Consider the following 57,671-nt stretch of genomic DNA (forward strand, 5'->3'; position numbering starts at 1 on the left):
CAGACAAAGTATTTGACGTATTCAAGCTGATGATGAAACAAAATGATTACAGCATCAGCTTTGACACAAAACTCAACTTTCTAGAATCGAGGATTGTCAAACAGTTTGAACAGATTCAAATTGACAACAAGCATAATGACCAAACAGTTTCCTACCTGCCATTCTTGGATGAACTTTTCACCAAAGACATTGCTTTCCTTGCAAAACACACGCATTACTTTACACAACATGCCAAACAGTTTTTAAGACTCTATCTTTTTCTCTACTGTGCGCAATTGGCCCTAAATTTAAATCCACACACATTTGAAACTCCTGTTTCTAGGCCACTGCACTTCATACTGAACTACGAAAAGCAAGCACTGAGCGTAAAAAACTCGTATATGAGGGGTATAGAACCCTGTATGAACATGCAAAGTACATCTTTCCTTATCTCTCCTTCCTCGAAACATTGATGAAGATCACAGAGAATGAAAATCTCAGACTCTATGAACTACCAACGTTGCTTGAGGATACTCAAGAGACGGTCGGCATACTACGAGAATTTGAGTCAAAATTTCGTTCAGTCCGCAAGCTAGAGGGAAATGTTCTAGAGCACACTGGTACCAAAGAGGCGCTAGAAAGTTTACTAAACGCTGCCATGGAGCAGTTTCGAGACCAAAGTTCACGTAAAGATATCTTTGAAAATTACCGACGGGCATTCGAACGTCAAGTAGCAGAGCCTTTCATCCAAGGGCGAGGAAGATTCGGGAAAGTGCTGGTGCTTGAGCAAGACACAATTTTGCTTCTAACCAACATTGCCATAGCCGAACAAAAACAGATGCGCTTTCAGGATCTGATGGTTCAATTCGAGAACAGAGGCGTGTACTTCGACCAACAATCACGTATGGCACTTATAGATCTTTATGAACGCGTTGGCAACATCGATAGAAAAAGTGACAGCGGAGATGCAGTTTATGTCAAAACAACCCTTTAATGAATTGTTGATTCACAATCTTGTTGCGTGGCTAGATACATGTATACAGCCAGGGTACCGCTATCGCTTTTACTCGGATGACGAAGATCAACTGCGCGCCTTGTTAACCGCACTCAATGCTGCTAACGCATCTGAACTCAGCTATTTAGGGACTACACTACCCTATATCGACGTCGCCGATACTCGACTTGTATATGTCAATGATGTCGAAGATGCCATGAATGAACATTTTATTTCAAATCTACGTGATGCAGTGTCACGTCCTGATGAGATCTTTTCCAACTGCGCGTTACTGGTCTTACACCAAAGCCGTCTCGATACGCTTCTTAACAGTGCGCATGATCTTGCTGCACCTGGCGCACCGCTTAATTCCCAAGATGTTGAAAAACAATTAGTAGCACTCTGTAAAACGACATCCAAGCCCAAGCTCTTTCAAGCACTACTTGATATGCAAACCAAGCAAATCGTGATGGAAAACCAGTCTGCCTTTGGTTATCAAGACATTTATGACTCCATTGCCAATGACCATGTAGATTTCCAAAGCCTCAATCTCTTTGAAGACAAAGATCTTTATAAATTCGATGATCGTGACAAAATTCAAAAACGCATCGAAGAGAATCAAAAGCTCTACACGGACATTGAATATAACATTAGAAACTTTGCTAACGAACTACCCGAGCGTCTTCCCAAGTACTCCCCCGAATTCATCAAAGAGCGCCTAACGATTGATGAATGGGAGAACACCACCCTTCAGCAACTACAAAAAGAAATCGACAAGAATAAAGGCGAAGCTATTAGTTATGACACATCCGAGGCTATTACTACGGAGCCTTATTTCATGCGTGATGACAGCACAACAGCCGCTGGCCAACGCAATAAAAACATCATTCTTTTTGCTGAAGGCGATTACGCATCTTTGCTTTTCAAATTCAAGGGTGACGGCCTTAAAATCGACAATTTTTCCATCATGGATAACCCTGAGCTTGCTAAGCAAGTCTCCATGACCTACATGCACCGCAAGCTTGATATTCAAGTCCCTTTTGACGGAAAACCTCTCTTTTTTAGAGTGAGGCTACAGACGACAAAATCAGCTGAGACACATTTCTTTAAAATCCTAATCCTCCTCAAAAACTCATTCGTTCTTGATGGCATCAAGAACTACTTTATTATCAAACCTAAAGATAAAGAGTTGCTACTCAAGCTTGATTCTTTCGATCTAAACTTTTCTTCGGAGCCAAATGGCCCAATCTATGAGCTGCCGGCAGATGCCGAACAAGCCAGTGTCATAGAATACCCTCGACTGAACATTTCGAAGTTTTACGATGCACATGATGAAGTAAAATTTGCCATTACCAATGGCACCGATTCGTTGATGCTTGCTCTCGAAAACGAAAAAATTGAAGACAAGATTTCCCTGCCCCTGCTTTTCAATACACAGCGTTCCGACAGACTATTTACTCAAAGCGGCAATGCCGAGTACAACGAAGCTAAGAAAAAAGCTATCTTGGGCAACCGGGAGTTCTTGCTGGTTGGTGATCGCAATACCTATGTAGCATATGAGCATCAGCTTGTTACCCATCAAGCCTATCAGTTAACCTACGGCTCTCATGCACATTACACCAAACTACAAAGTATTGATCAGAACATAGCCGCTTCTTACCATGCACTACTTAGCTATTTCCAGGCGAATAAGACCACCCCGTCACTATGCGCCTGGGATGAGGAAGTGTGCATGTTGGCTACAATGTTTGTAGGGCACTATTTGTCTTATGTCTCAAATATTGAAGAGGATCAGGCCCTTTCCACTGAACAAAAAACTCTGTTTGAACTTGGGTTTGTTCGCGATAAAGGGAAAACGTACCTTTCTCCTTTTTCTCCACTTGTACTGGCTTATATACTCCACCTGGTCAAGCGTGCCTCAAACCCCGAAGATGACAGCTATCAGCACCTATTTGCCGTGACACTCAAACGGCTCAATGCAAAGGGTCTGTTCCCTTATCTGTTTATCAACAATGAAACCTATGCGTACACACAAGTCATTGAAGAAGACCCATTTTGGCTTGAGTTTGTGCCCAATGAAGAGAATGAATATAGCTATGTTTCCAAGCTAACGGCTGAAAAGATCCGCGAGTTTAAAGAAGCATTTAGCGCCCTTTTTGACTTCCGCAATGAAGCTCCGCTCATCATTAACAGCATTAATAACGGTCGTAACGAAGAGATTTTTGAAGGCATCGTTCAGTTCTACAAGAACTCCTTTATCGAGCCAGTAAAAATGGTTGTCAACCTTTACGATGAGCACTTTGAAGAAACAGCATTTGACCGCTTCGCCGATATGGACTTTAACACGGACATCAAACTCAAATACCGTCTCAAAGAAGATGACGCTGACAGCATCATCGATGCCATGCGTACGCATATTACCTACAGCAAACATCTGACGAATGAAGCACAGAACTACTGCCACCTCTCTTTCTTTAAAAACAATGAGAAGGTCCAGATCCGTAACCGTAATGTCCATACCAAGCAGTCTGGTCTAGTTTACGAGGGGCTCATTTCTGGTGAGAGCTCTGAAAAGATCGACGAGCACTATTACAGCGGCTTTGGTTTGAAAAATGTCAATATTGAAGATCTCGCTAACCTAAAACTGGCCAAAATCTACAATGCCATGCAGCGTCCCGTTTATGAATCCGGTTCGCCTTATGTCAAAGACAACACCATCGCACTTATGATCAGCGATAACTTCAAGGCACTACTTGAAAAGTCCTACTCCAGTGCGTTATGGACGGTCATCATCGATCCGAAGGTCACGCTTGACTTCTTTGACAGCTACAAAGACCTCATCCTCATCCACTACTCTGACCAGTACAGTTCATCGGCCAGCTATGATGCCATTACCGTGACTGCCAAAAGCGATCTCTACTCAAGCATTGTCGGTTCAAAAGACATCATTAGCGAGTTCAATGCCTTCAACGGCGAATGGCTCATTAAGATGATCACTGAACGTGAAATTATCAAAAAAGAGAAAAACGGCATTATAGCTGCTTACAAGTACATCACTGCCTATCTCTCGTCGCCAAAGATCACTTGGGTACCTCTCTCTGTAGCCGAAATGATCCGCGTTTCAGGGAATGTTGGTCTTTCGATGAGCAAAAGTGACTTCTCCCGCTACAACGAAAGTATGAGCAATGACGCTTTAAAGCTCGGCCCCATCTCCGATGACATTTTACTGGTTGGTTTCTGCGATGAAGGTGTGGTGCTGTATCCCGTTGAAGTAAAATCAGGCAGTGCTGATATGCAAAAAGCGATGCAACAAGCCCAAGCACTTAAGTCTTATTTCTATGACCATATTTTTAATGGAGATAATCTAAAAAGTAGACTACTCAAGGGACTTTTCATTCGCCAGGTTTTTATGCAGGTTGAGAAGTACCAGCTTTACAACGTGTTTGATGCAAACTATTTTGATGACCTGTATGCAAAACGAGAACTGTTGCTCGAAGGCACTTATTCGCTTGTAGAGTTTGAGAACCACAGTAAAGGTGCTGTGGTTGCTTTCTTGGATATTCAGTTAGATACTTCCATTAACATCAAAGAGAATATCCTTGAATGTAAGCTCCCCTACGACTTTTTAAGTGGCATGCTCCATACGCCATTTAATCATCTCAAAGAAAAGCTGCATAACGAAGAGTACGGAACGAAAAAATCCTACATGCTGGAAGAGGTGATATACACAGGAAGTACTAATGAAGTGGCCTTGCCGAAAGAAGCTTTAGAAATAGAGGTCATTGAAGATATTGAACCAACTGTTGCTGAAGAGTTACCTGAATCAACCATTGTGCCGCCCATATCAACTGGCCCAATGTGCATTAAGTTTGGCTCCCACAGCCATACAAAGGAGGATATCCTCTGGTATCCAACAGACACATCCAAAACGTTTAATACTAACACGGGTATTATCGGTACTATGGGGACTGGGAAAACTCAATTTACCAAGTCATTGATTGCTCAAATGATTCAAACCTCTCAAGATAATGTTAACTCCACCCCTATTGATATATTAATCTTTAACTACAAAGCGAAAGATTATTTGGATGAAAAATTTGTTGCGACAACAAATGCAAAAGCGTATGAACCCTATCATTTGCCTTTCAATCCTCTTTCTTTATTTGGCTCACGTCCATTGTTACCAGTCCATACTGCAAACCTTTTTAAAACAACACTTGCAAAAGCGTTTGGCTTAGGAACGGTACAACAATCAAATTTAAATCGTATTATTCTAGAAGCATACGAACGCCGCGGAATTACTAAAGCGGATAAATCCACCTGGACTAAACCAGCACCGACTATCAAAGATCTTTGGGAAGTCTATTCTAATGAAGAAAAGGTGGCGTTTGATTCTCTTTATGCCGCACTAGAAAAGCTTAATTCGTTTGAAATCTTTGAACCGGATCCAACTAAAACTATTCCATTGTTTGAAATGCTTAATGGTGTGACGGTTATTAATATTGCAGGTTATGATACGGACATTCAAAATCTTATTGTTGCAATAACATTAGATATTTTTTACTCGCAAATGCAAATTAAAGGCGCTTCAAAACAAAGAGATGGATACCGAGAAATCACAAAAATTATTTTAGTGGATGAAGCTGACAACTTTATGTTTCAGGATTTCGAAAGTCTCAAAAAAATCCTCAAAGAAGGACGAGAGTTTGGGGTTGGTACAATTCTCTCTACCCAACTGCTTAGTCATTTTAAAACAGCCGAAAATGATTACGCAGATTATATTTTATCCTGGATAATTCATAAGGTTGATAAAATAAAATTCCAAGATATAAATTCAGTTTTCAACGTTAGCAGTAAGCAAGAAGCAGAAAGTCTAATGGATCAAATAAGAACGTTGAATGAGCACTATAGTATTTATGTTGATGGCAATAAAAACAAGCTTTACATGCGGGATTACCCATTTTTTGAACTAATGGAAAAAAATAAACATGGATCGGTAGGTCTTATGAGACAGATACGAAAACTTGAAAAACATTACAGTGTTTTGTAGATTACATTAAGAATATGACTAAAATTCAAGACTTGGCTTTTTGTTAATATTTTGTTTTACATTTTTTAACGCTACGACTGAACCGAATAACGAATTAGGATTGAGAACCGGCTGATGTTCAATGTGCCGAACCCTGCGTGTAAAAACTTGACATTATTGGTTACTACGGGAAATCGAGACGATCCGTATATTTTATTAAAATAGGTCATCACAAAGAGAAATGGTACGTTTTTTTGGCATTTGTTTTCCCGAACCAATCCTGACCATATCAACATACTTTCTTTTGTTTTCCGGTCCATAACTCACATGTATGGGCCGGTCAGTTCCATAAAAATAAAGGCGATCAAACGGCGTGTTTTCGGCGATCCAATCGGCGACTTCGCGCATGTTTTCATCTTCGACGATAAAGTCAACCGCTGCGCCAAGCCTCGGGCAAATTACGTTTTTTTTAGTGTTCAGTTCGTGTGCGGCATGCTGATCCAGTTTCGGTGCTACTCGCTTTTTAATGTGTTTGCCCAATTCATGTGAACAAAAACCGTAGGTAAGCCTGATCATGCCGAAATAGTCGATTACGGGGTCGAGTATATTAACCGCTAGATCGTATAGCGCATTATAACTATAGGCTTGTTTGGGGAGATTGAGTATACCCATAGCACGCTGAGTTTCCCCACATTCAATGAGTTGCCTATAATTCAAATAGCTTCCACACGACTCATCGAGATCAGGTATTGAACGACTGCGAACCAGTTTAAAGCCATCAATTTCCCATCGAGCAAGGGCTAAAGTTTGCCGACACTCATCGGGTTTGGGGCCGTAACCACTCAATTCAAATAGGTTTAATGCTTGTAACTGCTCATCAAAATTTAGCTGCTCGGCGAAGTGCGGGAATTCCTCGCTAATATAGCGGGATTTTAAATACAGGTTAGTTGGTTCGAATGCGTCGCCGTACTCGTATAGATCGAAAGTTTGTTCTCGCAAATTGATTTTGACCCGCTCTAGCAAGCGCGGGATGGCTTGATTCTCAAAGTCGTCGTAGCGCATCAGGCTTAATTTGCCGGATTGGATATGGATTTTTATTAAATCCGTTTGTTCGATATCGCCATATAAAATCGTGGCGCAGCCAATGTATATCCTCAGCAAAGCCGGCAGTTCCTGAACCATGCCGGTGTGCAGATGCAGAGCCTCGCCTTCATCCAGAAATCCTAGGCCTTGCTCTGTCGCGTGTTGACAGGCTTCGGCAATAAGCTCGGCATTGCTGATTTTGAATAAAATCGATCTGGCCGTTTCGATGGCATTTTGATAATCGCCGAAAAAGGTTTTAATGTCTCTTTGCAACCCCGCCTCTAAATGTTTATAGGGTTTACGTTTTGAAAAGGTCTGTAACGAGAAATAGGTGATTAAATCTTCGATTTTACTTTGCTGAGCCTGTTCAAACAGCGCTTCTTCATTGTTGTCTAGTGTGAAACGAATGACTTTGCTGATACTGCCAAAGGCTTCTGTGAGTTCAACTAGCGAATCGATTTCCGATTTGTCGGGCAGCCGGCCGAGTTCCAGAGTTTTCTTCCATACCGGGTCGATAAGGTGTTTGTACGCCTGATACTTCTTCTCATTTCGAGATAGTTTTGGCTCAGAGGACGAAATAGGTCTATGCGAAAGGCGTAAAACATTGCGGTGGCTACGTTGCCGCCCAAGCAGAAAGCGCTGTTCCGCATCTTGATTTTTAAATACAAAGAAGATGCCGGGGGCGACAGGGATAGCGTCCGTTTCCAAAGTATCCGTTAGAAATTCTTTAAGCTCGCTTTGGGTAAAGTATTTTTGGAAGGTATTGCGCTGTGTAATGACGCCATCGTTAAAAGCCTGGCCTTTAAATGCGTTCTGATTGAATAGCATGGATGAAACCACTAAGACCTGGTTAGCCAGGTTATATGCCCCTATCAATGCATCCAGTCTTTCCTGATAGTTTTCGATAACATTGATCACAAAGCCCAAATTGACGATGTCGGCGACTTGTTTAGGCTGCTCTGGAACGTAATGTGGATCCCAGCCGGATACCGGAATGGCATTGTCTGATAAATTGCGAATGTCGTCGCCTTTGCCGCAACCGTAATCGAATACGGTTAATGAGCCGTCTAAAAATCCGTGACGTGCTAGGCATTGCATCGGCGCAGATAAATTACTGCGGGAAAGCGCCGTGAGATGCCGGGCGATGCTTTTGCTTTCAGAGGATTCAACCGTCAGGCTATCGGTAGATTCATCGTTGCCAATCGGTACAAATTGGTTATCGATGATTTGAAAACCCTTATCGCGTATCAATGCATCCCAGGCTTGTTTGAAGCCAATCCTGATTGTATCGTCGAATAGACCCAATTGTTCGGCGGTCTCGGTTAATTGAGTAAATTGCAAATTGTTTGGCGCATCGCCACTAAGTAATAATTCCTTGCGATGTAAGATTGGCGGGTTTAACGATGTTTGATAGTTGCGCTTTTCGACTCTTTGCGTTGCCAGATCAATCCGAAAACTGGTCTCTAAGGCAGGGAATGGCTCTTCGAAGAAATTGGGGTACCAAAGCAAAGACAGTGATCTTGATTTGCCGTCATACTTGATGACGTTGTAATCAAGGCCGGGTTTTAAATGGGCCAAAATCTCGGCGGCTTTGACAATTTGTTGCATTTCGGATTCTTGAGCGTCCGTCAGGCTGTAATGCCAATAAACGTGGTTGAGAACTTTTTTGCCGAGCATAGGGTTAATCCATATTTCTATTCATTTTTAGGATAGTTTGCTTATTCCGACATAATATTTACCTTTCCTTCTCATATGAAGATTACGTATTGTTGAAATATTGCTAAACGCTTTTTACTGTCAATCACCCTTGTCGCAATATGATGTGTCGCTTATCGTATTCAAACAATTTTTTATTTTAAACCTGTACCTAAATTTATGAACAAATCTGATCTCATCGACGCCATCGCCAGCCACGCCAACCTGACCAAAGCAGATGCCGGCCGAGCTTTGGATGGCATTACCAACTCCATCCAAACTGCACTGAAAGCCGGTGATTCCGTGGCGTTGGTGGGCTTCGGTACGTTTGAAGTGAAAGAACGTGCAGAGCGCGCCGGCCGCAATCCGCAAACCGGCGAAGCGATTACCATTGCTGCAGCAAAATTGCCATCCTTCAAAGCTGGCAAGGGCTTGAAAGACTCGGTTCAGTAACTTTTAGGCCGCTCATTGCGGCCCCATGCCCCAGCCCTCCAATTCCGATTGCCGTTTGACCGTGGGGACATCCAGATCAGTCATGCGGCCTTGGGTGCGGGTTAAGGTGTCTTGTCGGCCGCTGGAGGTCGCGCCGTATTTCTGCGGATTGAGTCGGCTGCCGGTTCCGGTGAGTTGATCCAGATTGAGCATGGACGCTGCATTGGCGGCGGACGGCAAATGCCCGGTCTGTGCCAGAATTGCCAACCATTCGTCCAAATTGACCTGAGTCCAGTCCACGCGGTCCAGATCTGCGACTTTAATCCCGGTACAAGTTGGACTTTCCGGCGTACCAAAGTCCATGCCCAGCTGCGGTTTGATTTGTTCGTTGAGGATGCGTGCTAACGGCGAGTTGTAGCAGCAGTAGCTTTCCTTGCGCACCCAACACACACCAGCCACCTTGCTTTCGCAATAGGTGCCCAGATCCGTGCAGACCTTCAGTTGTTTCTTGGCGGCAAGTTCGTACTCCGGCTCCTCACAGGAATAGACGATCTGGATTATCATGATGATGATCATAACCACGGTATACGCCGTCATCAAGGTACTGAGCAGTTGCCCAGCAACTGCCGCGCCGCCGCCTAATTGCACACCACCGGATTGCGCGGCGGGTGTGAGATTGCCCGCAGCATCAAAAGCTGCCTGACCACCGGCGCTGAACAAGGCATTACCGGCCGCTTCGCCAAAGGTCTTACCAATCCATTCTGCCACCGACTTCATTAATTCGCCCTTGAGCGAGTCCAGTAAACCTTGCGAGGCAATGTCGCTGGTACTCAGCATGTCGGTGCCGACCAAGTCATTCACCGTCGAGGCAAAATCCGCCTGAAAACTGTTCCAGGCATCGCCGGCCAACGTGAATGGGGTACGCATGGTTTCCCAAGCACCGCGAATCGCCGAGGTACTGTCCATGGTCATGACCGCGCTGTCCATCTGACTGGTGGCGATCAGCAAATCAATATATCGACCTAATCCCATCGCACCTGAGGGCGTTTCGCAGCAATCCACTAAACTGAGTGCGCCACCGACCATTTTGCAACTGGCCGGTTTACCCTGAAATACCTGGCAGGTAGTCGGATCCTTTTGCTGCAAATCGGCGTTGGCGTAATCGCAATGTAGATCCATCGCCATTTGCTGGGCGCTATTGAGTAAGGCGACCGCCTTACTGAAATCCTGGCTCTGGGTGCGATTCACGCTAATGCAGTCTTCGCCCATGCAGCGTATCGGCCCGGCGCATTGCTGTTGGGTATTGCTTTGAATAGCGGGAATGCCGACCGTTTGCCCGCAGTCGTAGGTATCGACGCTGTCCCAGCAGGTACCTGAGGCGAGTACGCTGGTACATTGACCTTTTATAAATGAACAGCCTTGGGTTTCCAACGAAGTGCAGGACTTGTTGGGTATGCCGTTCGCCGGCGGTTCTAAACAGTGGGTGCCAGCTGAGTCGGTCCAACATTGACCGTATTGATTCAGATCGCAGTTCCCAGCCGCCTGGATATTCATACAGGTGTTGCGAATCCCCGTCGAATTGGCCACTGGGGCTTGCGCCAAGTCGGAACCGCAGACCATGACTTGCGAGGTGGGGTCGACGTAACAACTCGACGCATTGGCCGGATCGTTCGTGCAATTCAGTTGGCTACCGGTTTGGCAAATACCATCGGTAATCGCATTGGCCAAGTTTTGGCAATTGGGTCCGCTCCAGCTCCATGCGTCCTGGGTGATCAGTTTTGACAGGTCATAGCGCAGCCGAATCCGCGAATAGCCTTCGCCACGTCCAGAAACGCGGGTTTCTTCCTTGAACACTTTGATGCCGCTGCTGTTGAAGGCATACAGCACATTGGTGTTGGGATATTCGTTCCAGCTGGTGTAAAGCTCGCAGTCCCCGAACCAGCCGCTGGACCCCGTATAGATCAACTGATTGTCGTAATAGACACGGGTGTGGTCATCGTATTTGACGTATTCCAGCGTGGCACTGGTGATGGCTTCGGGATGCAAGACCTCGTATTTGACCTGCCAGGTAAACAAGCCACAATCCGATTCCCAGTAATCATCACCGACTCGGCCGACATACAAATCCATACAGCCCGGCCCGCAACTGGAAAAGCCGCCATCGCCACTGACGAAACGGATCAAGGGCTGTACATTGACTTGGTGGGTAGCGGTGCAACTTTGCGGTACCGTCGGTTGCCTGAGGCATAGCTGATAATCCGGCACGCGCACCGATTGCAGGGTGTCGGTTTGGGTCGTGGTGGTCGTGCAGTCTGAGAATGACTGTGCCCATGGGGTAAAATCGGCAAACACCTGATCGCCGTTTTGCCAGATCTGATCGGCTTGTAAGTCCGGGTGCGACTGGTGGGCATTGTCGATCAAAGTGCGATAGGCTTCACCGGTGAAGCTGGTTTCGCCGTTTAAGGCTGTCTGTGCATCCAGACCCGCCGCCAGTGTGCCGGGGTTGTTACCATAAAGATTGGCAAAATCGCTGGTCGTGGTTGATGCGCTATTGGTATCCGGAAACAGCGTGCCGATTGAAATGGCGCTCTCCTGAGCCGTCCCTGGATTCAAGGTCAGTGAGCCGGTGCCGGTATCGACCGGAAACGCAAAACCGCCCAGAACTTGCTGTCCGAGTTGTTGACCATCGCGCCCAGCTGCCTGAATCGCATCGGCCCATGAAACGCCAAACGGGGTCCAGGCCAGTGTCACGCATAAAATCGCTGATAGTATCTGCGTCAAGCAACGTTGCGGTTCGAATAACGCCCTAACGCCCATCACAGCCCCACACAGCAGTCCTGCCAACGCCACAGCAGGTAGAGATGATCTTCACCCGGCCCCGGATAAGTCCGTCCCGCGCCCCACTTGAAGGTAGTCTCGCCAATGGCGTGATTGGAATCGGTTTCGGCGACTGGATAAAACATCGATAACCGGTATTGCGACTTAGGAATGAATGGATAGATATAGCCGCCGCATAAAGCATCGTTGCCCGAGGTTTTCCAGGCCAGCCCGCGTCGATGCAAGGAGGCCGTCGCCCGAGTGGCCAATAAACTGGTAATTCTGGGATCGGTCCCGTAACTGGTTGGCGAAATACCAGAAAGTGGATACATATGCCCCCAGGCACCAGCACACCAGAACAACGCATCCAGAGGATTGCCGGTGGCTGCCGCTGCGGCATCGGCGACACAGGCCGATATCGCCACCGGATTGGCAAACAACGCCGTTTCCGGACTGGTAAAAAACGCCAGCAAATCATTGTTCCAGGTGGGATCCAGTTCCGAGACATACAGCAAATCAAAATCCCGATAGCCGTCGCTGTTGCAGCGACCATCCCAGAATAGATCCAGCATAATGGTCAGCGGAAAGGCGAAGTAGTGGTAATTGAAAAACGACATCTCACTGGCATCGAACTCGGCCTTGCCGGTAGTGGCAATCAAGCGCAAATTTGAAGCACTGAACTTATGTCCGCCCAGTGCCGGCGAACACCAGGGATTGCGGACGATCTCGATTAGCCTTGCCGGATTCCATAAGCCCATGGTCATGCCGAGTTCCGGAATGTTCATGCTATCGGTACAAAAGCAAAACTTCTCGTCGGTAGCGATACCCGGTACAGTGCCACCGCCCAGCGACGCCCCGGCTGCACGAATCGGAAACAGACAACTCCAGCAAATATCGGTGATCAGTTTGCCGGACCACAGTTCGGCGTCCGAGCACAAAGGGTCGACGCTATTCGTAGTGGTTTCGGCCGCTGTTACACCCGAGATCAACAGCCATAAAAATCCCAAGGCCATAATAGTCGTCCGCTGTAATCGCTTCATGATTTAGCTCCCGCTGTTGAAACAGGCAGCTTGCGTTCGCGAACGAGGAGACGGTTACCGGATTGTTCGACAATCGCCGGCACATGCTGTAATTGAAAACGACTGCGCACATCCGGTGTCAGTAAATAGACCGGTGCCTGAAGCGCAGTTTCCAAACGCTGCAAGCTGTCCCACCCGGACTGATGCGGCAACGACGTGGCCAAATACATCACCCGTGCTTGTTTATCCTGGCAGGACTGATGCTGAATCAGTTCGACTTGAGCCGGCACCGTGGCATCGAACACCTTCAGGCATAAGCCAAATGGCATTTTGTCCAAGGGATTAACAGTTTGTCCGGCTCGGATGACCAGCTGTCCATTGGGCGCTGTCAGATCGCGCGGGGCGGTGATGGTCAGATCCACGCTCCGATCACGATCTTCCTGAGTCACCGGCAGCACTTCAAATTTTTGCTGTTCCCAGAACCGAGCGATGGCTTGTTGTTGCTTTTGTTTCCAGTCGATGGCGGCCATCCGGCGTTTGACCTCTTCGAGCAAGTCGACTTCGGCAATTTCGCCAACATCGCCCAAGACGCCCAAATCACCTTGTTTGCCGGCTTTTAGCTGCTCGTCTAGCCAGGACAGACTGCTGACACCTCGAACCTGTAGCTGGGATTTACCGTTTTGTTCGATGACAATGTCCGGTACTGACGTTACGGACCAGCGCTGAAAACGGGTGGGATCGATCACGATGTTGGGCAGTGGATCAATACCTTTCAGCAAACGTTTGAGGTCAGCCATCAGTGCCGGTAGTTTTTGGCCGGGCTTGGGGCCGCGAAACACCAGCAAAACATCATCCCGGCCAGCCGCCTCTTCAAAGATGCCTTTCAGTGCGGATTCACCCAGCGAGAAAGACACAAACAACAGTGTGAGAGGCTTGCTCGAAGGGGCTGTCGGCTGGACGCTAGCCAATTTTGTTGATCCAATTGATAGTGCCTCTGTTTGGATCGCCTGCGAAGCGTCCAACACCTGTTGCGCCTGGTGTTTCATGTCCAGTTGTACAGATTGACCGTTCAACCAGTCAGGACGAGGCTGGCCTTTCAAGGCCTGCAAAATAGCCTGAGAACGTTGCTGCCAGACTTCTTCCGCCTGCCCGGCTTGCACACTGAACCAGCAAAACAAACAGACTGCCGATAGATGCCAAGGACGTTGAGTCCGATCAAAACAACGCATAGGCCCGTCCAATCACTTGATGATCGTAGACATAACCCCAGTAACGCGAATCGAAGCTTTTGTCGGTTTGTCCGGTTACCCAATAGGCTGCCGGTGGAATCGTTTCATGGCGGTTAAAACGGGTGGCCGGCTTTTTGAGTTTCTCCGTCAAAGGCAGTCCGTCGATGATTCGTTCACCGTTGATCGTGGTGTGCTGCGGATCGACGTGTATGGTGTCGCCGGTGACGCCGGCGGCGATTTTGACGATGATCTGCCCATCATTGAAAAAGGGCGCCATGCGTTCGGCGCGAAAGGCAATCAAATCGCCGCGCCAGATGTCTTTGTTGTGAGTGTCGATCAGGTAAATCCATTTGTCCGGCAGACAGCGGTCGACCTGGTCGTCGCCGCCAATTAAAAATCGTTGACCGATATATCTTTCAACGGCCAACACCAGCAACAAAATCGGTATTGCCTTGAGTAGAAACTGGCCTAATCGTTGGCGATTGGCACGGGGTGACGATGACGAATGAATCCGAGGCTTCTTCATACAGTTAGCGTCCGGCTTGTCGAACATAGACATCCTCCGGAGCAGCCACCACCGCCGTTGAATCAATGACCAGATAGCCTGCATCACTGAGTTTCTTGGCCTGCCCCTGCCAGTCATCGACGATTTTGGCCATTTGTTCCTGGTTGGCGTTGGGCGGTATCGACTGAATCAGCTTGGCCCGGTCAAGTACAAACACCGGTGTGACCATATTTAATCGAGCGATGGGCTGTTGTAATTGCTGTTGCGCAGCCAGCCAGCCACCGATGCCGCCCAGACAGGCTGCGATGAAAACGGTGCTGAGCCATTGCGATTTAGGATCCATAGGTAGTCTCCCTGGGTTTGCTGCTGCGGTTGTCGATGAGTTGTTGAATGGCTTCACCCAGGCTCAAGCCTTGCCGACGCAACTGTTTCAAGGCGTTGACGTCTTCGGGTTTGGTGGAAAACAGAATGCGTTTGTATGGATCGACGATCAGTCGGCCGATACCGGATCCCATCTCGGTGATGAAGAAGATTTCTGAATACGCGCCAGGCAAGGTATGCACGGTTTTGAGCAGTTCATAGCCGCCATCCGATAGTGGCAAGCGCCGATCCTGCTTCATACCTTCGATGACTTCGGCTTTTTGACCGAGCAAATACATATTTGCCGAGTTCTCGACAATGGCGCGGCCTGCGGCATTGCGGTATAAATCGTTCACCGACTGGGTGATGGTGACGGCTGCACCGCCGTATTTTCGAAATCGCCGATAGCCGTGTTCCATGAACTTAGCGACATCGCCTTCAGTGAGCAAATCCCAGGCTTCGTCGATGATGACGATCTTGGGCCGGTTACGTTCGCCGAGATACATTTCCTGCTGGATTTGGTAAATCAGCTGCAGCAAGACCACCTGTTGCAGATGCTTGCGGCCCTTAAGCTCCTCTAGTTCCAGGACGGTAAAGTCATTGGTGAATTTGGCGTTATTGCGACCATTGAAGTAACGGCCATATTCGCCTCGGGTGGTAAACGGAAACAACTGTTCGCCGACATCCTTCAAGCGTTGATCGGTTTCAGAGCAGAGCTGCCGGGCAATGTCGTCGACGGACATGGCCTGGACTTTTTCTGTCCACAATTGTTTCAATATCCGTTTGAGACCCGCAGTTTGGAAATCGGTCAGTTTCTCGGTCGGCGCTGCCATTTGGCTGACCAATCCGGCTAACATATCGGCTTCTTCTTCGAAGTTTTGCACGATCTCGAAGGGGTTCATGCAGATGTTGGAACCGTGGGTGAATTTCACGAAATCGCCTTCCAGCACCTCGCAAAGGTTTTCATAGGAGCGGCCGACATCAATGGCCCAGATTTGCGCGCCTTCGGTCAGGTAGCTGACGATGATTTCGTTGGTCAGAAAGGATTTACCTTTACCGGATTCGGCGGCTATACACAGATTGTAATTGCCGGTGGTATCGAACAGCGACACGGCCATGTGTTCACCGTTGCGTGAGACGAAATTCAAAGTCGGCGTGCCGGTGCCAGCCCAGTCACCAAATAACGGTAACAACGGAATGGCATGCCGCGTGGCCAGGGTGCGATAGCGTTTCAAATCAGCAATCGCCGAACGCTCGGGACCAAACGGCAAACAGTTCAGGAAAAACGGCAGGCAGAAAAACTTGTCTTCCAGGAGCTGAAAACCCAGCTCCCGGAAATAAACGCGGGCATTGGAGACCGCCGCCGCTTCTTCGGCTTCGTCGCAAAACAGTAACACCCCGAAATAAGCCCGAATCGGCCGATCTCCATCGCGGTAGGCGTCGAACAACACGTCGAAATGGTGTTTACGCTGCACCAACACCGGCAAAAACCGGGCAATGGGCGTATTAACCTGGTTGGTGATGAATTGCCGCACACCTTCCTGCCGGGTACGGGTTGATTCGGCATCGGGATAATGCAGGGTCAGACTGAGCAAAGCATTCTGGCGAATGCCACGGGTACCGGAGAGAATGTCGCCCAAGTAGCTTTTTGCGCTGCCGAAGTAAAAATGATCGGGGGTGCGTTTGGCGGACAAGGTCTTGACGCGCTTACTCCCGAGCCACAGGCCTTTTTCATCGAGCTCGAGCGCGTTATCGTAATCCAGCAATTGATCGCGGATCAGTTGGGTCGGATCGCATTCGGGTACCACCCGATCTTTCCAGCCGGCATCGGGCTGCCAATTGAGAATCGTGTTCAGAATGCGCACATACTGATCAGCGCCTAATAGTTCCGGATACATGCCGATGGTCGACAGCGATTGCTGGGTAGCGAGTTGCAATTCGCTGGCACGACGGATGTCCGTTTCACTAGGCCTGGGGTACGCCATCGGCAATTTGACCGTGACTAGAATGTGACTGCGTCGAAGGCGTGCCCCCGATATCGCTTCCGGGGCTTTGGTTGTGCCGCGCCGCAAGAAATCGATACTGGCTTGGGTCATGGTTTTATAGGTCTGCTTTTGCTGTTTCAGACGCCGCGTTTGCATGATGGCCAGCGACTCTTCGATGTCCGGCGAAGTCCACAGTGAAACTTGCAATAGCGTTTCGGGCGGCCAGTCCTGATTCAGTAACACGTTGACCCGCGCAGAAACGCTGGCATCGGCGCCGATCATCGGTCGGCACAGAAAGCCGAAGCCAATGCTGCTATCGGCCATCAAGAACAGGTGATGGTCATATTCATAAGCCAGTACCGTGAATAACTGATCGGCACGGGGGCGTTGGGCGATGGTCATAGGAAGATATCCTCTTCGGAAAACAGCAGCAGGTCTTCGACTGGACATTCCGGATCGAGACGAATCGTAAAAGGATGCCGGCACACCAGCGATACGCGGTGGTTGCGTTTCAACTGCCTGGCTCTGGCCGGATGGCAGGGGTTGATTGGCTGGCCGTTGACGTCTTGGACCCTGACGGTCCGCTTATCGTGTGCCAATGAAGCAAGGCGGCGGTTGCCCGCCGCAGTCTCGGTATCAATAATTGAACCGGTCATCGTGGTGAGGCCTAAATCGTGGCAGTCACGATGTTGGTGATAATGGTCGGTGCCGCAAACAGGCCGACACCACTGGCAATCCCCAGCACAAAGCCCATGATGCTGCCGCGCACGACACCGGCGACTAGGCCGACGATGACGAACACGATAGCGATAATGCGGCCGAGCAAGCCTTCCACCCAGCCGGTCAGCAAGCTCCAGACGGTGCTGAACTCGGTACCAGCGGTACCGGCCATGGCATCATTTGCCAACAACATAAAAAATAACGATGCCAGGGCTACCAGTACCCCGCTTCGATATGACGTTTTCATCAAAAATATCCTCATTCAGGTTAAAAGACGGTTGCCCGTCGAATCTCGGACGGTTAGTCCGGCAGGTTTTAAGCGGTTACCCGCTCAGTCTCGCAGGGGGTGTGGGACCTGCGGTTAAAAGAAATTAAGGTTCAGGGCATTTGTTTTCCTAATCGATTCACTGGACTTTCATCTTCAGCGGTATCGACGCTGGATCGTTTCTCCGGTGGACGTTGCTCGACTTGTAAAGGAATCAAAGACGAACTGGCGGTTGGTGCCGCCTTGCCGACCATCCAGCGCCGAGGTTCCAGTTCGGTGTAGACATAGTTGGACACCATCAAATCGCCGTCTGCATCTTCCCAAGGCGCGATCCAGATGCGCATGACCTGCGAGGGCGTGCGAATCGGCGTAGGATCTTCGATCTTGGGCACGGGTTGTTGTAACGGAGGTGCGAATGCCTGTTTTGACATTGGCTCTGATTCCTGGCTGGTTTCGAGAGGCGCTTCCTTTATCGCCGTATTGGTCACCTGGTAGACCTGCGTCGTAGATAGACAGCTGGGTTCGTCCGGCATGCCTTTACAGCCGTAGTCGGTGGCGCAGCCGGTGGTGACGGCGATCATCAGTACACTGAGGCTATAAATAGAAAACTGATGAAAGCGTTTCATGGCTTTTTCTCCGTGGCGTTTGTGTTTTGTGCGTTTATATCGGGCGTTGTTGCCAGACTGGGCGACGGTTTCGGTTTATCGGCCAACCAATCGGCTAACACCTCGGGTGCGCCACTGTGAGTGCGGCCGTCAGGAGCAATCAGAAATGGCACACCCTTCAAATCGAATAACTTGGCGGTGACCACGGCTTTTTGCAGCGGCTCTTTGTTGCACTGAACCGGTGGTTCGGTCGGCAAGCCCGCGTAATCCTGTTTCAACAGTCGGTCGCGCACGGTGTCTTTGGCTTTTGTCTCGTTGGTTTCCAACTGACACGCCAGTTGCACGACGATGTTTTGCGATTCGGGGCCGAGGATGGGGACCATTACCAGTTTGAAGGTGTACTGGTCTTGTAAGGCTTGCAGGTCTTTCATGACTTTGCCGCAGTAGGGGCAGCGCGGATCGATGAACACCAACACTTGGGCTTTGCCGTGACCAATGGTCACGGCACCGAGGTCGTCAGCCTTGAGCTTCATCCGGGACAGGTCGATGCGGTTGGCAATGCGATCGATATCCGCCAGCTCCTTGATCTCCTGTTGGGTCCAGATGTCCATCAATTTGCCGCCATAAAAGGCAAAGCGGCCGTTACTGGAAATAAACACCGCCTGCTCGCCGGACTTGACCATTTTGAGACCTGAGATCGGTAAGTCCTGCATGCCGTCGATCTTGATCGACAAAAGGCCTGCGGCAATGTCCGAGATGGGCGGTTTTGACGGGTTGGCGGCGAAGGCTGTTGAAGTGACTAACAGTGATGCCAGCAGCAAACGGGTTTGGCGTAGAGACATAAATAGATTCCGTGTTTTAATGAAAATCAGCTTTGGGTTTTCAGCTTCAGCGCCGTGCCTTTTTGCACGATGAAGTTGACTTGGCGAGTCGCATCGACTTCGATGACCGGATAAATCTCTTCGGCCATGTCCATGTAAAAATGCGACAGCCGTTCCATCGCATAGCCAGCACCTTTCAATGCGCCGCCTTCCATCGATTGCGAGGAAAAGGCACTTTGGAATGGTGTGGTACCGGATAGCGCACCCAGGCCGCCGGTCATCAGCACCGGAATCTGGTTACGACCGAAGGCATCGGAAAAGCCGCGCAGGAAACCCGCCATCATCGATTGGGCGAGTAGCGCACCTTGTTTGGATACCACCCGGCCACGCACCCCGTTTTTGCCGTCTTCGCCGGTGGCATAGGCATTCATGGGCACTTCGATCACGCCACCGTCCTGGCGCACACAGGAAAAGGTCTCGCCGCGAAAGTAGGCCCGCTCAGCGCTCAAGTCGCCAAAGCCGGCGGCCAGCAAAAAGCACTCGCGCACATCGGCATGGAATCGGTTGGGCAGAATGGCTTCCTTCTTGATCCGGAACAGCACCGGCATCGGCTCTTTCTTGGCTTTGCGCCCGGTTGGCGCATCAAGACCATTTAGCAATACGCCGGTCAAAATGCTGCCGGCAGGGATAAAGACGTCGCTGTTGGCATGACCTGACTGCGACTGGCCGTGAGCATTGGCCGCCGCCGTGTCTTTGTCTTTACCATTGGCTTGGTCAGCGCCTTCCTGGATGACTCGAATCTGCATCGCCGCCGGCGCCTGACTATTGGCTCGGCCTCCCGAGACGCCGGGATTACCGGGTATCGGTCCGGGCACAGCGGCTTGCTCGAACACGCGGTTGAGATCGTCTTGTCCGTTGTCGAATGGAGGGTTGTTTGGGCGGCGGTTTGACGCTCTTCCCAATGTTGATGGATCCAATGGGAGTTGATTGATGTCGCCTGGGGTGGCGGTCGCTGTCGGTGTGGCCGCTTTGTTCTTCAACGACTCGACTTCACCGGTGACGGCTTGGAGTTTGGCTTCATAGGCCTCGCGCTCTGCGCTGGTCCATTGTTTGAAGCGGATTTCGTCGGATAGCTGTTCTCGCTTTTGTTGTTCTTCGATCGCAGCCAACCGGCGAGCTTGTTCGTCGTTTTTCTGCTGCAGATCGCGCAATTGTGCCGAAATGCCGTCGATACCCAGTGAACGGGGATCGCTATCGGTCAAAATATGTTGGATGGTGGCCTGCTTGCTCAGCGGTTTGCTGACTTCCGGGGTGATGGTCGCCAGTGCGATGATGACCGCTAACACTACGGTACCGATGCCGCCGACGGCCAAATTGCGTTTGGCAGCCGGACTCAAGCGTGTCCACCAGGTATCGACGCTGACCATTAGGGTTGACCTCCGCCCAGTAATGAAGGCCGCAAACTGGATGACGCCTCTGGCGATTGTCGGACCACGACATACAATTCGGTGGCTTCCTGGGGCTTCAATACCACGTTGGGCCAGGCCGAAACGGCGAGCACGTCCTGTTGCGTCGTCGCGCAACCGCGTTCGTCGAACTCGAGCATGTCGCCGCCGGTATTTTTAGCTAGTCCCACCAGAATCAGCCTGTCCTGGCCTTCCAGAACTTGGCCGGTTTTAATCTGTACGCGCTCTTGCAGGCAGTGAATCTGTTCCTGCGGCTTCGGTTCGCGGAGTGAATAACCGGCTGGGGTCTTTTGCAAACCCAAATCCCGAAACAATGCTTTTAGCTGGCTGATGTAGGCTTGTTCCTGTTGGCTTGAGGTTCGACTTGAGCCATCGGCGCGTTGCCATTGGTTCAGCAATTGGTAGCTGTCCTTATCCAGATCGAGGTGGATTTCCCGCGCCGGAATGCGTTTGGGAATCAGGGTGAGCGATAGCGCAATGTCCTGGTTGTCGCCGGGGGTGATGTATAAGGTCACTGGCGTTTCGTCGGCGGTGGCGACATAAACGATTTTGCCTTTGGTACTAGTGGTGGCCTGGCTGGTGGTCGTAACCACCGGATGTTCGAACGGTGTGACCAGACGATTCAAGTGGCCGACCGCAATCGGCATCAGTTCGTTGATGCTGGGTTTAACCGCGATATGCTGGGGACCGATTGATGTGTTTGATGCTGCGTTTGACGCTGCCGCTTGCTGTTTGGCGGCTTTCAAGACGCTGGCATCAACCGGCGGTAACTCGATACCTAAGTCGGGCTGAGACGGTACAACGGGTTGTGATGGCGATGAGGATGACTCTTCGGCCACGCTGGTGACCGGTGGTAATACCGTCACCGGTAAATCATCGCTGGCCCAAGCGCCATTGGCGAGGGAAAGGAATAACCAGGGGTGCAACAATCGTTTCATGGTTTAGCCTCATGCGGTTGGCCTTGAGTGTCTTGCAAACGGGCCAGGGTTCTGGGGGAATCCGGATACACGTCGATGTATTCCAGGCGGGGCCGATAATTTTTGATGGCGATGATGAATTCGTAGGTACGGAGCTTTACGTCCGGTTTGGAACTGGGGCCCTGGCTTTTCAGTTCGCCGCTGACGAAGACTTTGTTGGTCTCGGCTTCGTAGTCGACGTGACGCGGGGTGAAACTGATCGCGACCCGATCCATTTTGATAGCCTTGATTTGATCGCTCATGGCATCCAGGACACTGCGGTAAATATCCGGCGCCAATAGCGGCTCGACGGCGGTTTTCAAAAAATCGGCATTGGCTGGCGTGGTGTTGCCAAGGAGTTCAGCCAGGAACAAGCCCCAGGACTCTTTGAACTCGCTGGATGCCTGACTGCGTGTGACCTCGACTTCCTGTGTCAAGCTCGGCGGTACCAGGATGATGCTGCGTTCGGTGCGCCAAGCGGCCAGCGAAGTGATCACGCAAATCACCAGCAAGCCAATGATGATGACGCGGCTAAATCGATTCTCGGTCTCGTGCCCGTCCCAGGTTTGCAGAAAATCCGACCATCTCATGGCAGGAACCGGCAGATGTAGGGGTTGGGGATGGTCTGCGCGCGACTCGGCAACAAACCCAGCCAATACAGCGCATGCAAGGTATAGCCGTCAGGCCGGTTATCGCGGAAACGCCGGTAAAACTTGACTGCGATGAGTCCAAGCGCCAAGCCTGGAATAAATTGATCGATTAACATGCCGGTCAGCATGCTCACCATGAAGGGTACGATCTCGTCCGCACTCCACAGCAAAATGTGGATGGGATCGTCTATCGATTGGGGGATTGCAACGGGTTCCATAATGACCTCCGGTTGGGATGGTCATTATTGTGAAGAGAATTTTCGGGAGGTCGTTTTCGAAATCGCGATAATTATTGCGATTTCGTTAATTGGGCAAAAAAAGTTTGAAATTTGTATTGGATTTGATCTGTTCGAGGTCCAACGCGATCGGCCAATTTCAGACCGTCGAGGTTCATTTTGCAGGGCCGGTTTATGCCTGAAACCAGTTGTTTAAGTTAAAGTTGCGGAACACGCCGCTGACTCTTGTTCGAGCATGTTTTCTGAATTAAATAGCCCGCGGAAAGCGTCGTCCCAGTATTTACTTTCCTGCCTGGTAAACACGTAAGTAGAGCCACTATTGGTGACAACATTTTCACTCGGCGAGGACATCGCTCCTCGGCTAAGAAATCCAATTCCTACGACATGATCCCGATCAATGGCATTCGAAAGGAACTTGCTGGCCCAACAGAGGAGTGAGGTCGGAGCGTTACCCGGTGTTTTATCGTGTTCCGCTAGGTTCACCATGCTTTCTGGTGAAATGCCGTTGAATTCTAGCAAAATCATTCTCGGGCGATTTCCTGTCAGTTGCTTCGTTGCTGCTTTCTTAACCGTTTTCTGAATGGCGTCGAACAACGTGTCATCCCGCTTACTCTGAATGACGCAAATGACCGCGACGCCTTCCTTTATCCCTCTAACCATGACCTGACGATTACAGGTGCCGGTAATCGAGTCGATCAATTCGCGCTCGCCTTGGCTGGCATTGTTCCAGTTAATGCGGTGGAGGAGTTGGGCATCAAAATCACGGATAGCAATTTCCGCTTGTGGATATGTTTGGCTCTGACCAGACAAGATTGTTCTAGCGACAAGCTTTGATAACTCCTTACGTTCGGCGAACCTGGTCGGCAATTTGTCGGGCAGCGTTAATACTATCGACAATCCATCGTGCAGATATCGGGTTACAGTCTTGAGATCCGGCTGCATAAGATGCCAGAAGTCGAGCGCATGCCGAGTGCTGATTTGCCGACCTTTTCCTTCTGAAATAGCCTTACACTCTACTTCCAAACCCGATGATTCAATATCCTTCACTAGTAAATCGTAAGTGTCCCCTTCTGCTTCCAATTCTGGCCATCCCAGTTGGTAGCCTAATTTAGTGAAATGTAGCGCAACTGTGAATTCGAGTTGCAATGCGCGCATATCCTCAGGATTTTGAAATGCGCCTTGGATTCTCCCGATTGTCCTCGTACGATTGGTGGCTTCCATACTTTCTAACATGCTAAGGCAGTGGGATGCGAATGCCATCGCTGGATAGATGGGAAATAAGTCCATTTGGCCAACGGGTAATCTCCCGTAATGCAAAAGCAAGTCGCTGCAGCAACTAAGTTGGTAAGCAATTTCGTTTTCCTGGTGATGGTAATCTCTCAAAAATTGGTTACCCAAAATCTCCTCGTTAAGCTTTTTGACGCGCCTGCGCCAGTGTCTATCTCCAATGATGTCTCGGAATTTACGGAACAAATCATCTAACTCATAGTCGTGTATAGACGCTTTTAAGTGCATTTGTATTTACCCCCCTTATGCATTGTCTTTTGCAAATTGGTGCATGCGGTTTTTAACGTCTTCCCAGGCTTTCCATGCCTCATCGAACTTAGACAATTCATTGTTATTTGGGTTTTTGTTTGAGACTCCTTGGGCAAAAGCCGCAAATTTCTGATTGACGCTAGAAAAAGCCTTGAAATAGGCTTCACGTGCCTTTTCTTGTTCTTCACAGAGTTTTTGCCATTCAGCGTAAACATCGTTTTGGCTCATATTTAGAGACTCCTTGGTAACTCGTACGGCAGCTAGCACCAAGCATAACCCACGTAGAGAAGCGAAGTCGTTGATGCGATGGTTATGGGCGTTGGCGAAAAATAAGGACTCCATGTTATTGAGCATAACAACCTATCGGATTCTTCTGCACGATTGAACGTAGATCGTGTCAGCTCTTGAGCATCCCTATCAACAATTCGGCGATCTGCTCGGGAGATTTCTCGGCGAGGGAAACGTAGCCGATGGTTGGAGACAAACCATCGATATCTACGTCTTCAACTTTCACCGGCAAAATATAGGCATTGCCACGTTCCTGGAGTGCTCGTGCTGTCGCGCTCTTGCGTTCATGCGTCGTCCACATCCGATCGGCGTATTCCCGCGATAGGAACATGACGCAGTACCTGGATTCCTTGCGGTAAATGCGGTCAAACGTCGCTACAAGATCCTTGCCCCAAAGTTGTTCTGGGTAGAAATTGTCGTAGAAGACGCTGAAGCCATGCTCCTTGAGAATCGTGGCGATCTTCTCGGCCAACAGACGCTCGGGACCAGCAAATGAGAACGCTACGTCGTATTGGAATCCGGTTATTGATTGAGTGATGGTCATAGGATTGGGTGCGGCTGCTACAGCTTTTGGCGTGGCGGCTCGGGGTGCAGCTATTTGCTTTGCTGGAAGAAAGGTCATCCCCCACGGTTCTTGGATTGCATGCGCTTCCAACAGTCCCTTGATTCCCGCAGCAAAGTGGGTGGCATGGGCATCGAACCATCGATGAGCGAGTTCGGCGTTTGATCCAAAGAAATCATCCCCTCGCTTCTCGAATGGGGTGAATCGCCACCAACAGCCCTCGAAGTCATACTCCGGGCAATCGGCAAACCAGTTGAATCCGCCAAGAAAGTCGATGACCGACTGAAATTCTTCTGAGAGCGGCATGTGTTTGGCGCGGTAATGGGTTGTCCATCCCTTGTCACTGCCGCCTTCGATCCATGTAAAGACGAAACGGAAAAACTCATCTTCGCTTTCCTTCATCTTTTCGGCTTTGGGCGAGGTATGCCCGTCGCCACGGCAATAGAGATTCGGGCGAGCCCGTCGGGTGGCCGGCTTGCCATAAAAGAATCCCCAGCCCTCGGGCTGCTCGACGAACAGACCGCAGTTCTCCAGGTGCGAGATGGCCTTCTGGAAAATTTGAAAGGACTTGTCGATGTCGGCGCTTAGCCCTTTGAGGTTCAGCCCTTCCGGAACTTGTCGGCAGAAGCATTCGCTGCCATGGAAGGCACACACAGAACGGTTGAAGCCCAGTAGAGAAAGGAAATCAGTTGTCTGAAAGCCTGAAGTTGAATAGCTATTTGGCCTAGCATGCAGTGTGTCGGCCAAATTATCTTTACCATTCTGTAGTCGAACCGAGATGTAGTTGATGCCGTCCCCGGTATGGTTACCGATTACCGTTGTTTTGAGCGCCGAATGAAGGTTTTTCATCGTTCCTCGCTTACACGATTTTTTGCCAACCTCGAATTGGTGGCGTCAAATTTAGCAATGGATGACCAGCAGAGCCTTTCATAAATAGCAGAATGTCAAAGAGACGTCCTGGTTCGTTAGCCAACCAAAGATACCGACTTGCTGACGCCGCACCTCTAAGCAATGCTTCGTTTATGACTGGTAACGATCAAATCGCTGTCATTGAATCACTTTGGGCGACAGACCGCAACGTGTCGATTGTGAGAATTCTCACTCGCCAAAATCCCATGGTATCGACATTTCCTAAACCGAATCAGTGAACTTCGCATTCGGTATAGATGGCGGTACTAAATCAGAACGACTGGAGGCTAGTCCTTAATCAATGGAAAACGGTTACTAGAAAGGGACACACGCTCACGTAAATCCAGTCCTGGTTTGAAGTGGGTGGAATGCCGAATGGGCAAACTCACTTGTTCGCCTGTCTTAGGGTTGCGCCCTATACGAGCGGCTCGCTGAATAACCGAGAACCCACCAAACCCACGAATTTCAATTCGTTCACCTTGTGCCAAATGATTGGTCATCGTATCGATAGTGATATTAATGGCCATTTCGACATCGCGTTGCAGTAAATGAGGCAATCTAAGGCTAATGTGTTCGATGAGCTGGGATTTCGTCATTCTCGGGTATCTGTTAAATGAGTCGTTTGTGGTAAAGGACCATCGGAACTGTTGGAGCTATCCTCTACAGCGTAGGTAATGTCTTGCCGCCTTGTTCGACAATAACGGCTTGCTTGAGCAAATCGCTTGCGGCGGGAAAGTTGTCGTAAAGACTGCCAATGGCACGATAGTAATTCATCGTATCAAACGGCACTGAGACTTGTGTTCGGATCAAATCAGCCAGTCTTGACCTGAAATCCGGAGAAACTGTCACCATACGCAGGCCTTTGATAATTTTAGTATCGGGATCCACCAAGACCAGATTAAAGGGCAAATAAGCATCACCCTCATCAATCGTCTCATCACCTGCTAGATGAATGGTAAACGCCAAATCTGACCAATCCAGAAAACCCTCGATTTTGAATAAAAACAAAATGAGTTCGGCTTTTGCGAATAAGGCAAACGAAGTATTCCCATTCAGAAAGGCTTGGATTTCTCGAGGGGACGCCGAAAAATTAAACGTCAGCAAAGGCGTGCCATTCGCTAGGATTATGCTCATGCCTTCCGCGGGCATGTCATGGTCAAAGCGTTCACCCACGCATAATTTCAAATACCCCATTTCGTTTATGTTCATTAGGCAGAGAGGCTTGCGCCTAAGGATACGGGGCAGGCAATGGTTCACCTAAAAGCCGCACTTTGTCATCAATATCAACGGCAACACAACGATTTGCTTGGATCGCCTCGGCTAAAGTGGATTCGTCCTGGCACAAGTAAACATTCTGTTCACAGGCTGAACAATAGCGAACGTCCTGATTATCCGTTTGAGTCAACTTGTCCCATTTTTTATCGCATTGTTTGCCAAAAATGCAGTTTCTGATCACGCCCACTTGGAATTCCTTGAAGCAAAAAGTTAGATAGGTCGGCCCATTTAGCCTGTACAGGTTTTTAGCTTGACTGAAAAATCCGCAATGCCGAGTTTGAATAACTGTTTGGCTGCCGCGTCCAAGGTTTTAAATTCCTTGGTTTCACGTTTCGTCGTTTCCAGTGGTTGTCCGTTGATGACCACCATGTAACCTTGTGCCATTACGGCGTAATGAACTTGGACTTGCTTCACCGCATTGGCATCAAGCAAAACCTTCACCTCGCGCTCAATCATACGCCTCCCTTGATCTTCGGTTCGCTGGGCTGCATGGGTTGTTCCCACGATTCAAATAAATCTTGTTGGTCGACTAATACCAGTAGATCCCCCGGCTTTACCTGCAAATAGCGACACAACTTGGCAAGCACCTCGCGATCAAAGCTTTTTACCTGATCGTAGTAATAGCGATCTACCGTCGCCCGAGCAATACCTGTTGCGTGACATACGTCGGCGACTTTAAGGCGTTTGGATCCAAGGATCGTTGATAGTCGACAGGTGATCATATGTCATATTGAGTGAATAATTAATCGAAGTCGATGAATTTTTATAATGATAAAGCGAAGGAAAACTCATGGCAAGGATTTGCATATGAATGGCATTTTACTGGGTGCTCATGACTAGTAGCCTAGCGGGTCACTCCAGGTCAGGATTAACTTTTGTTGCAGCCGTATGGAATTAACCAGCTGGTGGCTGGCTTGTCATGTTTTGCATAATCCGCAACTGGAAATTGTTCTCCAGTAAGTTTTTCCAGTTCGTCAATCGATACCAGAAAGTGATCCAGTTTGCGTTTCGTGGCCTCAGTGGAATTGGGCACTACCCAGGCAATTGCCCGCTCATCTGCGCCAGTGCCCCGTACGATCACTTTGTAAAAGTAGTCGGGGGTGCGTACGCCATGACTGGAAGTAAAAATATCGTTGCTGGTATCCTGACCCCAGATAACGCCACCAAGGACTAAGAGAGCATCAATATCTCGGTAACACTCGATGATTTCCTCCGTAAGCAACCAGGCACCTCGATTCATCTGCGAGGTTTGAGGCAAGATGTTCGCCATATAGTTCGATTGATGGATCGCATTGACCGAGTCATCAAGATGATTTGCGGGCACTTGGTGACCACGATCATAGCCATTGCCGTAGGCATGGCTACTGAACTGTTGGCACGCTGCTGGTGCACCTGGCCCCAACTCAAACTGATCGTAGCGCTTTACATTGCCATTGTCTCGCTGGGCGGTATAGCGAAATCGGATAACGGCTCGTTCTTTGCAATCAATCCAAAGGGTGAATCCTTCGTAATCAAGCTTAAGAAGCTCGTTCGACTCCATGCTGGCTTGCACTTGAGCAGGTGGCTGAGCTGTTTGATTGGGTGGCACGACCGGTTCCACTTTTGCCTTGATGCGATCTTCATGGCAGTGGTATTCACTCGTCTTTCGATGGGTATGGCAACCTTCGGTATTAACCTTACCGGGGTGAGCATGCGCACCGTTCCAGCATAGAACGATAAAAAATCCAAAGGTAAGGCGTAACGCAAGCAATCTGTTTATCCGTAAAGTGGTTGTTTACTGTAGCCGTTGCCACAGAGCATGAATAATGAAACGTGCAGCGTCATCAGGACGGGACGTGGCACATTCAAATAGTATTGGATTATCAGGGTTATGAAGGTCGTAGGCATTTCGAATCGCCAGTCCAAGCCCGACGTGCAGGTCTATCAGGTTGTTCGGATCCATTGCGGCTATTGTCAGCTGGTCTTTCTCTTCCAGAACCAGTAACAACCCAGCGACAGCTTGCGCCACTGTAGCGGGTGAATCCAAAACGTCACGGTGTAGTGATGACCAATTATTGCCCAATTTGATAAGCCTTTAAGTAGAGCAGCAGGTTAGATGAACTAACCCTATATATTAAACAATGTTATCTACAGAATTTGGGGATAACGATTCAGCGGCAGTAAGATTAAGGCTATTGCGTTGCAGTGTTTTAATCTACTTTGAACAAACCTAGGATTTCTGAACCCCATGTCACCGTCGATTAGTTCGAATTTTTATGCATACCTTTCGCGCTTGAGATGGATTAAACGCTGGGGACTAAAACGCAACGCCTATGAAGAAAATGTCATGGAGCACAGCTGGGAAGTGGCTGTCATTGCCCATACCTTGGCGCTCATCAAAAACCGGTACTTTGAAGGTGAAGTTGATGCCAATGCCGTGGCAACCGCAGCCCTTTACCATGACATCACTGAAGTCATTACCGGTGATATGCCCACGCCCATCAAATACCATTCATCAGCAATTCTCGGTGCCTACAAGAAAATCGAGCAGCAAGCGGAACAAGAGTTATTGAATCTACTGCCTGAAGCATTACAAGCCGATTTCCGGGCTTTGATCGATCACCAGCAAATGTCTGAAGCTCATCAGAAAATCATCAAAGCGGCCGACAAGATATCCGCCTACCTGAAATGCCAGGCCGAATTGAAAGCCGGCAATGCTGAATTTGAAATAGCTGCCGAACAACTCGAACGGGATATTGAAGCAATGGATCAGCCTGAGGTCAGATTTTTTATGCTGTCCTTCGCGCCCAACTGCGGACTGACGCTCGATGACTTGATGAAAAAACGCTAGAGATAGCTTACTGAGCATGGATTTCCAACCCAGCCCGTCACATTCTGCCGACAACCCCGTTGAAACACTACACGGTTCGATTGAGCGCGTAACGTTCCATAGCGAGGCCTCGGGATTTTGCGTGTTGCGGGTCAAGGTCAAGGGTTATCGGGAATTGATTACCGTGATCGGTTCGGCCGCCAGTGTCACTGCGGGTGAATATATCGAATGCCTGGGTTGCTGGGTCAATGATCGCCAACATGGCCAGCAATTCAAAACCATTTCATTAAAAATCGTGCCGCCGACCACTTTGGATGGCATCGAAAAATACCTGGGATCCGGCATGGTCAAAGGCATCGGTCCCCATTTTGCCAAGAAGCTGGTCAAAGCCTTCGGTGAACGGGTGTTCGATGTGATTGAGCAAACACCCGAGCGTCTGTTGGAATTACCAGGAATTGGTAAGAAACGCCAGGAACGAGTGACCGGCGCCTGGGCAGAACAGAAAGTGATTCGGAATATCATGGTCTTTCTGCAATCGCACGGTGTCGGCACTTCGCGATCGGTGCGAATTTACAAAACCTACGGTGATCAGGCCATAGAGAAAGTGCGCGAAAATCCTTATCGCCTGGCACTGGACATTCACGGTATCGGCTTTAAAACCGCCGATACTCTGGCGCAGAAGCTGGGCATCGGCCCGCAATCCCTGCTGCGAGCGCAAGCGGGTGTCCGACATGTTTTGCAGGAATGGTCTGGCGAAGGCCACTGCGCTGCTATTCGTAGCAATCTGTGCGAAATGGCGGCGAAACTACTGGAAATTCCAATGCCGATCATCGACCAAGCGATCGCGGCGGAATTAACCGAGGGCAATTTGATCGCCGAAATCGATGGCAGCGACGAATTCATTTTCCTGACGCCTTTGCATCGCGCTGAAATAGGCTGTGCCGCCCACCTGAATCGATTAAATCAAGGCGATGCACCCTGGGGTGTGATTGATGCCGATAAAGCCATACCCTGGGTGGAAGAGCAAACCGGCATGAGCTTGTCGCAGTCGCAAGCGGCCGCCGTTCGATTGGTACTCCAGCATAAAGTCTCGGTGATCACTGGCGGTCCCGGTGTCGGTAAAACCACGCTGGTCAACAGTCTGCTCAAGATTCTCAAAGCCAAACGGGTGCGAATCGGTTTGTGCGCGCCGACAGGGCGAGCGGCAAAACGCTTAACTGAATCGACTGGTATGGAAGCAAAAACGGTGCATCGACTACTGGAGTTCGATCCGACGCAGTTCGCATTTAAGCATAATGACGAGAACCCGCTAGACCTCGATTGCTTGGTGATTGATGAGTCGTCGATGATGGACGTGGTATTGATGAATCAGCTGTTAAAGGCCATACCGACCGAGGCCGCGGTTTTAATTGTCGGTGATGTTGATCAATTACCCTCGGTCGGACCCGGATCTGTGCTGGCTGACATCATCGAATCCGGGCAAATTGCCACCGTACGTCTGACCGAAATTTTCCGCCAGGCCAGTACTTCCAAAATCATCACTAATGCTCACCGGATTAACCACGGGCAAATGCCGACGGTGGATAAGACTGAAGCTCTTAGCGATTTTTATTGCCTGTACGCCGAAACACCTGAGGAGATTTTCGCTAAATTGATGCAAGTCGTCCTCGAACGGATTCCGCAGCGCTTCCACTTTCATCCGGTCAACGACGTGCAAATTCTGACGCCCATGAATCGTGGCGGCCTGGGAGCGCGATCGCTGAACGTCGAATTGCAAGCACGCTTAAACGGACACAGCGAACCGAAGATTACCCGTTTCGGTAATACCTATGCGCCGGGTGATAAGGTCATTCAGCGGATCAACAACTACGATAAGGAAGTCTTCAATGGCGACATTGGCGTGATCAAAGCCATCGATCTTGAGGACAGCCAGGTCAAGATCTTATTCGACGATAGGGAGATCGACTACGAATTCAGCGATCTGGACGAAATTACGCTGGCTTATGCCACCAGTGTGCACAAATCGCAAGGCTCGGAATATCCGGTGGTTGTCATTCCATTGGCCATGCAGCATTTTATGCTGCTGGAACGCAATCTGCTGTATACCGGCGTCACGCGAGGCAAACAATTGGTCGTGGTGATTGCCCAGCCCAAAGCGCTGGCGATGGCTGTCAAGAATCAGCAATCGCAGCGCAGGATCACTCATTTGGCGGCTAGGTTGAACGAAAATACGTGACTATTGTTACGCTGTACTTGTCGAGATCGGCCACTCGCTGTCGGTCAACTTGTATTTTCGAACGGCTGCTTCCAGAAAATTATGCTCGTTCAACTTTGAGTCATGGCAAATGATGATGATCTAACGAACAGCACCAATCGCGAACGTTGCGGCGCACGTTGTTAACCGCATCCTACCGGGCTAAGCAGGGTCTTTTCTGAAGCTTGTCCATTCTAAGTTCGTTTCAGCTAGTATGGATTGAAGTTTGTTGAATATTTTTATCAGTTGCTCTTCGGTTATTTCTGAACTCTTTGACAAAAAGTCTAGCTCTGCTTTTAATGCATATAGTTGAACAGTTGTTTGTGTGTATCTTATCCACAATGCTCTGTAATTAAAAAATAATTCAATAGTATTTATCGCCGTTATTATTGAAGAGAAAATTAATGCAATATTCTTTATTAGGTCGCCATAAATACTATCTACTTGCAATCCAAGGGCAATAGTTGTCATCGCACCAAGTAGAATTACAAATATTTTAATATGTGTAGCCTTTCTTTTATTCTCTTGTCTTCGCATCCTAAAGCTTGAAATTTGAGAGTCAATAGAATTATATAAATATTCAATTCTATCCTGATTAGCTTGATTCTGCACGCCCAGGCCTCATTTTATTTGTATCTTTTAAGCAAGATAGTTATAGATATTATGTATGAGTAGGCTTGCAATCAAGATCGCTAAAAATAATATCCAACTCCCTCCAATATCCTGGTAATGGCCAGCATTTATGCACTTTATCGGGCCCAGCCTTATCTATTAACCAATAAATAAAAACAGAAACCGGCTGAGCAAAGAAAGGATAGGATGAAGCCCTACTTTCTATTTTTTTTGGTATATACTTCTTTGTTTCAAGAAACTCGCTTATTTTATCAGAAATACCGTATTCCACATATCCTCTAAACTCATCTAAAACAGCATAGTTTGTCTTGATATCCAATTTAATTAAATTTTGACCAATTTTTTCCGTATATATAGCCGTCAAATCAGACAAAAAATCATTTCTTGGCTTATTAGTATCATACAGCAACTGCATTGTGCTACAAAACAAATCATCCGTTGTTTCCATTAAAGCCATGCTCTTAGCTACTTGACGCTCCGCTTTTGCAGGAACGGGTCCTACTGGCTTATAAAGGCTGTCATGGACTAACTCAGCATAGGCATGTTGCAGTAATGTACGAATTTGCACTTCACAACACATATCCTTGGTAATTACAAAGCCGTCTATATTCAAATCAGCGACAGGTCTAACTTCAAAGTGCTGTGACTGGTAATCGAATAGTTTAGGGTTTTTGTCGATCTCGTCTTGATAGTCTTTAGATGCTACCGCGATCCAAGCTTCTTCTGAACTAATAATATTGCCGATCATCTCAATGTTATCCGATAATAAGACTACAAAACGAACTCCAACAATATCAGTGACCTGCCTGACCGGATCGTCATATTGCTTCCGACCAATCTTCCCTAATGCCGAATCAATATCTTTTATTCTAGGTAAAGGTGGAATCTTAATAAAAAGAGGCGTAGGCTCATAACCTAGGCTAACCCTCAGCTTTCCTACTATTTGATCAATAACATATTCCCCCCACCGCAGAAAAATTTCGCGGCTTTCCTCAAGATATTTTTTGAAATCATCGGGAGTCATCACTGCTGACCCTGGAACCGACCTTTAATCTTAACTACAGTAACGCCTTGTTCATCGGTTGGTTCAATATTAAGAAATTTACCTACATTTTCTGGTGGCGTGGAAATCCATATATCGTTGTTGAATAAATATTTGCGTCTTCTCTTTAGTTTGGCGTGAATATAATCAGTGTCTTTACTTATTGCATTTTGTGGAAAACCTTTAAGTTGCATGAAGCCATCATAGGATTTGCGATCTTCATCTTTAAAATGCTTCTTCCCAAATTCAGCGGTACTTATGATTGCTTCCTGGCTTCTCAGTTCAGCACGTAGAGCCTCATGATGTTCAAGTTTTTCTTCATCTGAAACTCTTAATGTGTTAATGAAAGTACGTGTATACTCAAAAAAATCTTGAGTTAGTTTCTTCGATGACTTCTGAATATCCATTCCTAAAAAACTGCTGTAAAAGTATGCAGCAGCAGGTCGAGTTTCAGTAGCAGTCATCAAATGATCAAACAAGAAAGCCCTATAATTTCCTGCCTGATAGCCATCTAAATCAGGTGGATTGCTAATAATTTCTGTTAGCAAGCCAATCTTATAGAATCGTTGGGCATCGGTTAGGAGTAGCTCTGAAATGTATTCCATACCCACATAATCATCCTGTTCATCTGCCTTAAAGCCATCTTGTGGTTCAGCTTTAATTGTCGCCACAAAAGGAGTTGAATCATTACCAACTCGCCCTGCAATAATAGCCAATAGTCCGCCCGGTGCTGTTGTACCAGACAATGCTTTATTAAACCCATTAGCTAAGTCTTTCGATAATGCGATAAATCCAGAGTCATCAGAATGAAGCATAGTTGCAGCAGTTTGAAAAAAACTACCGGTGTTTACCTCATTAATCGACATTTCGATCCCATGAGATTTATTACCAAGCGCTTTGGTAACCCGCATCTGCAAAGCATCCGATGCATCCTGCTCAAGTCTGATTAGTTTGTTACTAGTTCTAGGAATTACTAATTGTTTATCGGATGTGCGAGGAAAAATGCGGTGAATAATAATCCGCTCAATCATCAATCCTTCAAACTTGAATTGAGTAATTGGTTGTATTGCAGGTACAGACATAAACCTCTCCTTGGGAAACACCAAATTTTTGATGAGATCAATTTAATAACAATAGACAGATTGCTAATAACAATGCTGCCAAAAAAAACCGTAAGCTCGGATGCGGTGAGGTACAAACCGCATCATTCGCGTTATTCTCTAGCCGTTAACTTCGATAAATCGATGTCAACACCCCAATTTTCAGGATACACACCCTGTTTCACATGACCATGAAAACTTGAATAGCCCGCTCCGGTTAGCAATAACGTAATCGGAGAAATGTTAGCTTCGAAATATGCGATTACAGATTACGCAAGCTAATCGCACCTAAATTTTGAAGGACAGCTTATTTGCCATTTGCTGTCATTGCAATTTCAATTTTCTTTGACGGCAATGGGTCGGTAGCGTCGAACAGATCATTAACAACAATTTCACCAAACCAGCGTCATTTTTTTAGTGTTTGCCGTTTTTGAAGTAATGCGTCTCGCTGTTCTGCCCAAAAAATGCTGGCGTCATGCTCCGATATATTTCCATCTACTGCCAATTGGCAAAGCCCAATGAAATAGGCATTGAGTTTGATGATTCCTTCGTCTTTGGGGTATTGACTCAAAAGGTTTTTATGTTTTTTTCGAGCATCGTCATTGCAAAACTCATTGGGGAGTGGTGCGAAATCGATATTGTCACCGCCTCCAATCGCTGCTGTGGCGGATTCGGCCAGGATTATTAGCAAACAGAAAATTACCCATTTCGTCACGGACCACTCCTCGGATCAAATTGTCAGTTCATTCTGTATTGAAACGATAGCAGCATAGTCTCTGTTAAAGCAAAATCTGTCATATCTTGAAAAGTGGCTCATTTTTTTCTACTTCACTTTTGGCTCAATACATCGAATATCGTCGTGTCTAGGATTATTCACCCAATCGTCGACCGGCGTTGTAATCATATTGGCGTAAGCTGAATTTTCAAGTAAGTCATAGGCGCCATCTGTATTAGAGGTTATGTTGAGCCAGTCGTGATAACACCCTGCCGGCATGATCACTGGCATGCGCTCATGAATGGGTTGGATTAGCTTATTAGCTGCCGTGGTAATGATCGTGCAGGAATACAGCGTTTCGGCTTCGTGTTGCCACTGTTCCCATAAACCGGCAAAGACGAATAACTGATTGTCCTGACGATGAATATGAAGAGCCTGCTTGCCCGAATTCAATTTCTGCCATTCATAAAAACCTTGTGCGACGATCAGGCAGCGCCGTTTTTGAAATGCAGCCCGGAAGGATGGTTTTTCGCGAATCGTTTCGGCACGCGCATTGATCAGGTGATGGCTGTTTTTGGTGTCTTTGGACCAGGACGGCACCAAGCCCCAGAATAAATTGACTGCTTTCAGCGATTTGTCCTCCAACTCGACAATGCAGAGGATTTTTCGCGCGGGTGTGATGTTGTAGCTAGGCTGGTATTTTGGCCGGCGCGACAGTTGAAAATGCTCTGCTATCTCTTCAGGTGAGGCTGTTAGCTGAAATCGTCCGCACATGCTTTTCTGATCCGAATTGGTTTACTGCCAACCTTGTAACCATTGCTCGGTATCCGTCAGATCTCGCCACGGAAGGATAAAACTGCGGCGTGAATAAACCGCTTCCAGCTCGATGTGTTCGATAGGCGCATCCGGCAATTCAGGCTTGATCAACTGGGTGACCAGAAAATGCTTTTCCTTGTTTTTGGGCAGTGCGGCAGTCCATTTGCTCAACAGCAATTTGTTCGGATTCAGGCGGCGAGTAGTTGAATCAGGCATCGGAATGTCTCCTGCGGATGGATTCACGGGGTGGCTTCGAGCGTAAATGCACGACCTGAGTTTTCTTTAACGCTTTAACCAACGTCATATAAGTATCTCGGTCAAACGCTGGCCTGCCTTGCTCCAGCAGTTCCTGGATGTCTTCATCACTGTGCGCCGTGCCGAGATAACACCAGTGATCGATCACGTGCAAATCGTCTTCCTCTCGAATACCAATGGCGCCCGGGTAAGGCCAACTGCTCAGTTTGAGTTTGCTCATGGCGGTCAGTAAGCGCGTGGCATGTTCCAAGCCGGATTCCTTGCCGACACAGGCACCACGACAGCGTTTGAGTTGGTGTGCAAAGCATGGTTTGCCATTACCGACTTTTTCAAGGCCCAGCACACCCAGACAAAGCTGATGTTGTTCAGCCAAACTGCGAAGTGCTTTTTCGGCATCCCGTTTATTACCGTACAAGCCATACAAATTATCCTGCGAACCGAAATCCAGATCGTTGGCCCAAGTCAGACGCGGCAACAACTGATCCTGTTTTTGCTCCAGTTGCCAGGCACACAGCGAATTTTTACGCCGCAGCCGTTGGTTATGCACCGGTGTCATTTGTTTGATCAGATTGGCTTCGGTTAATAGCGCACCCAGTTCACCGCCGGTTTCGATCCAATCGATGCGCTTGGTTTGCTGGGACAGGCTCATTTCCTTGGCGTGGCGATGGTCGGCGGCAAAGTGGGATAGCACCCGCTGGCGGATATTGACGCTTTTACCAATGTACAGCGGCAAGTCGTTTTCGCCATAGAACAGATAGACGCCAGGGCCTTCCGGCAATTCATGGACGAGATTCGGATCCAGTTGTGACGGCAGGCTGGAGCGCTGCACTAGGTTTTTTACCGTAGATTCGATGGTATCGGCATAAAACTGCTGGTTCGCATGCTGCCAAAACTGATGAATCAGTTGGGCATCGGCTAAAGCACGGTGGCGTTCCTTGGCTGTCAGTTGATGGCGTTCGATCAGGCTATCGAGATTGTGCCGGTGATACTGTGGATACAGTGCCCGCGACAACTTCACGGTGCACAGTACTTGCGGTTTAAACATTAGGCCAACTCGTTTGAATTCATTTTTTAGGAATCCATAATCGAATCTGGCGTTATGGGCAATGAACAGTCGGCCTTGCAATAAGGCATCCACGTCCTTGGCTACCTGTTCAAAGGTGGGTGCTTTTTCTACCATGGCGTTGCTGATACCGGTCATCTGTTCGATGAATAACGGAATGCGCATTTGCGGATAAACCAGTTGGCTCCATTCCCGCACGCCATCGTCATCCACCAGGACAATGCCGATCTCGGTAATACGGTCTTTCGTGGCAGAACCGCCGGTGGTTTCCAGGTCGACAAAGGCTAAGGGTTGCATAGTGGAGTCCTAACGGTAACTGCGCATCTGGCCCACCAGTACGCCTTGAATGCTGACTTGCGATGGATGGAAGCGCATGGCTTCCATGCTGGAATTAGCGGGAATCAATAACACCTCATCCGCTGTCTGCTCAATGACTTTCAAGGTAGCCTCCTGATTGTCGATCAACGCGACCACAATTTCCCCATTGCGGGCGTGACTACGTTGTTCGATGACAACCCAATCGCCATCCAGTATGCCGGCTTCGATCATGGAATCCCCCTTAACTTTAAGCACATAACAGGCCTGTTCGGTACGAAGTTGATCGGGGACATTAATCCATTCGGTATGCTCAATGGCCTCGATCGGTTTGCCGGCGGCAATGCTGCCCACTAAGGGCAAAGCGTGAGGCAGATGTTGACCAGATTCACGCAATCCGAAGGCCTTTTCCGTCAACCGAACCCCTCGATGTTTGAGCCCCATGGTTTCGACAAAACCGGCGTTGATCAATCCGCTCAAAGTCAAATGTAACGAGCCCCGTGATTTCAAGCCGAGTGCCTGACACAGTTCATTCAACGACGGTGGCCGTGGAAACTGCGCCTGGTTGTCCAGCAAGAAATCTAAAATGGCCTGTTGTTTTCGGGTTAAGGCGCTCATGCGGCAAAAAAATACGGTTCAACTAGATTGAGAACAATCATAGAACGTTTGCGTTTTAGATGGTAGTCTTATGTCATCAATAGTTTGTAATTCACCGTGATGCCCATGACCGAATCATTGCCATTTTCGATCCTCAAACCCTCACAACCGTTACCCCAAATCCGTGACGGATTAGATTGGTTTCATCTTGCCAAACCGGAAAAAAAACGACGACTGCCGCTGTTCATCAGCAAAGTAGCCGCGGGTTTTCCATCACCGGCTGATGATTATGTGGAAAAGACCCTGGATTTAGAGGAATTGCTGATTCAAAAACCGGCGGCGACTTTTTTTGTGCGCGCCCAAGGCGATTCCATGCTCGGCGCCGGCATCCATCCCAATGACATTCTGGTGGTCGACCGTTCCAAGGAGCCGATGCCCGATAAGATCGTGATCTGCGCGCTCAACGGAGAATTGACGGTGAAGCGTCTGATGGTTACTGACGGTCAATGGTGTTTGAAAGCCGAGAACCCGGCGTATCCGGATATTCCCTTGACCGAGGATCTGGAAACTGTGTTTTGGGGGACGGTGACCAATGTCATCCACCCTGTCTGATCATGACGGAACAAGCGCGCATCTGTCTTGTCGACTGTAACAATTTTTACGTGAGTTGTGAGCGGGTGTTCCGGCCGGACCTCAATGATAAACCGGTCATGGTGCTCAGCAATAACGACGGTTGTGTAGTGGCGCGTAGCCAGCAGGTTAAAGATTTAGGCATCAAAATGGGTGTACCTTTATTCCAGGTGCAGCATTTGGTCAATCAGCACCGGATCCAGTTGTTTTCGTCGAACTATACCTTGTACGCGGACATGTCGGCGCGGGTGATGAGTTTGCTGGAAGAATTTACGCCGCGCATGGAAGTGTATTCGATTGATGAAGCGTTTTTGGATTTAACCGGCGTGTATCCTTGTTACCAAGATCCCATGGCCTATGGCCAACGTATCCGCAAGACGATTGCTCGGCAAACCGGCATTCCGGTCTGTGTCGGAATGGGACCGACCAAGACCCTGGCTAAGCTAGCCAACTTTGCCGCCAAGAAATGGAAACAAACCGGCGGTGTCCTCGACATTACCGACCCCATCCGTCGGGAAAAGCTGATGAGAATCGTCCCCGTCGATGAAGTCTGGGGGATTGGCCGGCAAACCACGAAGCGCCTTAATCAGTTGGGTATTCAAACGGTTTGGGACCTAGCCAACCAGTCGCCTAAAACCATCCAGGCGCAATTCAGCGTCGTGGTCGCCCGTACGGTCATGGAGTTGAACGGTACGGCCTGCCTCGATTTGGAAGACGTCGCAGCGGACAAACAACAAATCGTCTGTTCACGGTCGTTCAGTCGCAAACTGACAGAACTGGAGGAGTTAAGTCGAGCCTTGTCGGCATACTGTACCCGAGCTGCGGAAAAACTACGCCGACAACAGTCAGTGACTGGTTGCGTCAGTGTGTTTATTCGCACTAATCCGTTTGCCGTTCAAGATCCTCAGTACCAGCGATCGGCAACCGTTAAGTTGGATGCGGCCACCCAGGATACCCGCACGATTATTCGCGTCGCACTCTCGAGCTTAAAAGCCATCTACAAACCCGGCTTTGGCTATCAAAAATGCGGTGTCCAACTGAGCGCAATTCGCCCTACCGCATCGCCCTCGCAGTTCGATCTCTTCGACTTGAGCTGCGAGGGTACGCCGCCCGATAACGCCATCCTCATGCAAACCCTGGACACCATCAATCGACGATTCCCCAAAGCGGTCACGATCGCGTCATCGGGCTTCGATAACAGTTGGAAACCCAAAGCCGAACGCATTTCACAACGCTACACCACCGATTGGCGAGAATTGGTCATCGTTCGCTAACTGCATGACTCAGCATATAAAGAACGTTTGAGGCTCCTCTGGTTCCAATTGCCTAGACATCGATTCACAATAGTGTTGGAAACTCCCCGTGAATTCGATGGCAGGAAGAAGATTGTTGTCAATCATGTGAGGAATATTGAGATCGATCAGAAGTTCGTTGATGTCTTCGAATTCTGTCTTAGCGTCATCGGTTGTCAAGAGCGGCCAAACGTAAACGGTTGACAGTGCTTTATCATCATCAAAAAAAGCCGCCCGTATTTCCGTGGGTATGCCATCGACGCCGTGTTTACTGAGCAGGACTTTTGACACGGGATAATCTTGGTCTTTCATAATTACCTTGTAGAAGATATCAAGCCCATTGAGTAAATGGATCCCGCGCGAGGCGGCAATACTGAGCGGATTGGGTTTTTCAACAGCCCAGACAGGGTGCCCGGTTTGTTCATCCATCTCGTCTTCAAAGGCTACTGACCATTCTTCGGCAAATCCGCCAAAGGCATCCGATTTGGGCTGTTCACAAAAAAGGGGGGTTAATGCCTGATCGCTAATCACCACACCCACTAGGAATCGCAAAATGAGGTCGCCCTCCGGACTCTCAGAGGGCTTCATAACAAAAGAACGGCGTGATTCCGATATTGAAATTTCGCCTTCGGCTTGCTCGATCAATTGCTGGTTGATCTGGCGAATTTGGCTAGGTAACCAGTTGATGTCTTCAAGGGTGAATAATTCGTCGTGAATGGCGAGGGCTTGTCTATCGTTGATCAGCCTATGGCTTTGAAGCAATAGTCTAATGCGTTCGGGGTCTTCAATACGCTTAGGTAAAGCCTTTCCATGATGGGGCTCGATGACCATCGGAATGGCGAATACGATCGCCTCTGCATTCGGCATAGACGGCAATCTCACCCGAATGCGTTCGGCGAGCGAAACAATGCGCTCATTTAATATCGAAAATACGTGCAAACCTTCCGATTGTCGTAAAGCGCTTACCAAAATATCGTCCTGGCCATTTGCAATACAGGACTCAATAAACGCTCGCAAAAGTGAATCGAGCTCAGGCGACGTTGGGTTCAGGGCGACTGTCTTAGCGGTTAACGTAATGAATTCAACCAAAGGATCCGACGTAGCGGTGTCGTTAATAGAACGGTTTAACATGATAATGCTCCTGGGTTGTGTTGAAGTTGAGCAGTAAAACAAGTTTTGGATTTGGCCTGAGACTGCGGTTATGCGCCGGATGTGTGTGGATGATGCAGTGCAGAAAACAGATGACATTCATGGAACACCTACACCCGCTTTTGCGTATTGGCCAACAGCACGTTGACGGCGTAGGCCACGACAAAGACGCCCACCGGAACGGCTTGCGGCGGAATCGGAAACGGTAAGGTCAAACTGACCAGCAGCAGATACAGTGCGCCCAAAATCAGGTAGAGGCTGTAGCGATGCGCCATGGGGCTGGGGTAATCGAAGTTGGTCTGGCTGATCTTACGCCGCACCAGTCCGTCGACGACAAACGGCAGCAAGGCAGTTGCCAAGTACGGTAACCAGATGCAGGCCGTGGTCAGGCGTTTAATCATTTGAAAGATCGTGTCCCACAGCACGTTGAGCCGGCTTTCGATGAAGGGAAATAAATCGTTACGTCCCACATCCTCGAAGCCTTTTGACATCTGCCGTTCACGTTCGGTTGGGATGAAGTAGCGGAACACGCTTTCTCGAATGCCGGTTGTGACGAACAAGCGATCGAACCAGCGTTGCGCCGTGTGGCTGATCTGAGATTCTTTAACGGCGCCAAAATAGCCGATCATCATTTGATCTTCAGCGCGCTGCAGTTCACGCGTCCATCGGTCCGACACGAAACTGGCCACCAGGATCACTTCCAGTAGCCAAAGCATCAGGCTGAACAACAGATTGCGGGTCATGAGCTCGCACCTTGGCGGTCATGTGCCGACCGCAGAATCGGCAACCGACCTTTGACGATCCGACCGCCGGATAACTTGGCGATGTAATGCAGGTCTGGCAGTTGTCCGAGTAACTGCGGGGCAAACAAATCACCTTCTTCTTCCATCAAGCGTTCACCGACATTGCCGGAAAACACCGTAGGATTAGTCGCACTGGTGGCGACGCCTTGGGTGCGCATGATGTATTTCAATCGCGTTTTCGGCAGATTGTCGGTGATGTACTGCTGGGTCTCGCTGTCCATGATCCTGAGCGCGATCAGGTTGTTGACGTTACCCAATACCTGGCGGGCTTTGTCCTGAGAACCGGTGCGGGCGGCAAAATCGGCAAAGGTCTGGGTGGCGATGAACAGTCGAATCTTGGCGCCGCGGCCTTTGTTCAACACCTGAATGAAGGGGTCGTTGATGACTTCGGCTGCTTCATCGACGAACACATTCACCGGTCGGTCCGAGACGCCATAGTTGTAGCGATCGCCGGCGACGGCGGCCAAGTCGGCTAACAGAATCGAGCCAATCGCGCTGCCCACCATGCCGTCCGATAACGAGTCTAGGCCGATGTAAGCGACCTGAGCTTTTTCGATGATGTGGCCGGTATTGGTGATGGGACGCAAATCATCCACGTCGTGCGGATTCGGTGACAGCAGCGGCCCCAATGAACCGGAGGTCAGCATGTTCATGATCGGAATCAAGGAGGCGACCATCTTGCTGAAGTGCGCTCGGTCATGTTCGAATAAGGACAACAAACCTTCCAAATCCAGATTCGGCAGTTGATACTGCACGACCTCCCGGTAAAACCGCACTAAGCCTACCGCTTTGGAATCAATCTCCTTGGCATTCTTCAGATAAGGCCGTGCCTCTTGCCGCCAATGGCCCAGGTTATTGTCGAAATAGCGTTCCAGGGCTTGAATCACCAGTGTCGAAGGACCTCCTTCCAAATAACGACGCAGTTTGACCAACGTTGGACGTTCCTCGATCACCATTAACCCTTGAATAACATTATCCAGCGATTTTTGACCGAAGGCTTTGAACGGGTCGTTACTGCTTTCGCTGGGCGAAATAGCGCTGATACGGCTGGCGATTTCCGACGGCCGGTTGAAATTGTGCAAGGGATCGAGACGGACGCTGTCTTCCGGAAACGCCGGGTGGAAATACACGAAGCGATCCGGGCGCTTGGCCAAGGCGCAAGCCCGTTTGGCGCAGGCCATCAAATCCTTGTCGCCCTTGGGATCAATGATGATCACTGCTTCGCCACGCAACACGGCTTGTGTCACCAACACGTCAAAGGCGCGGGTTTTGCCGGCACCGGTGGTACCGACCAGCAGCGTATGGCCGGCGGTATGCTGCAAAGGCTGGCGAATGTCGCTTTCGGACACTTCCAAACCGTGAATCCAAGCCGAGCCCATGCGTTGATGATCGCTCGGAATCAGCGTCGAGACATCGCGTTTCAATATCTCGTAGGCCAATTGCGCATGCTTTTGCACCCAATCGAATCCCCAGCCGAACCACAAGGCCTCGGGATGTTGCTTCACCATGGTTACAAGCTTTTCGGCATCCAGGTATTGGAATCGAAACTGCCGCAACCGGCGTTTGCGGTACCAGAGACTCAAAGCCGGCGACAGCCGCCAACAGGCCATGACTCCGCACGCCGTCATCAACCAATCGAAAGGTTCGCGCGGCAAGCCTGACCAGCGACTGGTGAAATGCGCCAAACCCGCACCGCCCAACCAACCCGAGATGGCATACACCTCGAAGATGGGCCGCCAGGGAAACTGATAGTCGTAATCGGATTTCATGGCGTGCGACGCAGTTGTAAACAGGTACCGACACTTCGGAAATCACCATGACTGGCAAGTTCTCGCATTAACTGGGTGCGGGTCAAGCCGGGTGTGTAACTCAGAAAAGTCGCTATCGACTGTTCGTCCACTTCAAGCCATGTTGAGTCATCCCCAGCCACTGCCATTCGCGCGGGCGCTTGTTGTAATTCGTCCATCCAGTGTCTGATGGCTTGCCGGTAGTGCTGCTTTTTGTGGGTGCCCGTGTCCGATTTCGCTTTGGACGACTTGGCATTCACGTCCTCTGGGTTGTGGGGTACCACTGAAGCAGACTTGGGTGTGGCGTTGTCCGGCAAGGGTTTGGCATCGAGAGGAATTTCCTGGCTGATTCCTGGCGGACTGGGTGATAGCGCTGATGGCTTTGGAGTGTTTTTTGACGTGCGCTCGGCATTCTGTTCCCGTGTCTGAACTGACAATTCTGATTCAATCGGTTGAGGCCGATAGACATCGGGTATGGTGGTGTTGGCCAAAAGCTGTTTGAACATGCCGCTTGGTTCACTGGCGAGAAGTACGCCACGGATCTGCTGGATCTCTCTGACCTTACGCATAGGCGAAAGCACATCGGTCACCAACCAGCCTTTTTCCTCCAGGACGAGAATAAACTGATTGGTTTCCAACTTGAGTGCATCCGGCGTCTTGGGAAAACTCAGCAAGCACTGTTGCTGCACCTCCAAAATATCCGTGCCCCAGCGCCATTGTTCAGCCGCGACAATGGCAGCCAGTTGAATCAGCCAGTGCCCTGCTTGACCTTGCGAGGCAAACCAGTGTCGGGCCACGTCACTTTGATCTTGCTGAGTATTATTCGGTGCAAGGGAGTCTGACTCGACTTCAATCACGCCTGTCGAGTCGCTGCTTGGCGATGTTGGCGTGGTGTCGTTTTGATGAGGATCGACCATTTCTCCCACCTCGAGACCCGCATGATCGCTTAACCCACTGCCACTGTCTGTCAGCGCATCCATAGCCAAAATTGCCGCTAAATCGGCAGGTAAGATCGGTTCAGCGACGTGTTCACTTTTGGGCTCGTCCGCGTTTATTTTGACCGGGTTATCATGCGCCTTCACTTTTCGCCGCTTTCCGACCTTGACGTTAGGTTCGCTCGTAGACTGGGAGACTAACGGGATTTGATCAGCAGCAGGTGACTCGGTCTCATCCTTCACTTCGGCACCGATCACAGGGACCGGCGGTTCACCGCTATACACCAGCTCGATCGAGGCCAAGCGCAACATGAACAAGCTGCCATTCAGACTCTCGGTTTGCATGTGCCAATAACGAAATCGTCCGCCGTTGGGTAGAGATTTTGGAATCGCGAGCCCGCGTTCGATCAAAATATCCGCCAGGGTATCTTCATCGCGCGGGATGCCGGGGATATGATCCTTATCCAACAGGCTCAGAATTTCTTTAACGGCGGTGCGCCAGACGATATACAGACCGTCTTCGAATCGCCAAATCCTGGCACCTTTTTCGTTGGCCAGCCATTGACCGGATTTAATCAAACGGCGCATGGCATCGCACAGGTATCGTTCAACCGGCATGCCCATCGCGGATTCCAAACCGTGGTAGTGGGCCTTCAAATCCCGTTCCACACTCATGCAATCGGCGGCCATCACCAGCGCATAGCATTTGGAGCCCCGATCCAGGCCATGGATGGTTTCCAACAGAGCTTGCATGATCTCAGGGCCGGGCTCCAGAATGAAGGCACGCGATTCGCGGGTCAAAACCCGCTCGATGACCAGTGCAGAAAACTGTTCATGACGTTTATGCCGATTCTCACGCCAGCGCAAAAAATAACGCTCGATGTGATGCTGGTTAGCCCAATCCGTCAGGTTTTCATCGCAAGGATTCCAAGTGTGTCCGCCGTGTTGGTCGATCACGGCCATGTCGGATACCGGTTTGCCGATGTCATGCAGCAACCCGGCAAAACACACAGCCAGTCGCCAACGCAGTTCCAGGGATTTTCTTACTTTAGGGGTGGCATCGGTGGCAAACAGACAGTCCTTGGAGGCCAGGGTCGCCCAGTGCGCGACCTCCAACCCATGCCGAAACAAACCACCAGCCCCTCGATGATGATGGGACTCTGATGCCGGCAGCAGATGACTGAAGGCGGCATAACGCGCGATCACCGGCAATACGATGCTTTGAAACAGCGCCTCCGGTAACGCCAATGTCTGTTCGATGGTCTGAATCAGCTCGGCTTGGGTACCGAGAATGCGTGCAACCGGCGCGGCCGGCAGCCCCTTCATGAAGGGCGGGTAACGTGGAATCTCGTCTTCCTGGATGGCCGGGCAAGGCTCAGGTACGGGTTGACTCGCGCCCAACCAACGCTGCAGCCAAGGAATCCGAAATGAAGAGTGATGAGTTTTCATGGCGACCCATCATGCCTAACTTTTTTTCGAGGTCATCTTCGAAATCGCAATAATTATCGCGATTTCGATGACGAGCCCCAAAAAATAATGCTTACTGTGTTGAGTCTTCAAAAATCGACTGGAGACGACATGAGTATTCGAAACACCCCCGTTACCTTTCTGGTGCCCATCCTGTTCTGTATAGGCTGTAGTACCTTACCCGCACCGTCTGACTTGGTCAGCGAAACCGTCATTGAATCGCTGGTTACACCGTCATTGGCCGAGTTACCCTGGCGCCTCGACCACGCTAGACAGCCCAGTCGTTTGGGCGGTTCGGTATGGTGTACCTCATCCATCGAACATGTGGTCAGACGCGAGGATCCGGTATGGCCAACCATAACGGATTCCTCCCTTGATGAATTCGTCAGAAATGAAAGCGCCGAAGCTCCCGATCCCATGACCCTGGAACGGGCTTGGCGCAAATACTGTCATCATCAACTGGACCTGACCGACGTAGAGCGCGAGATGCTCCAGCGAAACCCACCGCCGGTGACTTCGCCATCCACGCACTGCGACCCCCGCAGTTTGAAAAAGTGAGGTGGGTATGACTCAAAATACCGTCACGTCACTGACCAATCTGACCGAACGCTTCCAGTCATTGACTGAGCGCAAGAAAGCCCAGCCCCGACGCGTGGAGCCGTTAGCGACACTTCCCAGTTGGCCAACCGGTATGCGTGGCACGCCGAATGCCTGTTTGCGCAGTGCGTTGTTTGCTGGTGTGCAGGGAAATGAGCGGATAGCGTACAAAAAGCGCACCTTATTGGCGGCCGTCGAGGGCATCGAAGTCCGTTATCTGGGCGTTCAGCTCAATCAGTCCGATCTGGACGTCTGGATGCAAATCGTGCATCTGTCCAGAATGCAATTGCCGGGCTTTAGCGTAACCTTCAGTGCGCACGCGCTGCTGATGGCGTTAGGCCGATCGACCGGCAAAAGTCAGCACGAATGGTTGAAGGAATCCATGGCGCGTTTAGGCGGCGCCTTCGTCGAAATCACCTACCACGGTCGGCAGACGTTTGGTGAAAAAGGCTTTTTGCGCTACCACCGCGACGAAATTACTCAGCGCTATGTAGTGGAACTGACCGAGTCGATGTTACGACTGTTCGAAGACGGTTACACCCATATCGAATTCGAACAACGGCAGCAATTGCGGAAACATCCACTGGCGTTATGGCTGCATGGCTTCCTGTCGTCGCATGCCGCACCGTATCCGTTGAAACTGCAAACGCTTTACCAACTCAGCGGCAGTAGCACCCAAAATCCCCGCGACTTCAAACTGCGGGTGCGTAAAGCCTTGCAGGCCTTGGTCACTATCGGCGCTATTGAGCGCTTTGAAATCGATGAGGATGTCGTTAAGGTCAAAAAACAACCCACACCAACGCAAAAACGGCATCTCGAACTCAGGCAACATTGACCAAAATGGCACGGCATTCGACTGACGCTATTTTAGCCCGGTCGATGCCACCCCGACACGGCATTCGGCTGACGGGCACACGGCATTCGACTGACAGAGGCACGGCATTCGGCTAACAAGGTAACGGCATTCGACTGACACCCCACGGCATTCGGCTAACGCAAAGCACGGCATTCGGCTGACAAAACACACGGCATTCGACTAACGCTCAGTCGATTTTTTGGAATCGCTGCAAGCCATGACTGGCGTGTCCTACAGCGATTTTCAACAACTCGAAAAAATGGGTGCTAATCTATTTATAATCTTTTTTTAATCTTAATAAGGGACTACGCCCCTGTGGATAACTTTCAGTCCAAACCTTCGCGTAAACTTTGCCGACAGCGATGAAATGCATCGCGGAACTTGCCCAGTAAATCGATTTGTTTGCGTAGATCGACAAACTCGTTTTCAAATTCCTCCACCAACGAGACTTCCCAATCCGGTTCTTTTTTCAGAATGTGCTGCAAGGGATAGCGATAGCCTTTGCCTTTTTTGATGTGCTGGGTGACCGGTTTGGTGTGGCCGTCGATCGATAGCGATGCGATCAGAAACCACTCGATGGTGAACGAATAAGCACTCTCCCTCCGACGGATGCGAACCCCCATTCTGCCGCGTAGCGATGCCGGATGCCTTTTGCGTTCCAGGTTAACGCGTCGCCAATAATCATCGACCAGCATGCGGGCTTGGCCATGCAAACACTCAACCTGGACTTCCAGCCACTCAATCACGCGTTCATCGGCTAATGCCGATTCATCGTGCTCTGCATTTAACGAATTCATGTAAAAAACCTATCCTTAACCACAGGTTTTTCTCGGCAAAAAACCTAGTGAGCTTGATGATGAATATTCAATGTCTCGGGTATCGTCAAAAATCGAGGCAATGACCTACCACCCTCACGTCCATCGCTAACCCATGTAGGGCAAGGGCTTGCCTGTTCGTGCTGGCCTGACATTTTCGATGCTGTTTACCTATACAGGCTTTTGGACAACAACCCTGAATAGGTTTTCCCGTGTGTAGTCATGGCCAGTGCCTAACCCTCAAAGCCCGATTGCGCACGGCGTTCAGCCTTCCGGTCGTTGTTAGGTTTTTGTGGCACATTTCGGAACTCCGAGTCGAATTGTAGGGATTCGAGCGCGTGGTACGGTTGCGAAAGGAGGATGATTTCGGCGGTTTCGTCGATGCCGGCCACACAGGGGCATTTTTTTGACCGCTTTGTCGAAATCGCCAAAATTATCGCGATTTCGATGACGACCAGGGCTTGGGTGTCGTAGACAATTGAGCTATGAACCCAAAACACGCTCTGCATCACTTTTTGCTCGTACTGCTACTGCCGACATCGGCGGTTTGTGGGGATGCGTCTGTCGACAGGCCGGCTGCGTCGTATTTCGAAGACAAACAACGCGGCTGGTTTTGGTACGAGGTGTTGCCGGAGCCGGTTAAAAAATCGCAACCCGAAATTCAAGCCGATCAGGAAAAGCCCAAGCCTGACAGTAAACAGCCCAGCGTCGTTCAGGCTGAAGTTGATCACAAAGCTCAAGCCCAGACTGCTGTAGAACCTCAACCCCTCTCATCCGCCTGGTTGAAGCAAAACCTGGAGCATTACCTAAACCAAGCCATCGACGATCCGAGTCCCGAGAACGTCGCCGCGTTTTATTACCTGCAGCGGGTGATGATGGACAAAGCCGAGCGTTTTACCAATGCAGCGCGTTACGTGGTGATGTCGGATCCGCAACTCGATGAAACGGTGCGCCGGCCGGTGGCAACTTATGCGGCCAATGAAGCCAATCATCAGGCCAGCGTGGTGGCCGAGCGTGCTTTGAAAGCGATTGCCGCCCAAGCCGGCATCTTGTTTTTCTTCCGGTCCAATTGCCCTTATTGCCATGTGCAGACGCCGATTTTGGCCATGCTGGAAAACGCTTATGGATTCAAGATTTATCCCGTGTCGCTGGATGGTTTACCGATGCCGAACGGCTTTTTCAGTCAGTTCAAACGGGATAACGGTCAGGCGGCGATGTTGGGGGTTGAACAGACGCCGGCGCTTTTCCTGATGAAACCGCCCAAGCAAATCGTACCGTTGGCGCAAGGCGCCTTGTCGCTGGAAGAAATCACCGGTCGGATTCTGCTGGCGGCCAAGGAATCCGGATGGATCGATGCCACCCAATACCAAACCACCCAGGGCATTCGTAACACGCCGATGTTGTTACCGGCCGCCGGTAGCATCAGCCCTGCGGTCACTCAAGATCCACTGTCACTGATCCAGGCATTGCAAGGCAGTGCGCATCTCGGGAGTACGCCATGACGTCATTTTCGCTATCTCGGCGCTATCGTCAGGTGCTGGTGTTGATTCTGTTGGTTGAAAGTTCCGTTCCAGCCTATGCCGACCTACAGCAGGAAATGGACAGCATGTTCGGTACCATGACCAACTTCACGGCGCCGACCGCGCATTTGGGACAGCGCCGGGGCGTGATTACCGGCGGCAGCTTGGTGGCGCGCAACGGCATCACCAATACCAACCTGGTTTCCTTCGTGCCGCCGTCGTTCAGCGCCGGCTGCGGCGGTATCGACTTGTTTGCCGGTAGCTTCAGTTTCATCAACTTCAACCAGTTTGTGCAACTGATGCGTAATGTGGCTGGCAATGCGGCGGGATATGCGTTTCAGCTAGCCGTCGGTGCCATGTGTCCCTGGTGTGCGTCGGTGATGACCGATCTGCAAAAGAAAATCCAGGAGATGAATCAAATGTTCAGCAACTCCTGTCGTTTGGCGCAGGGCCTGGTCAATGACACGGTCAAAGCTTTCGATCTGCAAAGCAAAACCAATCTGTCCAATGCCTCGTTTACCCAAGGTATTTCGGATGTGTTTTCCAGCTGGACCAATACCAGTACCTTGGGCGATCCGGTACAGCAGATCAAACAGAACGATCCTACGGATATGACCAAGATCATCCAAGGCAATCTGGTCTGGCGGGCCTTGGTCAATCAAAACGCCGGCGGTTGGTTCCGGTTTGGTGGCAACAGTTTGCTGGAAGCGGCGATGAGTATTTCCGGTACAGTGATTGTCGATGCCCCGCAAGCCGCGCCCGACGGCAAAGGCGAGAACAATGCCATCAGCGCGCCGCCGCCAGTGTTGCGGATCAAGGATTTGATGTACGGCAACGATGCCGGCAACAGTTATCAAACCGTCAGGATGTATACCTGCAGTGATGGCCATGACGCCGATCAGTGTCTGAAACCTATGGTCCAGAACGTCAATCTGGTCGGCTTGAAACAAAGGGTAATGGAACTCTTGCTGGGATCGGCTAATAGCGGCAATGGCTTGATTTACAAATTCTCGACCAACAGCGGCCAGATCACCGACAGCGAGAAAGCCTTCATGCAAACCGTACCGGATGCCATCGGCGGCATGATCCATAACCTGGCGAGGGAGGATGCCGGCATTGCCAAACTCTGGGCCGAAGAAGCGGCGCCAGTGATTGCCCTGGAATTGGCGCAACTGATCGTCAACAATTTGCTCAATGCCGTGCAAACCGCTGCGCACATGAATGATCACGCCTACGCCAAATTGCTGATGGATGCCTTGAAGGATGCTAGGGAGCAAATCCAGGACGAATACGTCACCATTGCCGGTCGTTATGGCAATCCACAAACGCTGATGGCGTTTTACCAGCAATTGATGAATACCGTAAAGCCAAAACATTACGGTACCGTGGCGCAATTGCCAGCTACCGGGACGGCTTGGCCAAGTCCTTAAACGCTCATTCCTTGCGTCTCCCCGCTATGTGTTTCTTCCACGTTGTATAAAAGGCAGGTTGCCCATGTTTGAAATCTTCTCCGTGGGCGATTCCGCCTATTTGCAAGCTGTCCTTAATGCCATCGCGATGATTTCCGGGACTGGCGATTACCGCACTGCGGCGGCCGTCGGCGGCTTGATCGGTGTCATCATCGTCATGCTGCGGGCGTTGTTGCAATGGGATGGTCGCGGCATTCGTTATCAGGATTTATTGCTGGCCTATGTATTGTGGCTGATGCTGTATGCGCCGTCGGTGCGGGTGTCGATCGAGGATGCTTATACTGGCAGCGTGGTAGTGGTCGACAACGTACCGTTGGGGCCGGCGGTCGTAGGCAGCGTGATGTCGAACATGGGTTATCGTACGACACGGTTATTCGAACAAGGCTTTGGAACACCGTCGATGACCGGCAATGGCTTTGCCGACAGTTTGCAGACGTTGACGGCGGTGCGGAAGAATTTATTGTCGCGGGTGAATTTAGGCGCAGCCAACGTGCCGAATGCCGGCAGTGACATGGAAACCTCGTTTGCCAATTACGTGCGGGAATGTACCTTGACCGGTGTCGATCTGAACCAGAAATCGGTGGATGCCATCTTACGCGATGCGGATCCCCTGAATGCCATTCGCTTCGATTCCGACATCTATATGACGCAAATCTATGTCGGTGGCCAACCTCAAACCAAAACCTGTACCGATGCCTGGGCCGATTTGAGCGTAGTGGCCAATGGCAATTTTGCGACGGCGCTGGCAGGGTTGTTGCAACCGACCTTGGGCGTACCGGCGGCAGGCGATACGGTGCCGAAAATCCAGGATGCCTTCGATGCGCTGGCCAGCCCTGGCGTAGTCGATGCTGCCGATTACATGCTGATGTCGGCGATCCTGCCCATGTTCGAGAAAGGCGTGATCGGTCGGCATGAAGACGGTTTGCATTGGAACAAAGCGGCCATGGTTGAACAAGCCATTCAACAACGCAATACCCAATGGGCCGCCGAGCAAACCCTGTTTGCCAAGATCGTCCGGCCCATGATGGCCTTCATCGAAGGCTTGAGTTATGCCATTGCACCGATCATGGCCTTTGTGGTGATGCTGGGCAATGTTGGTATCCGGATGAACATCGGCTATTTCTCGATGTTGCTGTGGATCCAATTGTGGATGCCGATTTTGGCAGTGATTAATCTGTTCATCCAGATGTCGGCCGCCGGCAAAATGGCGGCGCTGACTAAGGCGACTTACAATTTGCCGTCAATGATGGGCATTTACCAGTTGGACATGGAGTTGCAACAATGGCTGTCGATTGGCGGCATGTTGGCCGCTTCGACGCCGGCCATTACTTTGATGCTGATCTACCGCGGTGCAGTGACCGCCACCCATTTCCTGGGACGGATGGACGGTGGCGATTACGTGAACGAGAAAATCGCCACGCCGGATGTGATCAGTCCGGCGCCGGTATTGAATGCGCAAGCGCAACATCAATACAGTCCGTTGTCGGCAGTCACCCAAACCGGCGTCGATAAGGTGCTGCCGACCTTTACCGCCGGCAAAGACATGAGTGCGGTGGTATCGTCGGCTTACAGCGCTTCGGAACAGGCGACCAGCAGCTTCATGCACAGCGTGTCGTCCACGGCCTCGAAGTCGGCCAGCGTCACCAGCGATGCCTTTGACAGCCGTTCCTTGGGTAATCAAATCGCCAGCAGTTCCAGTTATACCGATGCCTACAACCGCCAGTTCGGTGAAGCCTTCGCCAAAAAACATGCCGATACCGGCATATCAGCTGATCAATTCTCGGCGTTGGTGGCCGGCAGTGCCAACGCCGGGGCCAAGCTCGGTAACGACCAACTCAGCGGTGCGATCTCCGGCCGCTTGCAGAACGACTTCAAAGTCAGTCAAGACAAATCCGATGCCATTGCCGCCGACATCAGTCAGACCGTCAATGACAGTCAGGGCTATCAGGCCGGTTTAGCTAAAAGCCTGGCACTGGATGCGCAAACCGGCACCCGAAACGTCGCCTCAATGGGACTACAAAACCAATCGTTGTCCTCTTTGCAACACAGCGCAACCGATGCGGTATCCGCCAGCGAATCCTATCAACAAACCCTATCGGCTCAACAACGCTTCGGCACACAAGCCAGCTTCGGTGCGGCGGAAACTGGATACAAAATCGCGCATGATCCTGGCTTGATGGAACGTCTGGATCAAACCCTCGATCAATACGGCTTGCGAGGTGATACGCAGCGACTGGCCTCGCAATGGAAAGTCGCCGGTTGGATTAGCAACGCCGATCAAGCCTATGCTGCCGCTGGCATGTCGTTATTGACCGGGTTTTCGTCACCCAGTTACCGCACGCTGGATGATCAACAATCGCACCAGGCGCAACTCTCGGGGTACCAACTGCTGGGCGATGCCTTTAATGCACCACAAGCCGATCAAACCTTGAATGCCAGCCAGAACGAATCGCTGAAAACCAATGCTCCGGAAACTGGTAAGGTTCAAGCATCAGTCGAACAGGCCAATCTCAAAGACCCACGCGCTGAAACCGAATCGCTAAATCAGCGTGCACAGGGACAGATTCGTTCAGCGACGGAAAAAGTTGCTGGAGGCGAAGCTCGAGTCGGAGCGCAACATGATCGCAATCTGGCAGAGCGTGAACAAAATTCAAAAGAAGGCTTTGGGCAATTGGCGAACATTAAAGCGGAGCACTTTAGGCAATCCATTGCGGCGGCTGCCAATGAAACTCCTTCGGCCGCAGAGGCTTCCTATAATTTTCTGGGAGGTAGTCTATACAATACCGCTAAAACATTAGAAGCAGTGGGAATGGTGGGTAAAGAACACATAAATCAATTCGTTGCATATGCTCGCACAGCCTATGAAAATGGCGAAAACGTATGGGAAGCTGTTAAATCTGCAGCATCACAATCCTATCCTGGATTTACCGAAGTATCGCAAATTTGGGCCGATCAAAGAGTCAATGAAGTGGCAGATAAGTTGACGCCAAATCAACAGGCTTACTATAAAGTAGCTATGTTCGAAGCATTTTCCGGAATTGCCGTAGGTGGTGACGATAACGGCAGTATGGGTGCGGCAAAACAACGTTTATTGAATGAAGAAGATCCTGTAGATGTAGATAATGTTGCGAAATTGCTAAGACAAGCCGCAGGTCAAAATAGACCGGATTTAATCGATCAAATAGGTAACCTTAATCGTGCACGTGGACGAATTAATTATTGAGTATTAGCTACTGGCCTTTCTTCGAAGATTTTGTAAAACACCTACGACGAGCCAGCGCAACATCATGATTCCTGAAAAAAGAAGCAAATAGTCAATCAGATTAGGGTTTTCGTTCGCTAACACTAAGGCTATGGAAACTAAACCAGCCCAATAGTAGTTACTTTCGTGAGATAGTTTGGCCGCCATAAACTCAACAAACTGAACAGTTAGCTCTGCCGCAGCGAGAATAGCCAATATAAGAGTACCGATAGTCCCAATAAAATTGAATTCTTCCGGCAACTTTACCCAAATACTTATGAACCAAATTAATCCAAAGCATATTGTCATCATCACTAAGCCTTTAAAGGCATCGAGAGACAGAGTTCTTGGATGAAATCGTTCAAAAAATCGTTTTAACCCTCCCGGAAACTTCGCAAAAGTTGCACCGCAAAAGGGGCAGATCGATCGCAGGGGTTGACCATAGTACGTCACCACTCTGGGGACCATCGTGCGGTGACATTCAAGGCAATTGACAGTAGCATGATGGCCGGCGAATACCGACCTTTCGGGCGCAGTCTGATGCGGTTTAGATGATAGTCTTAGTTGACGTGAGTGTGATGGAAACGAGGACATTGATGATCTCCAACCTTGCTTAACAAGCTTATCGTACTGCGAATAGGCTGAGCTGCCAAGTTAGCTTTAATCCAATTGGATTGATAGCCATTGACATTGACATTGAAGTTCTGTGACTTCAAGAGGTCACCCACCATAACGCAGCCAAATAAAGACGAAACGGGATATTTTTAAACTGAATTAAACCCGAAACCTGTCGTTCAAATTTTCTAGTTTTTTAGGAACTGGCAGGCAAGACCCGGCCAAAACCAGTCACTCACAACTCTTTAAACTCCCTTCTTTGGAGGTCCGCACGTCACCCGTTTTCTGTCACTGAAAATCCTGTAACTTCCTTTAATTTTTATGCTGTAGCGTTGCCATACCTGCAATACAGGGAAGGCATTAAAAACAGATTCAACAACGTCGAGGTAATCAAGCCACCGAGTATCACTACCGCCATGGGGTATTCGATTTCGTGGCCGGGCACGTTGCCTTTGAGGATTAGCGGTAACAGGGCCAGACCGGCACAGGCAGCGGTCATTAGTATCGGTGCCAGACGTTCTTCGGCGCCACGCATCGCCAATCCCGCCCCAAATACCTGGCCTTCTTGCTGTTCCAGATGTCGATAGTGGCTTAACAGCATGATGCCGTTTCGGGCAGCAATTCCCAATACGGTGATGAAACCGACCAGCGAGCCGAGCGACAGTAACCCGCCACTTAAAAACGCTCCAACAACGCCGCCGATCAACGCAAACGGCAAGGTTAACGCCACTAAAAGCACCAAGCGCAACGAGCGAAAATCAACATGCAGTAACACCAGTATGCCCAGCAATGAAGCCAAACTCAACCACGCCAGTCGTTCGCTGGACGCTTGTCGTGCTGCGTATTCACCCAGAAACTCCGGGTGATAGCCTTGCGCAAACGTCAGGTTTTTCACGCGGTTTTCAATTTCCCTAGCCACGCTTCCTAAATCGTTGCCACTGACATTGCAGGTAACGTCGATTCGTCGCGAGGCGTTTTCACGTTTGATTTCGTTCGACGTAGGTGCAATGAAGATGTCCGCCACATCGCCCAACGGCACGCGTGCCCCGGATGGCGTATCGATAGTGAGTTGTCTGAGTGCAGCGAGATCATGACGGTCCCGTTCAGCACCCCAAACCGCCACGTCGATGACTTTTTGGTCACGGTAAATTTCGCCGACCTTACTGCCTTTGATTAGCGTAGCTGCGGCCCGGCGCACTTGACCGGCTGTCAAACCAAAGTTGGCCGCCAGGTCAGGCTTAAGCCGTATCTGTATCTGCGGTACCAATATTTGCGGTTCCACCTTCAGGTTGGCGATGCCGGGCACATCAGTGATGGTTTTACTGACTTCGGCAGCTTTATCTCGTAGCACATCCAAGTCAGGTCCGTACAAGCGCACCACCACGGTCGCACTGGCGCCGGTCAGCACTTCCTTGATCCGTTCGCGCAGATAGGTCAACACATCGCGGTACAGACCCGGATAACCATCGACGACGGACTG

50 protein-coding genes and 1 pseudogene (1 of these 51 running past the window's edge) are annotated in these 57,671 nt (G+C 49.8%); 12 read left to right on the forward strand and 39 right to left on the reverse strand.

Going from position 1 to position 57,671, the window contains the following annotated elements; genetic code table 11:
* Nucleotides 1-32 precede the first annotated feature (32 nt).
* Nucleotides 33-973 (forward strand): annotated as a pseudogene (dptG, locus tag EBB_RS00010) (DNA phosphorothioation-dependent restriction protein DptG).
* Nucleotides 954-6,023 carry a DNA phosphorothioation-dependent restriction protein DptH gene (dptH, locus tag EBB_RS00015; protein WP_192391910.1) on the forward strand — a complete coding sequence of 1,690 codons (5,070 nt, stop codon included), beginning with the start codon at nucleotides 954-956 and terminating at the stop codon, nucleotides 6,021-6,023. The pseudogene dptG and the gene dptH overlap by 20 nt, the downstream one beginning before the upstream one ends.
* Nucleotides 6,024-6,218: 195 nt before the next feature.
* Here the strand turns inward: dptH and EBB_RS00020 are convergent, their stop codons facing one another.
* Nucleotides 6,219-8,762 carry a DNA phosphorothioation-associated putative methyltransferase gene (locus EBB_RS00020; protein ID WP_192391911.1) on the reverse strand — a complete coding sequence of 848 codons (2,544 nt, stop codon included), beginning with the start codon at nucleotides 8,760-8,762 and terminating at the stop codon, nucleotides 6,219-6,221.
* Nucleotides 8,763-8,960: 198 nt separating this feature from the next.
* Between EBB_RS00020 and EBB_RS00025 the strand changes: the two genes are divergently transcribed.
* Entirely contained in the window at nucleotides 8,961-9,233 is a 273-nt protein-coding gene (locus EBB_RS00025) for an HU family DNA-binding protein (protein WP_192391912.1), read from the forward strand.
* Between the two features lie 12 nt (nucleotides 9,234-9,245).
* On the opposite strand, the gene traN is transcribed toward EBB_RS00025, so the two are convergent.
* From traN to EBB_RS00140, 23 genes are all read right to left on the reverse strand, one after another.
* Complete coding sequence (gene traN, locus EBB_RS00030) at nucleotides 9,246-12,062, reverse strand: conjugal transfer mating pair stabilization protein TraN (RefSeq protein WP_371741527.1); 2,817 nt, start codon at nucleotides 12,060-12,062, stop codon at nucleotides 9,246-9,248.
* Nucleotides 12,029-13,042: a TraU family protein gene (locus EBB_RS00035; protein WP_192393487.1), complete on the reverse strand. Its 1,014-nt coding sequence runs from the start codon at nucleotides 13,040-13,042 to the stop codon at nucleotides 12,029-12,031. The genes traN and EBB_RS00035 overlap by 34 nt, the downstream gene beginning before the upstream one ends.
* A gap of 23 nt (nucleotides 13,043-13,065) precedes the next feature.
* The gene (locus tag EBB_RS00040) at nucleotides 13,066-14,277 is read right to left on the reverse strand and encodes a TrbC family F-type conjugative pilus assembly protein (RefSeq protein WP_192391913.1); all 1,212 of its coding nucleotides are present in this window, start codon (nucleotides 14,275-14,277) and stop codon (nucleotides 13,066-13,068) included.
* Nucleotides 14,264-14,830, reverse strand: coding sequence for a signal peptidase I (lepB, locus tag EBB_RS00045; RefSeq protein ID WP_192391914.1), 567 nt, complete (start codon nucleotides 14,828-14,830; stop codon nucleotides 14,264-14,266). The genes EBB_RS00040 and lepB overlap by 14 nt, the downstream gene beginning before the upstream one ends.
* Nucleotides 14,808-15,125 carry a hypothetical protein gene (locus tag EBB_RS00050; protein WP_192391915.1) on the reverse strand — a complete coding sequence of 106 codons (318 nt, stop codon included), beginning with the start codon at nucleotides 15,123-15,125 and terminating at the stop codon, nucleotides 14,808-14,810. Before EBB_RS00050 ends, lepB begins: the two co-directional genes overlap by 23 nt.
* Nucleotides 15,115-17,529, reverse strand: coding sequence for a type IV secretion system protein TraC (traC, locus tag EBB_RS00055; RefSeq protein ID WP_192391916.1), 2,415 nt, complete (start codon nucleotides 17,527-17,529; stop codon nucleotides 15,115-15,117). The genes EBB_RS00050 and traC overlap by 11 nt, the downstream gene beginning before the upstream one ends.
* Nucleotides 17,526-17,783 (reverse strand): RRXRR domain-containing protein, encoded by a 258-nt coding sequence (locus EBB_RS00060; RefSeq protein WP_192391917.1) that lies wholly within the window; start codon nucleotides 17,781-17,783, stop codon nucleotides 17,526-17,528. The genes traC and EBB_RS00060 overlap by 4 nt, the downstream gene beginning before the upstream one ends.
* A gap of 11 nt (nucleotides 17,784-17,794) precedes the next feature.
* Complete coding sequence (gene traA / locus EBB_RS00065; RefSeq protein WP_192391918.1) at nucleotides 17,795-18,094, reverse strand: TraA family conjugative transfer protein; 300 nt, start codon at nucleotides 18,092-18,094, stop codon at nucleotides 17,795-17,797.
* 131 nt (nucleotides 18,095-18,225) lie between these two features.
* Nucleotides 18,226-18,738 carry a TraV family lipoprotein gene (locus EBB_RS00070; protein WP_192391919.1) on the reverse strand — a complete coding sequence of 171 codons (513 nt, stop codon included), beginning with the start codon at nucleotides 18,736-18,738 and terminating at the stop codon, nucleotides 18,226-18,228.
* A complete protein-coding gene (locus EBB_RS00075; RefSeq protein WP_192391920.1) occupies nucleotides 18,735-19,559 on the reverse strand; it encodes a DsbC family protein in 825 nt (274 codons plus the stop codon). The genes EBB_RS00070 and EBB_RS00075 overlap by 4 nt, the downstream gene beginning before the upstream one ends.
* A gap of 26 nt (nucleotides 19,560-19,585) precedes the next feature.
* Nucleotides 19,586-20,965: a TraB/VirB10 family protein gene (locus tag EBB_RS00080; protein WP_192391921.1), complete on the reverse strand. Its 1,380-nt coding sequence runs from the start codon at nucleotides 20,963-20,965 to the stop codon at nucleotides 19,586-19,588.
* Entirely contained in the window at nucleotides 20,965-21,942 is a 978-nt protein-coding gene (locus tag EBB_RS00085; RefSeq protein ID WP_192391922.1) for a TraK domain-containing protein, read from the reverse strand. The genes EBB_RS00080 and EBB_RS00085 overlap by 1 nt, the downstream gene beginning before the upstream one ends.
* A complete protein-coding gene (locus EBB_RS00090) occupies nucleotides 21,939-22,550 on the reverse strand; it encodes a TraE/TraK family type IV conjugative transfer system protein (protein WP_192391923.1) in 612 nt (203 codons plus the stop codon). Before EBB_RS00090 ends, EBB_RS00085 begins: the two co-directional genes overlap by 4 nt.
* The gene (gene traL / locus EBB_RS00095; protein WP_192391924.1) at nucleotides 22,547-22,828 is read right to left on the reverse strand and encodes a type IV conjugative transfer system protein TraL; all 282 of its coding nucleotides are present in this window, start codon (nucleotides 22,826-22,828) and stop codon (nucleotides 22,547-22,549) included. Before traL ends, EBB_RS00090 begins: the two co-directional genes overlap by 4 nt.
* Before the next feature lie 210 nt (nucleotides 22,829-23,038).
* Nucleotides 23,039-24,361, reverse strand: coding sequence for a hypothetical protein (locus EBB_RS00100; RefSeq protein ID WP_192391925.1), 1,323 nt, complete (start codon nucleotides 24,359-24,361; stop codon nucleotides 23,039-23,041).
* 15 nt (nucleotides 24,362-24,376) lie between these two features.
* The gene (locus tag EBB_RS00105) at nucleotides 24,377-24,610 is read right to left on the reverse strand and encodes a hypothetical protein (RefSeq protein WP_192391926.1); all 234 of its coding nucleotides are present in this window, start codon (nucleotides 24,608-24,610) and stop codon (nucleotides 24,377-24,379) included.
* A gap of 169 nt (nucleotides 24,611-24,779) precedes the next feature.
* Nucleotides 24,780-26,081 (reverse strand): TIR domain-containing protein, encoded by a 1,302-nt coding sequence (locus tag EBB_RS00110; RefSeq protein ID WP_192391927.1) that lies wholly within the window; start codon nucleotides 26,079-26,081, stop codon nucleotides 24,780-24,782.
* A 347-nt stretch (nucleotides 26,082-26,428) separates the two neighbouring features.
* On the reverse strand, nucleotides 26,429-26,737 hold the full coding sequence (locus tag EBB_RS00115; RefSeq protein ID WP_192391928.1) for an integration host factor subunit beta: 309 nt from the start codon (nucleotides 26,735-26,737) through the stop codon (nucleotides 26,429-26,431).
* A 64-nt stretch (nucleotides 26,738-26,801) separates the two neighbouring features.
* On the reverse strand, nucleotides 26,802-27,314 hold the full coding sequence (locus EBB_RS00120; protein WP_229427515.1) for a hypothetical protein: 513 nt from the start codon (nucleotides 27,312-27,314) through the stop codon (nucleotides 26,802-26,804).
* Between the two features lie 330 nt (nucleotides 27,315-27,644).
* Complete coding sequence (locus tag EBB_RS00125; RefSeq protein WP_192393625.1) at nucleotides 27,645-27,920, reverse strand: hypothetical protein; 276 nt, start codon at nucleotides 27,918-27,920, stop codon at nucleotides 27,645-27,647.
* Nucleotides 27,869-28,138, reverse strand: a complete 270-nt coding sequence (locus EBB_RS26600; RefSeq protein ID WP_192391929.1) for a helix-turn-helix domain-containing protein — start codon at nucleotides 28,136-28,138, stop codon at nucleotides 27,869-27,871. The genes EBB_RS00125 and EBB_RS26600 overlap by 52 nt, the downstream gene beginning before the upstream one ends.
* A 146-nt stretch (nucleotides 28,139-28,284) precedes the next feature.
* Complete coding sequence (locus EBB_RS00135; RefSeq protein ID WP_192391930.1) at nucleotides 28,285-29,166, reverse strand: DNA/RNA non-specific endonuclease; 882 nt, start codon at nucleotides 29,164-29,166, stop codon at nucleotides 28,285-28,287.
* Nucleotides 29,167-29,190: 24 nt separating this feature from the next.
* Nucleotides 29,191-29,442, reverse strand: coding sequence for a DUF6794 domain-containing protein (locus EBB_RS00140; RefSeq protein ID WP_192391931.1), 252 nt, complete (start codon nucleotides 29,440-29,442; stop codon nucleotides 29,191-29,193).
* A 201-nt stretch (nucleotides 29,443-29,643) separates the two neighbouring features.
* On the opposite strand from EBB_RS00140, the gene yfbR reads away from it, so the two are divergent.
* A complete protein-coding gene (gene yfbR / locus EBB_RS00145) occupies nucleotides 29,644-30,246 on the forward strand; it encodes a 5'-deoxynucleotidase (protein WP_192391932.1) in 603 nt (200 codons plus the stop codon).
* Between the two features lie 16 nt (nucleotides 30,247-30,262).
* Nucleotides 30,263-32,461 (forward strand): SF1B family DNA helicase RecD2, encoded by a 2,199-nt coding sequence (gene recD2, locus EBB_RS00150; RefSeq protein WP_192391933.1) that lies wholly within the window; start codon nucleotides 30,263-30,265, stop codon nucleotides 32,459-32,461.
* A gap of 180 nt (nucleotides 32,462-32,641) precedes the next feature.
* Here recD2 and EBB_RS00155 read toward each other — a convergent pair whose 3' ends face one another.
* From EBB_RS00155 to lexA, 8 genes are all read right to left on the reverse strand, one after another.
* Nucleotides 32,642-33,091, reverse strand: coding sequence for a DUF4231 domain-containing protein (locus tag EBB_RS00155; protein WP_192391934.1), 450 nt, complete (start codon nucleotides 33,089-33,091; stop codon nucleotides 32,642-32,644).
* Nucleotides 33,092-33,140: 49 nt separating this feature from the next.
* Nucleotides 33,141-34,136, reverse strand: coding sequence for a GTP pyrophosphokinase (locus tag EBB_RS00160; protein ID WP_192391935.1), 996 nt, complete (start codon nucleotides 34,134-34,136; stop codon nucleotides 33,141-33,143).
* Nucleotides 34,136-35,236 (reverse strand): nucleoid-associated protein, encoded by a 1,101-nt coding sequence (locus tag EBB_RS00165; protein ID WP_223146782.1) that lies wholly within the window; start codon nucleotides 35,234-35,236, stop codon nucleotides 34,136-34,138. The genes EBB_RS00160 and EBB_RS00165 overlap by 1 nt, the downstream gene beginning before the upstream one ends.
* A 424-nt stretch (nucleotides 35,237-35,660) precedes the next feature.
* Nucleotides 35,661-35,969, reverse strand: coding sequence for a hypothetical protein (locus tag EBB_RS00170; RefSeq protein WP_192391936.1), 309 nt, complete (start codon nucleotides 35,967-35,969; stop codon nucleotides 35,661-35,663).
* Nucleotides 35,970-36,077: 108 nt separating this feature from the next.
* Nucleotides 36,078-36,743 carry an SOS response-associated peptidase gene (locus tag EBB_RS00175; RefSeq protein ID WP_192391937.1) on the reverse strand — a complete coding sequence of 222 codons (666 nt, stop codon included), beginning with the start codon at nucleotides 36,741-36,743 and terminating at the stop codon, nucleotides 36,078-36,080.
* A 21-nt stretch (nucleotides 36,744-36,764) separates the two neighbouring features.
* Nucleotides 36,765-37,001, reverse strand: coding sequence for a TIGR02450 family Trp-rich protein (locus EBB_RS00180; protein ID WP_192391938.1), 237 nt, complete (start codon nucleotides 36,999-37,001; stop codon nucleotides 36,765-36,767).
* Entirely contained in the window at nucleotides 36,994-38,400 is a 1,407-nt protein-coding gene (locus tag EBB_RS00185; RefSeq protein WP_192391939.1) for a 3'-5' exonuclease family protein, read from the reverse strand. The genes EBB_RS00180 and EBB_RS00185 overlap by 8 nt, the downstream gene beginning before the upstream one ends.
* A 9-nt stretch (nucleotides 38,401-38,409) precedes the next feature.
* Entirely contained in the window at nucleotides 38,410-39,036 is a 627-nt protein-coding gene (lexA, locus tag EBB_RS00190) for a transcriptional repressor LexA (RefSeq protein ID WP_192391940.1), read from the reverse strand.
* Nucleotides 39,037-39,141: 105 nt separating this feature from the next.
* Between lexA and EBB_RS00195 the strand changes: the two genes are divergently transcribed.
* Both EBB_RS00195 and EBB_RS00200 read left to right on the forward strand, forming a co-directional pair.
* Nucleotides 39,142-39,627, forward strand: a complete 486-nt coding sequence (locus EBB_RS00195; protein ID WP_192391941.1) for a LexA family protein — start codon at nucleotides 39,142-39,144, stop codon at nucleotides 39,625-39,627.
* 2 nt (nucleotides 39,628-39,629) lie between these two features.
* Complete coding sequence (locus tag EBB_RS00200; RefSeq protein WP_192391942.1) at nucleotides 39,630-40,919, forward strand: Y-family DNA polymerase; 1,290 nt, start codon at nucleotides 39,630-39,632, stop codon at nucleotides 40,917-40,919.
* 9 nt (nucleotides 40,920-40,928) lie between these two features.
* On the opposite strand, the gene EBB_RS00205 is transcribed toward EBB_RS00200, so the two are convergent.
* The 4 genes from EBB_RS00205 to mobH all read right to left on the reverse strand — a co-directional run bounded on the left by EBB_RS00205 (nucleotide 40,929) and on the right by mobH (nucleotide 47,060).
* Nucleotides 40,929-42,068 (reverse strand): ubiquitin-activating E1 family protein, encoded by a 1,140-nt coding sequence (locus tag EBB_RS00205; RefSeq protein ID WP_192391943.1) that lies wholly within the window; start codon nucleotides 42,066-42,068, stop codon nucleotides 40,929-40,931.
* Between the two features lie 128 nt (nucleotides 42,069-42,196).
* Entirely contained in the window at nucleotides 42,197-42,829 is a 633-nt protein-coding gene (locus EBB_RS00210; RefSeq protein ID WP_192391944.1) for an IncC plasmid conjugative DNA transfer DtrJ family protein, read from the reverse strand.
* Nucleotides 42,826-44,658: a conjugative transfer system coupling protein TraD gene (gene traD / locus EBB_RS00215; RefSeq protein WP_192391945.1), complete on the reverse strand. Its 1,833-nt coding sequence runs from the start codon at nucleotides 44,656-44,658 to the stop codon at nucleotides 42,826-42,828. The genes EBB_RS00210 and traD overlap by 4 nt, the downstream gene beginning before the upstream one ends.
* Nucleotides 44,655-47,060 (reverse strand): MobH family relaxase, encoded by a 2,406-nt coding sequence (gene mobH, locus EBB_RS00220; RefSeq protein ID WP_192391946.1) that lies wholly within the window; start codon nucleotides 47,058-47,060, stop codon nucleotides 44,655-44,657. Before mobH ends, traD begins: the two co-directional genes overlap by 4 nt.
* Before the next feature lie 129 nt (nucleotides 47,061-47,189).
* Here mobH and EBB_RS00225 point away from each other — a divergent pair, with 129 nt between their 5' ends.
* Entirely contained in the window at nucleotides 47,190-47,636 is a 447-nt protein-coding gene (locus EBB_RS00225; RefSeq protein ID WP_192391947.1) for a hypothetical protein, read from the forward strand.
* Between the two features lie 7 nt (nucleotides 47,637-47,643).
* A complete protein-coding gene (gene trfA, locus EBB_RS00230) occupies nucleotides 47,644-48,510 on the forward strand; it encodes a plasmid replication initiator TrfA (protein WP_192391948.1) in 867 nt (288 codons plus the stop codon).
* A 347-nt stretch (nucleotides 48,511-48,857) separates the two neighbouring features.
* On the opposite strand, the gene mobI is transcribed toward trfA, so the two are convergent.
* The gene (gene mobI / locus EBB_RS00235; RefSeq protein ID WP_192391949.1) at nucleotides 48,858-49,328 is read right to left on the reverse strand and encodes a conjugative transfer protein MobI(A/C); all 471 of its coding nucleotides are present in this window, start codon (nucleotides 49,326-49,328) and stop codon (nucleotides 48,858-48,860) included.
* 503 nt (nucleotides 49,329-49,831) lie between these two features.
* On the opposite strand from mobI, the gene traF reads away from it, so the two are divergent.
* From traF to EBB_RS00250, 3 genes are all read left to right on the forward strand, one after another.
* Complete coding sequence (gene traF, locus EBB_RS00240) at nucleotides 49,832-50,848, forward strand: conjugal transfer protein TraF (protein ID WP_225587185.1); 1,017 nt, start codon at nucleotides 49,832-49,834, stop codon at nucleotides 50,846-50,848.
* Nucleotides 50,845-52,296 (forward strand): conjugal transfer protein TraH, encoded by a 1,452-nt coding sequence (locus EBB_RS00245; protein ID WP_192391950.1) that lies wholly within the window; start codon nucleotides 50,845-50,847, stop codon nucleotides 52,294-52,296. The genes traF and EBB_RS00245 overlap by 4 nt, the downstream gene beginning before the upstream one ends.
* Nucleotides 52,297-52,360: 64 nt before the next feature.
* Nucleotides 52,361-55,558: a conjugal transfer protein TraG N-terminal domain-containing protein gene (locus EBB_RS00250; RefSeq protein WP_192391951.1), complete on the forward strand. Its 3,198-nt coding sequence runs from the start codon at nucleotides 52,361-52,363 to the stop codon at nucleotides 55,556-55,558.
* Nucleotides 55,559-55,561: 3 nt separating this feature from the next.
* Here the strand turns inward: EBB_RS00250 and EBB_RS00255 are convergent, their stop codons facing one another.
* Both EBB_RS00255 and EBB_RS00260 read right to left on the reverse strand, forming a co-directional pair.
* On the reverse strand, nucleotides 55,562-56,170 hold the full coding sequence (locus tag EBB_RS00255) for a hypothetical protein (RefSeq protein ID WP_225587186.1): 609 nt from the start codon (nucleotides 56,168-56,170) through the stop codon (nucleotides 55,562-55,564).
* Nucleotides 56,171-56,510: 340 nt separating this feature from the next.
* Nucleotides 56,511-57,671: the 3' portion of an efflux RND transporter permease subunit gene (locus EBB_RS00260; RefSeq protein ID WP_225587187.1), read on the reverse strand. It continues 1,905 nt past the right edge of the window; only the last 1,161 of its 3,066 coding nucleotides appear in the window; its start codon lies beyond the right edge, outside the window; it ends in the stop codon at nucleotides 56,511-56,513.

The sequence above is a fragment of the Methylomonas fluvii genome, assembly GCF_014850975.1.
Taxonomy (GTDB): domain Bacteria; phylum Pseudomonadota; class Gammaproteobacteria; order Methylococcales; family Methylomonadaceae; genus Methylomonas; species Methylomonas fluvii.

Coding starts and splice junctions, on each gene's coding strand:
- EBB_RS00250 (WP_192391951.1), top strand. CDS start 52,361: ATGTTTGAAATCTTCTCCGTGGGCGATTCCGCCTATTTGCAAGCTGTC.
- recD2 (WP_192391933.1), top strand. CDS start 30,263: ATGGATTTCCAACCCAGCCCGTCACATTCTGCCGACAACCCCGTTGAA.
- traF (WP_225587185.1), top strand. CDS start 49,832: ATGAACCCAAAACACGCTCTGCATCACTTTTTGCTCGTACTGCTACTG.
- EBB_RS00025 (WP_192391912.1), top strand. CDS start 8,961: ATGAACAAATCTGATCTCATCGACGCCATCGCCAGCCACGCCAACCTG.
- traC (WP_192391916.1), bottom strand. CDS start 17,529: ATGACCATCGCCCAACGCCCCCGTGCCGATCAGTTATTCACGGTACTG.
- EBB_RS00200 (WP_192391942.1), top strand. CDS start 39,630: ATGACGGAACAAGCGCGCATCTGTCTTGTCGACTGTAACAATTTTTAC.
- mobI (WP_192391949.1), bottom strand. CDS start 49,328: ATGAATTCGTTAAATGCAGAGCACGATGAATCGGCATTAGCCGATGAA.
- EBB_RS00085 (WP_192391922.1), bottom strand. CDS start 21,942: ATGAAACGATTGTTGCACCCCTGGTTATTCCTTTCCCTCGCCAATGGC.
- EBB_RS00195 (WP_192391941.1), top strand. CDS start 39,142: ATGACCGAATCATTGCCATTTTCGATCCTCAAACCCTCACAACCGTTA.
- EBB_RS00160 (WP_192391935.1), bottom strand. CDS start 34,136: ATGACTCCCGATGATTTCAAAAAATATCTTGAGGAAAGCCGCGAAATT.
- EBB_RS00255 (WP_225587186.1), bottom strand. CDS start 56,170: ATGTCCTCGTTTCCATCACACTCACGTCAACTAAGACTATCATCTAAA.
- EBB_RS00050 (WP_192391915.1), bottom strand. CDS start 15,125: ATGGATCCTAAATCGCAATGGCTCAGCACCGTTTTCATCGCAGCCTGT.
- EBB_RS00080 (WP_192391921.1), bottom strand. CDS start 20,965: ATGGTCAGCGTCGATACCTGGTGGACACGCTTGAGTCCGGCTGCCAAA.
- EBB_RS26600 (WP_192391929.1), bottom strand. CDS start 28,138: ATGATCACCTGTCGACTATCAACGATCCTTGGATCCAAACGCCTTAAA.
- traL (WP_192391924.1), bottom strand. CDS start 22,828: ATGGAACCCGTTGCAATCCCCCAATCGATAGACGATCCCATCCACATT.
- EBB_RS00205 (WP_192391943.1), bottom strand. CDS start 42,068: ATGTTAAACCGTTCTATTAACGACACCGCTACGTCGGATCCTTTGGTT.
- yfbR (WP_192391932.1), top strand. CDS start 29,644: ATGTCACCGTCGATTAGTTCGAATTTTTATGCATACCTTTCGCGCTTG.
- EBB_RS00040 (WP_192391913.1), bottom strand. CDS start 14,277: ATGCGTTGTTTTGATCGGACTCAACGTCCTTGGCATCTATCGGCAGTC.
- EBB_RS00020 (WP_192391911.1), bottom strand. CDS start 8,762: ATGCTCGGCAAAAAAGTTCTCAACCACGTTTATTGGCATTACAGCCTG.
- lexA (WP_192391940.1), bottom strand. CDS start 39,036: ATGAGCGCCTTAACCCGAAAACAACAGGCCATTTTAGATTTCTTGCTG.
- traD (WP_192391945.1), bottom strand. CDS start 44,658: ATGAAATCCGATTACGACTATCAGTTTCCCTGGCGGCCCATCTTCGAG.
- EBB_RS00090 (WP_192391923.1), bottom strand. CDS start 22,550: ATGAGATGGTCGGATTTTCTGCAAACCTGGGACGGGCACGAGACCGAG.
- EBB_RS00225 (WP_192391947.1), top strand. CDS start 47,190: ATGAGTATTCGAAACACCCCCGTTACCTTTCTGGTGCCCATCCTGTTC.
- EBB_RS00245 (WP_192391950.1), top strand. CDS start 50,845: ATGACGTCATTTTCGCTATCTCGGCGCTATCGTCAGGTGCTGGTGTTG.
- EBB_RS00070 (WP_192391919.1), bottom strand. CDS start 18,738: ATGAAACGCTTTCATCAGTTTTCTATTTATAGCCTCAGTGTACTGATG.
- EBB_RS00210 (WP_192391944.1), bottom strand. CDS start 42,829: ATGACCCGCAATCTGTTGTTCAGCCTGATGCTTTGGCTACTGGAAGTG.
- EBB_RS00060 (WP_192391917.1), bottom strand. CDS start 17,783: ATGACCGGTTCAATTATTGATACCGAGACTGCGGCGGGCAACCGCCGC.
- traA (WP_192391918.1), bottom strand. CDS start 18,094: ATGAAAACGTCATATCGAAGCGGGGTACTGGTAGCCCTGGCATCGTTA.
- lepB (WP_192391914.1), bottom strand. CDS start 14,830: ATGTTCGACAAGCCGGACGCTAACTGTATGAAGAAGCCTCGGATTCAT.
- EBB_RS00035 (WP_192393487.1), bottom strand. CDS start 13,042: ATGGCCTTGGGATTTTTATGGCTGTTGATCTCGGGTGTAACAGCGGCC.
- EBB_RS00105 (WP_192391926.1), bottom strand. CDS start 24,610: ATGAGCCAAAACGATGTTTACGCTGAATGGCAAAAACTCTGTGAAGAA.
- mobH (WP_192391946.1), bottom strand. CDS start 47,060: ATGAAAACTCATCACTCTTCATTTCGGATTCCTTGGCTGCAGCGTTGG.
- EBB_RS00100 (WP_192391925.1), bottom strand. CDS start 24,361: ATGCACTTAAAAGCGTCTATACACGACTATGAGTTAGATGATTTGTTC.
- EBB_RS00180 (WP_192391938.1), bottom strand. CDS start 37,001: ATGCCTGATTCAACTACTCGCCGCCTGAATCCGAACAAATTGCTGTTG.
- EBB_RS00110 (WP_192391927.1), bottom strand. CDS start 26,081: ATGAAAAACCTTCATTCGGCGCTCAAAACAACGGTAATCGGTAACCAT.
- EBB_RS00165 (WP_223146782.1), bottom strand. CDS start 35,236: ATGTCTGTACCTGCAATACAACCAATTACTCAATTCAAGTTTGAAGGA.
- EBB_RS00175 (WP_192391937.1), bottom strand. CDS start 36,743: ATGTGCGGACGATTTCAGCTAACAGCCTCACCTGAAGAGATAGCAGAG.
- EBB_RS00115 (WP_192391928.1), bottom strand. CDS start 26,737: ATGACGAAATCCCAGCTCATCGAACACATTAGCCTTAGATTGCCTCAT.
- EBB_RS00075 (WP_192391920.1), bottom strand. CDS start 19,559: ATGTCTCTACGCCAAACCCGTTTGCTGCTGGCATCACTGTTAGTCACT.
- EBB_RS00185 (WP_192391939.1), bottom strand. CDS start 38,400: ATGCAACCCTTAGCCTTTGTCGACCTGGAAACCACCGGCGGTTCTGCC.
- dptH (WP_192391910.1), top strand. CDS start 954: ATGTCAAAACAACCCTTTAATGAATTGTTGATTCACAATCTTGTTGCG.
- trfA (WP_192391948.1), top strand. CDS start 47,644: ATGACTCAAAATACCGTCACGTCACTGACCAATCTGACCGAACGCTTC.